This is a genomic window from Streptomyces sp. NPDC001093, from assembly GCF_040298985.1.
In the GTDB taxonomy this organism is placed as follows: domain Bacteria; phylum Actinomycetota; class Actinomycetes; order Streptomycetales; family Streptomycetaceae; genus Streptomyces.
In genome coordinates, this window is record NZ_JBEPBF010000014.1 from 1 (window position 1) to 57,291 (window position 57,291).

The 57,291-nt window shown below is 71.5% G+C and carries 51 protein-coding genes and 1 pseudogene (1 of these 52 only partly in view); 41 read left to right on the plus strand and 11 right to left on the minus strand.

Annotated elements, in window-relative coordinates; translation table 11 throughout:
* Window positions 1–1,381, plus strand: a 1,381-nt coding sequence (locus tag ABT288_RS09785; RefSeq protein WP_351604568.1) for a DAK2 domain-containing protein, incomplete at its 5' end; no start/stop codon positions are given.
* Window positions 1,382–1,391: 10 nt separating this feature from the next.
* Here ABT288_RS09785 and ABT288_RS09790 read toward each other — a convergent pair.
* Together ABT288_RS09790 and ABT288_RS09795 are read right to left on the minus strand one after the other, a co-directional pair.
* Complete coding sequence (locus tag ABT288_RS09790) at window positions 1,392–4,808, minus strand: proline-rich domain-containing protein (protein WP_351604570.1); 3,417 nt, start codon at window positions 4,806–4,808, stop codon at window positions 1,392–1,394.
* Window positions 4,805–6,652, minus strand: coding sequence for an HSP90 family protein (locus ABT288_RS09795; protein ID WP_351604572.1), 1,848 nt, complete (start codon window positions 6,650–6,652; stop codon window positions 4,805–4,807). The genes ABT288_RS09790 and ABT288_RS09795 overlap by 4 nt, the downstream gene beginning before the upstream one ends.
* A gap of 154 nt (window positions 6,653–6,806) precedes the next feature.
* Here ABT288_RS09795 and ABT288_RS09800 point away from each other — a divergent pair, with 154 nt between their 5' ends.
* The 8 genes from ABT288_RS09800 (at window position 6,807) to mutM (ending at window position 15,031) form a co-directional block, all read left to right on the plus strand.
* Window positions 6,807–9,836 carry a helicase-related protein gene (locus tag ABT288_RS09800; protein ID WP_351604574.1) on the plus strand — a complete coding sequence of 1,010 codons (3,030 nt, stop codon included), beginning with the start codon at window positions 6,807–6,809 and terminating at the stop codon, window positions 9,834–9,836.
* A 124-nt stretch (window positions 9,837–9,960) separates the two neighbouring features.
* The gene (gene rsmD, locus ABT288_RS09805) at window positions 9,961–10,548 is read left to right on the plus strand and encodes a 16S rRNA (guanine(966)-N(2))-methyltransferase RsmD (RefSeq protein ID WP_351604576.1); all 588 of its coding nucleotides are present in this window, start codon (window positions 9,961–9,963) and stop codon (window positions 10,546–10,548) included.
* Between the two features lie 26 nt (window positions 10,549–10,574).
* A complete protein-coding gene (gene coaD, locus ABT288_RS09810) occupies window positions 10,575–11,054 on the plus strand; it encodes a pantetheine-phosphate adenylyltransferase (protein WP_055704332.1) in 480 nt (159 codons plus the stop codon).
* A 66-nt stretch (window positions 11,055–11,120) separates the two neighbouring features.
* Window positions 11,121–12,212 (plus strand): F0F1 ATP synthase subunit B, encoded by a 1,092-nt coding sequence (locus ABT288_RS09815; RefSeq protein WP_351604578.1) that lies wholly within the window; start codon window positions 11,121–11,123, stop codon window positions 12,210–12,212.
* A 128-nt stretch (window positions 12,213–12,340) separates the two neighbouring features.
* Complete coding sequence (locus ABT288_RS09820) at window positions 12,341–12,994, plus strand: YceD family protein (RefSeq protein ID WP_351604580.1); 654 nt, start codon at window positions 12,341–12,343, stop codon at window positions 12,992–12,994.
* A gap of 2 nt (window positions 12,995–12,996) precedes the next feature.
* Complete coding sequence (gene rpmF / locus ABT288_RS09825) at window positions 12,997–13,170, plus strand: 50S ribosomal protein L32 (protein WP_003951102.1); 174 nt, start codon at window positions 12,997–12,999, stop codon at window positions 13,168–13,170.
* 8 nt (window positions 13,171–13,178) lie between these two features.
* Complete coding sequence (gene rnc / locus ABT288_RS09830; protein WP_351604582.1) at window positions 13,179–14,087, plus strand: ribonuclease III; 909 nt, start codon at window positions 13,179–13,181, stop codon at window positions 14,085–14,087.
* A gap of 83 nt (window positions 14,088–14,170) precedes the next feature.
* Window positions 14,171–15,031: a bifunctional DNA-formamidopyrimidine glycosylase/DNA-(apurinic or apyrimidinic site) lyase gene (gene mutM / locus ABT288_RS09835; protein WP_351604584.1), complete on the plus strand. Its 861-nt coding sequence runs from the start codon at window positions 14,171–14,173 to the stop codon at window positions 15,029–15,031.
* Here mutM and ABT288_RS09840 read toward each other — a convergent pair.
* Entirely contained in the window at window positions 15,004–15,411 is a 408-nt protein-coding gene (locus ABT288_RS09840) for a winged helix-turn-helix transcriptional regulator (protein WP_351604586.1), read from the minus strand. The two genes, mutM and ABT288_RS09840, sit on opposite strands and share 28 nt — an antisense overlap.
* A gap of 105 nt (window positions 15,412–15,516) precedes the next feature.
* On the opposite strand from ABT288_RS09840, the gene ABT288_RS09845 reads away from it, so the two are divergent.
* On the plus strand, window positions 15,517–16,101 hold the full coding sequence (locus ABT288_RS09845; RefSeq protein WP_351604588.1) for a flavodoxin family protein: 585 nt from the start codon (window positions 15,517–15,519) through the stop codon (window positions 16,099–16,101).
* A gap of 250 nt (window positions 16,102–16,351) precedes the next feature.
* Window positions 16,352–16,759: an SseB family protein gene (locus ABT288_RS09850; RefSeq protein ID WP_351604590.1), complete on the plus strand. Its 408-nt coding sequence runs from the start codon at window positions 16,352–16,354 to the stop codon at window positions 16,757–16,759.
* Between the two features lie 241 nt (window positions 16,760–17,000).
* Here the strand turns inward: ABT288_RS09850 and ABT288_RS09855 are convergent, their stop codons facing one another.
* Complete coding sequence (locus ABT288_RS09855) at window positions 17,001–18,473, minus strand: CAP domain-containing protein (protein ID WP_351604592.1); 1,473 nt, start codon at window positions 18,471–18,473, stop codon at window positions 17,001–17,003.
* 103 nt (window positions 18,474–18,576) lie between these two features.
* Between ABT288_RS09855 and ABT288_RS09860 the strand changes: the two genes are divergently transcribed.
* The 4 genes from ABT288_RS09860 (at window position 18,577) to ABT288_RS09875 (ending at window position 24,926) form a co-directional block, all read left to right on the plus strand.
* Entirely contained in the window at window positions 18,577–18,858 is a 282-nt protein-coding gene (locus ABT288_RS09860; protein ID WP_351604594.1) for an acylphosphatase, read from the plus strand.
* A 382-nt stretch (window positions 18,859–19,240) separates the two neighbouring features.
* Window positions 19,241–19,444, plus strand: a complete 204-nt coding sequence (locus tag ABT288_RS09865; RefSeq protein ID WP_014675251.1) for a hypothetical protein — start codon at window positions 19,241–19,243, stop codon at window positions 19,442–19,444.
* Between the two features lie 245 nt (window positions 19,445–19,689).
* The gene (smc, locus tag ABT288_RS09870; RefSeq protein WP_351604596.1) at window positions 19,690–23,304 is read left to right on the plus strand and encodes a chromosome segregation protein SMC; all 3,615 of its coding nucleotides are present in this window, start codon (window positions 19,690–19,692) and stop codon (window positions 23,302–23,304) included.
* 203 nt (window positions 23,305–23,507) lie between these two features.
* On the plus strand, window positions 23,508–24,926 hold the full coding sequence (locus ABT288_RS09875; protein WP_351604598.1) for a sugar porter family MFS transporter: 1,419 nt from the start codon (window positions 23,508–23,510) through the stop codon (window positions 24,924–24,926).
* A 117-nt stretch (window positions 24,927–25,043) separates the two neighbouring features.
* Here ABT288_RS09875 and ABT288_RS09880 read toward each other — a convergent pair whose 3' ends face one another.
* From ABT288_RS09880 to ABT288_RS09890, 3 genes are all read right to left on the minus strand, one after another.
* A complete protein-coding gene (locus tag ABT288_RS09880) occupies window positions 25,044–25,175 on the minus strand; it encodes a hypothetical protein (protein WP_351604600.1) in 132 nt (43 codons plus the stop codon).
* A gap of 129 nt (window positions 25,176–25,304) precedes the next feature.
* Window positions 25,305–26,276, minus strand: coding sequence for an LLM class flavin-dependent oxidoreductase (locus tag ABT288_RS09885; protein WP_351604602.1), 972 nt, complete (start codon window positions 26,274–26,276; stop codon window positions 25,305–25,307).
* Window positions 26,277–26,571: 295 nt separating this feature from the next.
* Window positions 26,572–28,023, minus strand: a complete 1,452-nt coding sequence (locus ABT288_RS09890) for a cytosine permease (protein WP_351604603.1) — start codon at window positions 28,021–28,023, stop codon at window positions 26,572–26,574.
* Between the two features lie 173 nt (window positions 28,024–28,196).
* On the opposite strand from ABT288_RS09890, the gene ftsY reads away from it, so the two are divergent.
* Entirely contained in the window at window positions 28,197–29,411 is a 1,215-nt protein-coding gene (ftsY, locus tag ABT288_RS09895; protein WP_351604605.1) for a signal recognition particle-docking protein FtsY, read from the plus strand.
* 428 nt (window positions 29,412–29,839) lie between these two features.
* On the opposite strand, the pseudogene ABT288_RS09900 reads toward ftsY, so the two are convergent.
* Both ABT288_RS09900 and ABT288_RS09905 read right to left on the minus strand, forming a co-directional pair.
* Window positions 29,840–29,929, minus strand: a pseudogene (locus ABT288_RS09900) (bifunctional DNA primase/polymerase); the annotation flags it as partial.
* Between the two features lie 152 nt (window positions 29,930–30,081).
* Window positions 30,082–30,738 (minus strand): bifunctional DNA primase/polymerase, encoded by a 657-nt coding sequence (locus ABT288_RS09905; protein WP_351604607.1) that lies wholly within the window; start codon window positions 30,736–30,738, stop codon window positions 30,082–30,084.
* A gap of 457 nt (window positions 30,739–31,195) precedes the next feature.
* On the opposite strand from ABT288_RS09905, the gene nsdA reads away from it, so the two are divergent.
* From nsdA to ftsH, 6 genes are all read left to right on the plus strand, one after another.
* Window positions 31,196–32,674: a transcriptional repressor NsdA gene (gene nsdA / locus ABT288_RS09910; RefSeq protein WP_351604609.1), complete on the plus strand. Its 1,479-nt coding sequence runs from the start codon at window positions 31,196–31,198 to the stop codon at window positions 32,672–32,674.
* Window positions 32,675–33,018: 344 nt separating this feature from the next.
* Entirely contained in the window at window positions 33,019–34,362 is a 1,344-nt protein-coding gene (locus ABT288_RS09915; RefSeq protein WP_351604611.1) for an ammonium transporter, read from the plus strand.
* Window positions 34,359–34,697: a P-II family nitrogen regulator gene (locus ABT288_RS09920; protein WP_039656487.1), complete on the plus strand. Its 339-nt coding sequence runs from the start codon at window positions 34,359–34,361 to the stop codon at window positions 34,695–34,697. Before ABT288_RS09915 ends, ABT288_RS09920 begins: the two co-directional genes overlap by 4 nt.
* Before the next feature lie 28 nt (window positions 34,698–34,725).
* Window positions 34,726–37,170, plus strand: a complete 2,445-nt coding sequence (locus ABT288_RS09925) for a [protein-PII] uridylyltransferase (RefSeq protein ID WP_351604613.1) — start codon at window positions 34,726–34,728, stop codon at window positions 37,168–37,170.
* 145 nt (window positions 37,171–37,315) lie between these two features.
* The gene (gene ffh, locus ABT288_RS09930) at window positions 37,316–38,866 is read left to right on the plus strand and encodes a signal recognition particle protein (RefSeq protein WP_351604615.1); all 1,551 of its coding nucleotides are present in this window, start codon (window positions 37,316–37,318) and stop codon (window positions 38,864–38,866) included.
* A gap of 117 nt (window positions 38,867–38,983) precedes the next feature.
* A complete protein-coding gene (ftsH, locus tag ABT288_RS09935; RefSeq protein WP_351604617.1) occupies window positions 38,984–40,927 on the plus strand; it encodes an ATP-dependent zinc metalloprotease FtsH in 1,944 nt (647 codons plus the stop codon).
* On the opposite strand, the gene ABT288_RS09940 is transcribed toward ftsH, so the two are convergent.
* Window positions 40,924–41,874, minus strand: a complete 951-nt coding sequence (locus ABT288_RS09940; protein WP_351604619.1) for an SAM-dependent methyltransferase — start codon at window positions 41,872–41,874, stop codon at window positions 40,924–40,926. The two genes, ftsH and ABT288_RS09940, sit on opposite strands and share 4 nt — an antisense overlap.
* Before the next feature lie 523 nt (window positions 41,875–42,397).
* On the opposite strand from ABT288_RS09940, the gene ABT288_RS09945 reads away from it, so the two are divergent.
* The 18 genes from ABT288_RS09945 to ABT288_RS10030 all read left to right on the plus strand — a co-directional run bounded on the left by ABT288_RS09945 (window position 42,398) and on the right by ABT288_RS10030 (window position 55,816).
* The gene (locus ABT288_RS09945; protein WP_055704355.1) at window positions 42,398–42,994 is read left to right on the plus strand and encodes a hypothetical protein; all 597 of its coding nucleotides are present in this window, start codon (window positions 42,398–42,400) and stop codon (window positions 42,992–42,994) included.
* A gap of 299 nt (window positions 42,995–43,293) precedes the next feature.
* Window positions 43,294–43,722, plus strand: coding sequence for a 30S ribosomal protein S16 (gene rpsP, locus ABT288_RS09950; protein ID WP_351604621.1), 429 nt, complete (start codon window positions 43,294–43,296; stop codon window positions 43,720–43,722).
* A gap of 5 nt (window positions 43,723–43,727) precedes the next feature.
* Entirely contained in the window at window positions 43,728–43,967 is a 240-nt protein-coding gene (locus tag ABT288_RS09955) for an RNA-binding protein (protein WP_003973401.1), read from the plus strand.
* An 82-nt stretch (window positions 43,968–44,049) separates the two neighbouring features.
* Entirely contained in the window at window positions 44,050–44,601 is a 552-nt protein-coding gene (rimM, locus tag ABT288_RS09960) for a ribosome maturation factor RimM (RefSeq protein ID WP_351604623.1), read from the plus strand.
* The gene (gene trmD, locus ABT288_RS09965) at window positions 44,601–45,434 is read left to right on the plus strand and encodes a tRNA (guanosine(37)-N1)-methyltransferase TrmD (RefSeq protein ID WP_351604625.1); all 834 of its coding nucleotides are present in this window, start codon (window positions 44,601–44,603) and stop codon (window positions 45,432–45,434) included. Before rimM ends, trmD begins: the two co-directional genes overlap by 1 nt.
* A 135-nt stretch (window positions 45,435–45,569) precedes the next feature.
* A complete protein-coding gene (rplS, locus tag ABT288_RS09970) occupies window positions 45,570–45,920 on the plus strand; it encodes a 50S ribosomal protein L19 (protein ID WP_055704359.1) in 351 nt (116 codons plus the stop codon).
* A gap of 45 nt (window positions 45,921–45,965) precedes the next feature.
* Window positions 45,966–46,661, plus strand: a complete 696-nt coding sequence (lepB, locus tag ABT288_RS09975) for a signal peptidase I (protein ID WP_351604627.1) — start codon at window positions 45,966–45,968, stop codon at window positions 46,659–46,661.
* Window positions 46,654–47,745: a signal peptidase I gene (lepB, locus tag ABT288_RS09980; RefSeq protein ID WP_351604628.1), complete on the plus strand. Its 1,092-nt coding sequence runs from the start codon at window positions 46,654–46,656 to the stop codon at window positions 47,743–47,745. The genes lepB (ABT288_RS09975) and lepB (ABT288_RS09980) overlap by 8 nt, the downstream gene beginning before the upstream one ends.
* Window positions 47,633–48,643 carry a signal peptidase I gene (lepB, locus tag ABT288_RS09985; protein WP_351604629.1) on the plus strand — a complete coding sequence of 337 codons (1,011 nt, stop codon included), beginning with the start codon at window positions 47,633–47,635 and terminating at the stop codon, window positions 48,641–48,643. The genes lepB (ABT288_RS09980) and lepB (ABT288_RS09985) overlap by 113 nt, the downstream gene beginning before the upstream one ends.
* A complete protein-coding gene (locus ABT288_RS09990; RefSeq protein WP_351604630.1) occupies window positions 48,640–48,930 on the plus strand; it encodes a hypothetical protein in 291 nt (96 codons plus the stop codon). The genes lepB (ABT288_RS09985) and ABT288_RS09990 overlap by 4 nt, the downstream gene beginning before the upstream one ends.
* A gap of 93 nt (window positions 48,931–49,023) precedes the next feature.
* Window positions 49,024–49,809, plus strand: a complete 786-nt coding sequence (gene lepB / locus ABT288_RS09995; RefSeq protein ID WP_351604632.1) for a signal peptidase I — start codon at window positions 49,024–49,026, stop codon at window positions 49,807–49,809.
* Complete coding sequence (locus tag ABT288_RS10000; RefSeq protein WP_351604634.1) at window positions 49,799–50,323, plus strand: NUDIX hydrolase; 525 nt, start codon at window positions 49,799–49,801, stop codon at window positions 50,321–50,323. The genes lepB (ABT288_RS09995) and ABT288_RS10000 overlap by 11 nt, the downstream gene beginning before the upstream one ends.
* Before the next feature lie 75 nt (window positions 50,324–50,398).
* Window positions 50,399–50,707 carry a DUF2469 domain-containing protein gene (locus ABT288_RS10005; RefSeq protein WP_003965949.1) on the plus strand — a complete coding sequence of 103 codons (309 nt, stop codon included), beginning with the start codon at window positions 50,399–50,401 and terminating at the stop codon, window positions 50,705–50,707.
* Between the two features lie 114 nt (window positions 50,708–50,821).
* Entirely contained in the window at window positions 50,822–51,184 is a 363-nt protein-coding gene (locus tag ABT288_RS10010) for a YraN family protein (RefSeq protein WP_351604636.1), read from the plus strand.
* A complete protein-coding gene (locus ABT288_RS10015) occupies window positions 51,185–52,810 on the plus strand; it encodes a YifB family Mg chelatase-like AAA ATPase (RefSeq protein ID WP_351604638.1) in 1,626 nt (541 codons plus the stop codon).
* A complete protein-coding gene (gene dprA, locus ABT288_RS10020) occupies window positions 52,807–53,967 on the plus strand; it encodes a DNA-processing protein DprA (protein WP_351604640.1) in 1,161 nt (386 codons plus the stop codon). The genes ABT288_RS10015 and dprA overlap by 4 nt, the downstream gene beginning before the upstream one ends.
* A gap of 321 nt (window positions 53,968–54,288) precedes the next feature.
* Window positions 54,289–55,131 (plus strand): RNA polymerase sigma factor WhiG, encoded by an 843-nt coding sequence (whiG, locus tag ABT288_RS10025; RefSeq protein ID WP_351604642.1) that lies wholly within the window; start codon window positions 54,289–54,291, stop codon window positions 55,129–55,131.
* Between the two features lie 127 nt (window positions 55,132–55,258).
* Complete coding sequence (locus ABT288_RS10030) at window positions 55,259–55,816, plus strand: TetR/AcrR family transcriptional regulator (RefSeq protein WP_351604736.1); 558 nt, start codon at window positions 55,259–55,261, stop codon at window positions 55,814–55,816.
* A gap of 34 nt (window positions 55,817–55,850) precedes the next feature.
* Here ABT288_RS10030 and ABT288_RS10035 read toward each other — a convergent pair whose 3' ends face one another.
* Entirely contained in the window at window positions 55,851–56,435 is a 585-nt protein-coding gene (locus ABT288_RS10035; protein WP_351604644.1) for a murein hydrolase activator EnvC family protein, read from the minus strand.
* Window positions 56,436–56,708: 273 nt separating this feature from the next.
* On the opposite strand from ABT288_RS10035, the gene rpsB reads away from it, so the two are divergent.
* Window positions 56,709–57,291 carry the 5' portion of a 30S ribosomal protein S2 gene (rpsB, locus tag ABT288_RS10040; RefSeq protein WP_351604646.1) on the plus strand. The gene runs 305 nt beyond the window's last position, so 583 of the gene's 888 nt are visible here — the first part of the coding sequence; its start codon is at window positions 56,709–56,711; the stop codon falls past the right edge of the window.

The following is a 57,291-nucleotide window of genomic DNA, read 5'->3' on the forward strand; positions in this document are numbered from 1 at the left end:
GCAGGACCGGCTGGAGTCGGCCGAGCAGGCGCTCACGGACGCCCGCGGGGAGGCCTCCCGGTACAGCGCCGAGGCCGCCGAGGAGACCGAGGGCGACTGCGGCACGGTCGCGCGGGCGGCCTACGAGGGCGCGCGGACGGCCCTGGCGGCCACTCCGGGCCAGTTGCCCGTGCTCGGCCGGGCCGGGGTGGTCGACGCGGGCGGACGCGGGCTCGTGGCGGTGCTGGGGGCATTGGTGGAGGCGTTCACGGGGGAGGCGGTGCGGGAGGCTCCGGTGGCACGGGAGGCTTCGGCGGCGTGGGAGGTCCCGGCGGCGTCGGAGACCCCGCGGACCCTGGTGGTACGGCAGACCCCGCAGGCCCTGGTCGCGGGGGAGGCCGCGGACGCGGTTCCCGGCGGGCACGCGCGCGGGGAGGGCATGTCCGACGCCGGCCTGTGCGCCGACGCCACCGAGACCGGCGGGCCCGCCTACGAGGTGATCTATCTGCTGGAGGCGGCAGACACGGCCGTGGCCCGGCTCCGGGAGCGCCTCGACGCGCTCGGCGACTCCCTGGTCGTGGTCGGCGGCGACGGCCTGTGGAACGTCCATGTGCACGTCGACGACGCGGGCGCCGCCGTGGAGGCGGGCGTGGAGGCTGGGCGGCCGTACCGGATCCGGATCACGCACTTCGGGCTCGGGGACGTGCACACCGGCGGCGAGCGGCCCCCGCGCGAGCGCGCCCAGCGGGCCGTCGTCGCCGTCGTACCGGGCGAGGGCCTGGCCGGGCTGTACACCGAGGCGGGCGCCACGACCGTCCTCGCGCGCCCCGGGGAGCCGCCCGCCAGCGGGGAGCTGGTGCAGGCCGTACGGCGTGCCCACGCGCGCGAGGTGGTCCTGCTGCCCAACGACGCCGAGCTGCGCCACACGGCCGCCGCGGCCGCCGAGCAGGCCCGCACCGAGGGCATCCGGGTGGCCCTGATCCCGACCCGCTCCGCGGTCCAGGGCATCGCCGCGCTCGCCGTGCACGAGCCGGAGCGCCGGTTCGACGAGGACGTGGTCCAGATGACCGCGGCGGCGGGCGCCACCCGGTACGCCGAGGTCGTCGTCGCCGAACACCAGTCCTGGACCACGGCCGGCATCTGCCAGGCCGGGGACGTGCTCGGGCTGATCGACGGCGACGTGGCGGTGATCGGCGCCGATGTCACCGCCACCGCCGCGACCGTCCTGGACCGCATGCTCCAGGCCGGCGGCGAGCTGGTCACCCTCGTCGTCGGCGACGAGGCCCCCGAGACCGTCGCCGAGCACCTCGAGGCCCGCGTACGGGAGTCCTACCTCGCCGTGGACACAGTCGTGTACCGGGGCGGCCGCCAGGGGACCCTGCTGCTCATCGGCGTGGAGTGACCCCGCGCCCTCACTGTCCGAGCCCGAGCATCCCGGTGGCCTCCGCCCGCCGCGCCCGGACGGTCTCGTCCTCGTCGTCGGCACCTTCGTAGGCCGCGAGCACGGCACGCGCGCGTGCCGCCGCCTCGGCCGGCCGGCCGAGGCCGGCCTCCAGCCGCCCGGCGGCGAGTTCGGCACCGGTACGGTCGTGCAGCCCGTCCACGCCCAGCGCGCCGAACAGCGCGGCCGCCCGGTCCATCTGGACCAGCGCCGCCTCGAACACGTCCTGGATCACGCCACCTTCGCCCTGCTCCCGCTCCCCGTCCTCCCCGTCCTCCTCGTCCCGCTCGATCGCCGAGCGGGCCAGCAGGTCGCCGAACTGGCGATGGGTGTGGGCGAGTTCGTCCGTGAGCTGTTCCCGGGACACCGGATCGGCCGCGTCCTCCCGTGCCCGCTCGCACTCGCGGACCGCCTCCGCCATCAGCGCCCGTGCGCTCTCCTCTCCGCCGTCCCCGCGCAGGGCCAGCCAGCCGCGGGCGCGCAGCGAGCGGACGAGGAAGGCCGGGTTGCCCAGTGCGCGCCACAGTTCACCCGCCCGCGCGTAAGCCCGGTCGGCTTCCGCCGGCAGACCGGCCTTGCCCAGCGACTCGGCGGCGAGGTGGGCGAGGGTGGCGTGGTCCTGCTGCTCGGGCCAGTGCCGGGCGGTCTCGGCCGCCCGCAGCCGGTGCTCGGCCGCCGCCCGGTGCTCGCCGAGCTCGCCGAGACAGTCACCGAGCCACCACCGCGCCTGTACGACGGCCCCGTCCCCGTGCGTCTCGGCGGTCAGGTCGGCCAGCGCCGACTCCAGCACCTCGGCGGCCTCGGCGAACCGCCCCTGCCGCAGCAGGAACCCGCCCAGCTGCTGCCGCGCCCAGGCACCCAGCGTGCCGCTCTCGCCCGCCTCGTCGGCCCAGTGCGCGGCCTCCAGCGCGTGCTCGGCGGCCTCGGCGGTCCCACCCCGGGCACCGACGACCTCGGCGAGCTGCAGATGCAGCTGGGCCCGCCCGACCGGCTCGACGTACGGCCCGCCGTGCTCCAGCGCGGCCCGCAGCGCCCGTTCGGCCCCGGCCGGGTCACCGGCCTGGTGGGCGAGTGCGGCGACCTGCACCTCGTACTCCACGGCGAACCACGGCAGCCCGGCGCCCACGTACGCGTCGGCCGCCCGCCGGAACAGCTCCGCGGCCCGCCCGGAGTCCCCGCGCATCCCGGCAAGCTCGGCCAGCATGCCCCGCGCCTCCGCGGCCCGAGCGGCCAACCGCACATCGTCCGAGCCCCGCCCGCCGACCAGCGCCAACACCTCACCCACGGCCTTCTCGGCCCGCTCGAGCCCATCCGGCGCCCACTCCTGCGCGGCCCCGCCGGAGACCGACTCCCCGGGCACACCGTCCTCGGGCGCCGGCCGCTGGGCGCCCACCCCGCCTGAGGACGACCCGCCGGGCATGCCGTCCTCGGCCCCCGACCGATCGCCGGCCGGCCCACCGGTGGCCGGTTCGCCGGGCAGGCTGTTCTCGGGGCCCGGCCGGGAGGTGGCCGGCTCGTCGGTGACGGGCTCGCCGGGTGCGGCGTCGTCGGGCTTCGGCCGAGGGGATACCGCCCCGCCGGTGGCCGGCCCGTCCGGCAGCAGGCCCTCGCGCTCCGGCTCGTCCGAGGGCGACGCGCCGGGGGCCGGGGCGTCCGGTACCGGGGCTGCGGCAGCGGGGCCGGCCGGGTCCGGCGCGGCCGGGATTGCGCGGCCCGGCTCGTCCGGGGCCGGTGCCGTGCGGTGCGGGGCGGCCTGGACCGCGGTCTGAGGGGCGGGACCGTCCGCGTCCTCCAGTACCGGGGTCCCCTCGTGCGCGTATCGCATCAGGATCCGGGCCCGGCTCATCAGCACCGACGCCGTCTGCCGTACGCCGGTGGCCTCCTCGGCGTACAGGGCGAGCGCCTCGTCGTACAGGCCGGTGACCGTCGCCAGTGCCGTGTCCACCTCGCCCGTCAGGGCGCGGACGTACGCTCCACGCGCGCGTGCCGCCAGGGCCTCGCCGAGGTCGCCCGCCGCCGCGTACAGGGCCGCTGCCCGCTCGAACAGCTCGATGCCCGCGGGGCCGAGGGCCATCGCCTCGTGGTCGGTGAGCTCCGCGCGGTCGCGCGGCTCCAGCTCCCTGCCGTGCGCGGCCCGTGCGACCGCCGCCCAGGCCTCGAGCGCGTGCGGCTGGAGGGTGTCCGACAGCCGCCGTGCCTCGGCGAGCAGGGTCGCCAGGTCGGGCTCGCCGGGCCCCTCCGGCGGGGGCGCGGCCACCGGGGCCGGCGCGGGGCGCACCGTGCGCACGCCCAGCGGCAGGCGCTCCACCAGCGGCCGCTGGGCCATACGCGCGCGTGCCCGGTCGCCGACGTACGACGTGCCGTTGCGCCGGTCGAACCGCTCGGCCAGTTCCCGCGTCTCCACGCGCGCGTGGGCGGCGAGTTCGCTCGCCGTCCAGGTCCGGCCGGCCGGCCCCGGCACCCGCTGTCCGCCGAGGCCCAGTTCGGTCAGCCGGTCCATCAGCAGCGTCACCACCGCCATGAAGTCCAGCCGGCTGCGCGGATGGCCGGTGTCCGTGAAGTAGGCGGGCCGTTCGGCGAGCAGCTCCAGAGCGCGCGCTTCGTTCCCGGTCAGCGCGCAGAACTCCACGTGGTCGGCGTACGCGGCGCGCATCGACTCCATCGGGCGGACGAGGCGCAGGCCCCGCAGATGGTTCGCGCGCGCCTCGTCCACACGCCCCAGCCGCAGCAGCGGATCCAGCGAGGACGCCAGCACGGTGTGCGGTTCGTGCGCGCATGCGAACTCGCCCTCCAGCACCGGCCGCCACAGCCGGAGCGCCTCCTCGTCCCGCCCGCGCTGAACCTGCCAGACGCCCTGCCCGTGCAGCTCGCAGGCGTGACAGTCGGCCATCCGGTCGCGGTCCGCGGCGAGCCACGCCGCGTACGCCCGCTCCGCGCGCGCCACGTCCCCGATGTGCGCGGCCACGCTGAACTCCGCGCCGCGTACGGCCCGTTCGGAGTACCCGGCGACCCGGTAGCGGTGCTCCATCTCGCCGAGCCACTTCTCGACCGAGGCGAGCGGGATGTGCGGCTGGTCCAGCATGCCCGCCGACATCCACTTGAAGACCCAGTGCAGCGAGTGCGCCTCGTACGCGTCGAAGTCCTCGGGCCGTTCGTCCCACATGCGGAGCAGCCGCGCGAACGGGACGAACATCTTGTCCTTCTCGGAGCTGTAGTTGTAGACCTTCAGCTGGTGCCCGAGCGCCTCGATGACGGCCAGCGGGATGCCGAGGCCCTCCGCCGCGGCCAGCAGCTGCTCGGCGCGCGCGTTGCGGGCGGGACCCTCCGGCTGCTCGGAGTTCTCCGCCATCGCCCGGCGCAGCGCGTCGAAGTCCGTGATCTCGCTCATCGCCCGTCTCCCTCCCCGTGGGTCGCCCACTCCAGCAGGCCGATGAACGCCCGGTTCAGCAGCGCCGAGTCGGCCGGCCTGAGCGGACGCTGCGCCATCAGCAGGGCCTGCCCGTACAGCGACTCGGTGGCGGTGCCGATCAGTTCCGGGTCCTTCAGCGAACCGATGCGCCGCACCAGCGGGTTGAGATGGTTGAGCACCAGACGCGCGCGTGGTGCGCTGCCGCGCAGCGATCCGAGGATGCCCGCCCACAGGTCGTCGGCCTGCTCCTCGGCCGCGGCGCGGGCCTGCTCGTGCCGGGCGGACCGGTCGTCCAGGTGCAGCGCGGGCACGGACAGCGGGTGGAAGGCCCGGAGGACGACGTCACAGCCCAGCGGGTCCAGCTTCGCCCGCGCGGCCGCCAGGAAGCCGGACAGGGCCAGTTCCTCGCCCGGGTCGACCGCGTCCAGGTGCGCGGTCACGGTGTCCGCGTCCAGCTCGGCGACCACGGTCCCCGGCCGCACCGACGGCAGTGCCTCGACCAGCTCGCCGTCGTACGTGTAGCCGCCGTTGACCACGCCGACGCCCTGCGCGGAGGCGATCGGCGCGACCTGCCGGTACTCCTCGACGGTCCGCGTGAAGTGCACGACCGGGTGCCGCTGGGCGAACTCCTCCAGGGACAGCTGTCCGTCGGTCGTCTCGAACGGCAGCCAGGGCAGCATCGTGCGCAGCATCTCGCGGTCGTGCCGGGCGAGGGACTTCACGCCCAGGTGGTGCACGGCGAGGAAGGCCGCGAGCCGCTCCGGATCACCGGCGGCGAGCCCCGTGAGCCAGGAGCGGATCCTTTCGCCGAGGGCGTCCCTGACGGCCGCGAGCGTCTCGTCCTCGTACAGCGACTCGCGCGAGGCCGTCGGCCGCAGGCTGTCGGTGTCCAGCACGCAGCGGACGAAGAACGCCCAGTCGGGCAGCAGCTGTTCGGCCCGCTCGGTCAGCAGCATGCCCTTCAGATGCACCCGATGGGTCGCCCGCTGGGCGGGGCTCACGGCCGCCGGCAGCACGTACGCCACCCCGCGGATCCCGGCCAGCGGCACGTCCAGGTCGATCGAGTCCAGCGGGGTGAACCCGAACAGCTCGTGACAGTGCCGGGCCAGCGCCACCCTTCTGCTCGCAGGGCTCGGATGCGGCCGGTCCCAGGGCGCGGGCAGATCGGTGACCGGCTCCTCGCCCACCCGGACGTCGTACGGCAGCAGTGCGCCGAAGTCGCGGGCGAGGGTCAGCACCCGCTCCGGGGCCAGCCACTCGGCCGCCCCGGGCCGCGCGGTCAGGTGGACGGTCGTACCGGGCTCGGGCCGCGCGGAGTCGGGCAGGGTCCGCACGGTGTACGAGCCGTCGTCGCGCGCGGTCCACTCCACCGGGGGCGCGCCGGGCGTACGGGCGCTGCGGCTGACCACCCGGATCCGCTCGGCGACCACGAAACAGGCCAGCAGCCCGATGCCGAACTGGCCGAGGAAGTCCGAACGGGCCTCCTGCAGGCCCTCGGCCCGTTTGGAACTGCGCCCGATGGTGGCCAGCAGGTCGTGCACGTCCGTCTCGGTGAGCCCGATCCCGCTGTCCTCCACGCGCAGACCGCCGTCCGCCGGGTACAGCCGGACCAGCGCCGGTGCGTCCGGCTCCGCGGCCCGCCGGGCGGTGACGGCGTCCACCGCGTTCTGCAGCAGCTCGCGCAGGTAGACCTTGGGACTCGAGTAGAGGTGATGGGAGAGCAGGTCCACCAGGCCGCGCAGGTCGACCTGGAACATGTGAGGTGGGTGAGGTGTATGAGGAGACTGGGATGCCTGGGATGACTTCGAGGTCTGGGAATCCATCGTCACTGCGCCGGAGGGGGGAGTGGGTGCGGCGCGGGGTCGGGCGGTCCCGGCGGGGCGGTGACCGCGGGGGATGGCCGGAGCGCGCCATCCTAGAGCCGGAACAGTCCAGCCGACCAGGGGTTTCCCCGCATTGTCAGTGCCGTGGTGTGCAATGGATCTCGTGCCCGCACTGCAAGAACCACTGAAGCAGCCACTGAAGTCGGTGCTCGGCCCCGCCACCGCGAAGGTGATGGCCGAGCACCTCGGCCTGCACACCGTCGGCGACCTCCTCCACCACTACCCGCGCAGATACGAGGAGCGCGGCCAGCTCACCCGACTCGCCGAACTCCCCATGGACGAGCACGTCACGGTGGTCGCCCAGGTCGCCGACGCCCGCCTGCACAGCTTCGCCTCCGCCAAGGCCCCCCGCGGCAAGGGCCAGCGCCTGGAGGTCACGATCACCGACGGCAGCGGCAGGCTCCAGCTGGTCTTCTTCGGCAACGGCGTCCACAAGCCCCACAAGGAGCTGCTGCCGGGCACGCGCGCGATGTTCGCCGGAAAGGTCTCGGTATTCAACCGCCGCCTCCAACTCGCCCACCCGGCCTACGAGTTGCTGCGCGGCGACAGCGAGGAGACGGTGGAGAGCTGGGCCGGCGCCCTGATCCCCATCTACCCGGCCACCGCCAAACTGGAGTCCTGGAAGATCGGCAAGGCGGTCCAGACGGTGCTGCCCACCGCCCAGGAGGCCCTGGACCCCCTGCCGCCGTCCCTGCGCGAGGGCCGTGGCCTGGTCCCGCTCCCCGAGGCCCTGCTCAAGATCCACCGCCCGCACACCAAGGCGGACATCGCCGACGCCCGCGCCCGCCTGAAGTGGGACGAGGCGTTCGTCCTCCAGGTCGCCCTGGCCCGTCGCCGCTACGCGGACACCCAGCTACCGGCCGTACCCCGCAGGCCGAGCCCCGACGGCCTCCTCGCGGCCTTCGACGACCGCCTGCCCTTCACCCTCACCGACGGCCAGCAGAAGGTCTCCAAGGAGATCTTCGACGACCTCGCCACGGAACACCCGATGCACCGCCTGCTCCAGGGGGAGGTGGGATCGGGCAAGGCTCAGCCACTGGACTCGCTCGTCCTCACACCCGCCGGTTTCCGTTGCATGGGCGACTTGAAGGCGGGGGACGAGGTCATCGTGCCGGACGGGGAGGTTGCCCTGATCGACGGTGTCTTTCCGCAAGGAGAACGCGACGTCTGGCGTCTGGTCCTTTCCGATGGAAGTTCCGTGGAGTGCGACGACGAACATCTCTGGATCGTCGGCACGGGCCGCGGGTGGCAGCGAGGTCAGAAACCCGAGGTCATGACGACCCGGGCCATTCGCTCGGACACGTTCGAGGCAGACGGATCCTCGAAGTGGTACATCCCCGCAGCAGCCCCCGTCGACCTCGGAGGCGACTCCGGTCCGCCGATGGATCCCTACCTGTTCGGCCTTCTCCTCGGGGGCAAGACGTCCCATGGGAAATGCGTTCCCGACGACTTCAAGAACACGTCGATCAAGAACCGTCATGCCTTGCTGCAAGGGCTTCTGGACACCGATGGAACTGTTCACGCCGACGGCATGAGCGTTTCGCTCTGTTCCGCTTCTCGCAGGCTCGCTGACGACGTCGCCTGGCTCGTACGTTCGCTCGGCGGCCGTGCGAGCGTCCTGCCGAAGCGCGATGCCTTCGACGTGTCAGTGGTGCTGCCCGACGCATACGCTCCATTCCGTCTGCCCCGTAAGGCCGCCCGTGTCCGACCCCGGCCGGAGTACCACACTTTCCGACGCGGAATCCGCGCGGTCGAGTACGTGGGGCGAAAGCCGGTCCAATGCATCAGTGTTGCCCACCCGAGCCACGCCTACGTCACCGACAACTTCACGGTGACCCACAACACGATGGTGGCCCTGCGCGCCATGCTCGCCGTGGTCGACGCGGGCGGTCAGGCCGCCATGCTCGCGCCCACCGAGGTGCTCGCCCAGCAGCACCACCGCTCGGTCACCGAGATGATGGGCGAGCTGGCCGAGGGAGGCATGCTGGGCGGCGCGGAGCACGCCACCAAGGTCGTCCTGCTCACCGGCTCCATGGGCGCCGCCGCCCGCCGCCAGGCCCTGCTCGACCTGGTCACCGGCGAGGCCGGCATCGTCATCGGCACGCACGCCCTGATCGAGGACAAGGTCCAGTTCCACGACCTCGGCCTGGTCGTGGTCGACGAGCAGCACCGCTTCGGCGTCGAACAGCGCGACGCGCTGCGCGGCAAGGGCAAGCAGCCCCCGCACCTGCTGGTCATGACGGCCACCCCGATCCCGCGCACGGTCGCCATGACGGTCTTCGGCGACCTGGAGACCTCCGTCCTCGACCAGCTCCCCGCCGGCCGCTCCCCGATCGCCAGCCATGTGGTCCCGGCCGCCGACAAGCCCCACTTCCTCGCCCGCGCCTGGGAGCGGGTCCGCGAGGAGGCCGGAGGCGGCCACCAGGCGTACGTCGTCTGCCCCCGCATCGGCGACGAGGAGGACGACCCGAAGAAAGCCAGGAAGTCCCCCGAGGACGAGGCGGAGAAACGCCCGCCGCTCGCGGTCCTGGACGTCGCCGACCAGCTGAGCCGCGGCCCCCTCCAGGGGCTGAAGGTGGAGGTCCTCCACGGCCGTATGAACCCCGACGACAAGGACGCGGTGATGCGCCGCTTCGCGGCCGGCGAGACGGACGTCCTGGTCGCCACCACGGTCATCGAGGTCGGAGTGAACGTCCCCAACGCCACGGTGATGGTCATCATGGACGCCGACCGCTTCGGCGTCTCCCAGCTCCACCAGCTCCGCGGCCGCGTCGGCCGGGGATCGGCCCCCGGACTGTGCCTGCTGGTCACCGAGATGCCCGAGGCCAGCGCGGCCCGCCAGCGCCTGAACGCCGTCGCCGCCACCCTCGACGGCTTCGAGCTCTCCCGCATCGACCTCGAACAGCGCCGCGAGGGCGACGTCCTCGGCCAGGCCCAGTCCGGCGCGCGCTCCTCCTTGCGCGTTCTCGCGGTCATCGAGGACGAGGAGGTCATCGCGGAGGCGAGGCAGGAGGCGACGACGGTGGTGGCGGCGGACCCCGAGCTGCAGCAGCTTCCGGGGCTCCGTACGGCCTTGGACGCCTTGCTGGACGAGGAACGGGAGCAGTACCTGGAAAAGGGCTGAGGTGCGGCGCCCCGACAGGAGCGCGGGGCCGTGTCGCCGAGCGGCTCCGCCGCGAGGGCGCGAGCGACCACGACGGACCGCCTGCCAGACTGAATCCGTAACCACCCCCGAACAAGGACCGAAGATGACCCGCGTGATCGCCGGCAGGGCAGGCGGACGGCGCCTCTCAGTACCGCCCGGCACCGGAACCCGGCCAACATCGGATCGCGCCCGCGAAGGTCTCTTCTCCACCTGGCAGTCCCTCCTGGGCGGCCCGATGGACGGCGAACGAGTCCTCGACCTCTACGCCGGCTCAGGCGCCGTAGGCCTGGAGGCCCTCTCCCGAGGCGCGAGCCACACGCTCCTCGTCGAGGCCGACGCCCGCGCGGCGAAGGTCGTGCGCGACAACGTGCGGAACCTCGGCCTCCCCGGCGCCGAAGTCCGGGCGGGCAAAGCGGAACAAGTCATCAGAACCGCACCCCCCACCGAGCCGTACGACCTCGTCTTCCTCGACCCCCCGTACGTTGTCACGGATCACGATCTTCGCGAGATTCTGCTCACACTCCACTCGGAAGGCTGGCTCGCTGAGCAAGCGCTCGTCACCGTGGAGCGCAGCACCAGAGGCGGCGAATTCCGGTGGCCGGACGGCTTCGAGGCGATCAGGTCCCGTCGCTACGGCGAGGGAACGTTTTGGTACGGTCGCGCCGCCTCTACGTGCGAAGACGCACGATGACCGGACCGGAGAGCGAGGGATCACAAGTGCGCCGCGCCGTCTGTCCCGGGTCGTTCGACCCGATCACCAACGGACACCTCGACATCATTGCCCGAGCCTCCCGTCTGTACGACGAGGTCTACGTCGCGGTGATGATCAACAAGTCCAAGAAGGGCCTGTTCGAGATCGAGGAGCGGATCGAGCTGATCCGCGAGGTCACCGCCGACTACGCCAACGTCCGGGTCGAGGCCTTCCACGGCCTCCTCGTCGACTTCTGCAAGCAGCGCGACATCCCCGCGATCGTCAAGGGCCTGCGCGCCGTCAGCGACTTCGACTACGAGCTGCAGATGGCCCAGATGAACATCGGCCTCACCGGCGTCGAAACGCTGTTCGTGCCCACCAACCCCACCTACAGTTTCCTCTCCTCCTCGCTGGTCAAGGAGGTCGCGGCCTGGGGCGGCGACGTCTCGCACCTGGTGCCCGCCCCGGTGCTGGAGGCCCTGAACAAGCGCCTGCGCAAGGTCTGATGGGACCGATGGGACTACAGTCGTCCCGTCCGTCTCCATCCCGGCTGTAGAGAGTGGCGAGCACAGGTGGACGTGCAGAAGAAGCTCGACGAGATCGTCTCCGCGGTCTCCGGCGCCCGGTCCATGCCCATGTCGGCGTCCTGCGTGATCAACCGCGCCGAGCTGCTCGCGATGCTGGAAGAGGTGCGCCAGGCCCTGCCCGGCTCCCTCGCGCAGGCGCAGGAGCTGATCGGCGACCGTGACCAGATGGTCGAGCAGGCCCGTCAGGAGGCCGAGCGGATCATCTCGAACGCGCACGCCGAGCGCGGCTCGCTGATCTCCGACACCGAGATCGCCCGCCGTTCGCAGGCCGAGGCCGACCGGATCCTCGCCGAGGCCCGCAAGGAGGCCGAGGAGGTCCGCGCCGAGGCCGACGACTACGTCGACTCCAAGCTCGCCAACTTCGAGGTCGTCCTCACCAAGACCCTCGGCTCGGTGGGCAGGGGCCGGGAGAAGCTGCTCGGCACCGGCCCCGGCCTGGACGAGAACGGCTACGAGGACGCGGACGCCCCCGAGCGCAGCCACGACCCGGAGACCCTGCGCCACAACGCCGACCAGTACGTCGACGTCAAGCTGGGCGCCTTCGAGGCGGTCCTCGCCAAGACCCTGGAGGCCGTCGGCCGCGGCCGGCAGAAGCTGCACGGCCGGATCGCCACGGACGACCTCGGCGCCCTCGCCGACGACACCACGACCTTCCAGCACTCCAGCGACGCCGACTACCTCGCCGACCTCGCGGCCCTCGCCGAGCAGGACACCGCGGCCGAGCGCCCGGACCGGCAGCAGCCGCCGCAGCAGTCGCAGCAGCCGTCGTACGACCCGCAGCCGGCGTACGCGTCGTACGAGCAGCAGCAGCCCGACCCCTACGGCGGCTTCCCGCAGCAGCCCGCCTACGGCCAGCAGGACCCGTACGGCTACCAGCAGGCCGACCCGTACGCGGCCTACCAGGGCTCCTACGACCCCCAGCAGGCCGCCTACGAGGCACAGCAGGCCCAGCACGGCCAGCACGGCCAGCCCGCCCAGCAGCAGGGCTACGCCCTGGACGAGACCAGCCTCTTCGACACGAGCATGATCAGCGCGGAGCAGCTGCGGGCGTACGAGCAGGGGCGCGGTCTGCAGTGACCCACCGGATTGGGCCCTGAGCGAAAGGTCCAGTATCCTGGCTCTTCGGTCGCGCGTACGTCCGCGATCGCCGCTGCCCTCGACACCGACGGGCGGCGGCCCTCCGAGCTCGAAGATCGAAAGCAGGAATGGCTTCCAACGCCCGCCTCGACCACCGCAACCCCCTCGTGTTCGACACGCACGAGCTGGGTCGGCGTCCTGGCGCGCTGCAGCGCCTGTCCCGCACGATCGACGCCCCCGCCGACCTCGGCATCCAGGGAGTCATCGGAGTGCCGGAAGGCGCCCCGGTGGAGCTCGAACTCCGGCTCGAGTCGGTCATGGAAGGGGTGCTCGTCACAGGCACCGCCCGTGCACAGGCCGAGGGGGAGTGCGTAAGGTGTCTGGAGCCGGTCGGGCTGGAGCTCGAAGCGGACTTCCAGGAACTGTTCTCGTACCCTGACGCCGACGACCGGGGCCGCGTGATCGCGGAACCGGGCGACGACGCCGAGGACGACGAGGACAGGTTCTTCCTCGAGGACGGCCTGTTCGACCTCGAACCTCTGCTGCGCGATGCGGTGGTGCTCGCACTGCCGATGCAGCCGGTGTGCCAGGAAGACTGCCCGGGCCTGTGCTCCGAGTGCGGAGCGCGGCTCGCGGACGACCCGGACCACCACCACGACGCCGTCGACATCCGTTGGGCGGCTTTGCAGGGACTCGCCGGTTCACTCGAAGACGGCGAGAAGGACGAGATGAGCGGCGGCGCGCCTCAGTCAGCACGCGCCGACGAGAAGCAGGAGAAGTAGCCGTGGCTGTTCCGAAGCGGAAGATGTCGCGCAGCAACACGCGCCACCGCCGGTCGCAGTGGAAGGCTGCGGTCCCCACCCTGGTTGCGTGCGAGCGCTGCCACGAGCCCAAGCAGCAGCACATCGCGTGCCCGTCTTGCGGCACCTACAACAAGCGCCAGGTCCTCGAAGTCTGAGCGGGCTGGTGAGAGGCACTGTGTCCAGTCCCAAGAAGGCGGAAGACGCCAAGGCGGACGCATCCGCCCGGAAGAAGGCGGACAACCAGGCCTCGTCCCACACGCTTCTGGAAGGGCGGCTCGGCTACGAGGTCGAGTCCGCCCTTCTGGTGCGCGCGCTGACCCACCGTTCCTACGCGTACGAGAACGGCGGTCTGCCGACGAACGAGCGGCTGGAGTTCCTCGGTGACTCCGTCCTCGGCCTCGTCGTCACGGACACGCTGTACCGCACCCACCCCGACCTGCCCGAGGGCCAGCTGGCCAAGCTGCGGGCCGCGGTGGTCAACTCGCGTGCGCTGGCGGAGGTCGGCCGTGGCCTCGACCTGGGCTCCTTCATCCGGCTCGGCCGCGGTGAAGAGGGCACGGGCGGCCGGGACAAGGCGTCCATCCTCGCCGACACCCTCGAAGCGGTGATCGGTGCGGTCTATCTCGACCAGGGCCTCGACTCGGCGTCCGAGCTGGTGCACCGGCTCTTCGACCCGCTGATCGAGAAGTCCTCGAACCTCGGTGCCGGCCTGGACTGGAAGACCAGTCTCCAGGAGCTCACCGCGATCGAGGGGCTCGGCGTGCCCGAGTACCTCGTCACGGAGACCGGCCCCGACCACGAGAAGACCTTCACTGCTGCCGCCCGCGTCGGAGGCGTCTCGTACGGCACCGGCACCGGCCGCAGCAAGAAGGAGGCGGAGCAGCAGGCCGCCGAGTCCGCCTGGCGGGCCATCAAGGCCGCCGCGGACGAGCGCGCCAAGGCGGCCAAGGAAGCGGCCGCCGCGGACGCCGAGGCGGTCAAGGCGGCCAAGGAGGCCGTCGCCGAAGACGGCGGTCCGGCAGCCGGGGAAGCCGCCGCCAAGGACGGCAACCCGTCGTCCGCTCCCGCCTGACCCACAGCAGTACCGAGCGCCCGCCCCGCCGCTGCCGACGGGGCGGGCGCTCCGCTCGTCCACCGCTTCGTACGGGGGTCCCGATGCCCGAGTTGCCCGAGGTCGAGGTCGTACGGCGCGGTCTCGCGCGCTGGGTCGCGCACCGCACCGTCGCCGAGGTCGAGGTGCTGCACCCGCGCGCCGTGCGCCGGCACATCGCGGGCGCCGACGACTTCGCGCACCGGCTCAAGGGCCACCACATCGGCACGCCCAGCCGCCGGGGCAAGTACCTGTGGCTGCCGCTGGAGGAGACGAACCAGTCCGTGCTCGCCCACCTCGGCATGAGCGGCCAACTGCTGGTGCAGCCGCACGAGGCACCCGACGAGAAGCACCTGCGCATCCGGATCCGGTTCGCCGACTCCCTCGGCACCGAGCTCCGCTTCGTGGACCAACGCACCTTCGGCGGGCTGTCGTTGCACGACAACACCCCCGGCGGCCTGCCCGACGTCATCGCGCACATCGCCCGCGACCCCCTCGACGAGCTGTTCGAGGACGAGGCGTTCCATCTGGCGCTGCGCCGCAAGCGGACCACCATCAAGCGGGCCCTGCTGGACCAGTCGCTGATCAGCGGCGTCGGCAACATCTACGCGGACGAGGCGCTGTGGCGCGCCCGCATCCACTACGAGCGCCCTACGGCGAACTTCACCCGCCCGGTCACCACCGAACTCCTCGGTCACATCCGGGACGTGATGAACGCGGCCCTCGCCGTCGGCGGCACCAGCTTCGACAGCCTGTACGTCAACGTCAACGGCGAGTCGGGCTACTTCGACCGGTCCCTGGACGCGTACGGCCGCGAGGGCGAGCCCTGCAGGCGCTGCGGCACCCCGATCCGCCGCCGTCCCTGGATGAACCGTTCCAGCTACTTCTGCCCGAGGTGTCAGAGGGTGCCGCGCGTGTCGTCGTAACGCGCGCGTGCCGCGAGGACGTCGTCCATGGCGCCCTCCACGCAGTGGATGAGCGCCAGCAGCCGCTCGGCCACCTGCCGGCCCAGGGGGGTCAGCTGGTAGTCCACGCGCGGCGGGTTGGTCGGCTGAGCCTCGCGGTGCACCAGGCCGTCGCGCTCGAGTGCGTGCAGCGTCTGGGACAGCATCTTCTCGCTCACGCCGTCCACGCGGCGGCGCAGCTCGTTGAAACGCAGTGAGCCCTCGTACAGCGCGCCGAGCGTCAGTCCGCCCCAGCGGCCCGTGACGTGCTCCAGCGTGCCGCGCGACGGGCAGGCCTTGGCGAAGACGTCGTAGGCGAGGTCGTCGTGGTCCTGGGCGGTGGCGCTGATACCGGCTGTCATGGCACAAGGGTACGCCCACACAGCGCTAACCACTAGGTTGCACTAACTGGTGGTTAGTGCTTTCCTTGGGTCACTGCTTCCGAGCTGCCCATTCGAGGAGTTCCTGTGACCACCCCTGTCGTTTCCATCGCCTACCACTCCGGCTTCGGCCACACCGCCGTCCTCGCCGAGGCCGTCCGCGCCGGTGCCGTCGGCGAGGGTGCCGAGGTGCACCTGATCAAGGTCGACGAGATCACCGACGAGCAGTGGCAGACGCTGGACCGCTCCGACGCGATCGTCTTCGGCTCGCCCACCTACATGGGCACCGCCTCCGGTGCCTTCCACGTCTTCGCCGAGGCGACCTCCAAGCGCTGGTTCGGCCAGGACTGGAAGGACAAGCTGGCCGCCGGCTTCACCAACTCGGCCTCCAAGAGCGGCGACAAGCTGCACACCCTGCAGTTCTTCCAGACGCTCGCCGCCCAGCACGGCATGACCTGGGTCAACCTCGGCCTGCACCCGGGCTGGAACGCCAGCACCGCCTCCGAGAACGACCTCAACCGCCTCGGCTTCTTCTCCGGCGCCGCCGCCCAGAGCAACAACGACCAGGGCCCCGAGGGTGTCCACAAGGCCGACATAGCCACGGCCGAGCACCTCGGGCGCCGGATCGCTCAGACGGCGCAGGTGTTCACGCGGGGGCGGGTCACCGCCTGACGGCGCCGCGGGGCGGGGAACGAGCCGAGGCGCACGGACCCCGCCCCACCGGGACAGCCGCAGCAGCGGAGAAGACCTCTCCGGTTCAGTACCCGAAGAAGTGAAGGGCCGGGTCTCCGACCTACGGCCGTGTAGTCGATCAACGCTGCGACCTGCGACGCTCGTGCGCGGACTCACCGCATGATCGGGCCGATCGCGGGTATACGACCGTCATCCCGGGGGCGGTTCTGTGCAAAAAGGGTGCGGCGCTATGACTGAGATCCCGGCAGAGGTCTTCGAGTTGGTGGCGCGGAAGGCTCTGCAAGACCTGTCCACCGCGGTGGACCCACGGGCGCTGGAAGCGCTGGCCGGCTGTGACGTGCTGATTCCTGCGATCGGCGGGATCCGATACACGCGTGACCGCAGTGAACTTGTGCGGCTTGTGCTGCCGGTGATCGAAAGCGTCGACGACGCCCCCGCGGTCATGGTCTTCACCTCGGAGGAACGGCTGCTCAGGGCCTTTCCCCAGGTGCCCTGCTACAGGCCGGTCACCCTGCGGGACCTGGCCTCTCGCTGGCCGAGCGATGAGGTGGTGCTGGTGATCGACGCCGGGGACGAAGACGAGCTGACACTGTCCGCGCACAACGCGCGGTGGCTGCTCGGCCGCTGCCTCGTGTGACCGTCACGCAACCAGTGAGACTCCGCGGAGGTACCGAGATGAGTGCCGGAGAACGGGCCAAGGCAAAGGCCGAACAGGTCGTCGGAAAGGCCGTGCGGAAGGCGGCCCACGCGGTGCACAAAGAAACCCTCGCAGCAAAAGGCGCCGCTCTCGAAGCACGGGGCAAGATGCGGGGTGCGAAAGAACGGACCAAGGGCTCCCACTAGCTTCCTCGGAAGACCGCGTATGACCTGCGGGATTCTCAGTACCCGAAGTCCTGTGTCCACCAAGGCCCGCCCGGGCCGAAGTGGACGCCGATACCGAGGGTCTTGAAGTCGCAGTTCAGGATGTTGGCGCGGTGGCCGGGGCTGTCCATCCAGGCCCGCATCACGGCCGCCGCGTCGGCCTGGCCGCGCGCGATGTTCTCGCCGCCGAGGCCGGTGATCCCCGCCGCCGCGGCCCGGTCCCACGGCGTCTTGCCGTCCGGGTCGGTGTGGTCGAAGAAGTTCCGCGCCGCCATGTCGTCGCTGAACGACTCGGCCAGCCTGGTCAGCGAGGAGTTCACGGTCAGCGCGCTGCAGCCGACCTTCGCCCGCTCCTCGTTGACGAGCTTCAGCACCTCCGCCTCGGCGGCGCTCGTCGTGGCCACCGCCACCGGTGCGGCACTCGACTTCGGCGCCTTGGACGCCGTGCTGGACGGGGTGCTCGTCGGCGTGCCGGCCGGCGTCGCCCGCGCGGTCGGCGTCGCGGTCGCCGTCGTCGACGGCGCGGGCGTGGGGGAGGCCGGTGCCGAGGCCGGCTGCGACGTGGAGGCGGACGGGCTCGGGGACTGCGAAGGCCCGGAGTCCGAGCCGGCGCCGCCCACGGGGCTGTCGGCGCTGCCCGAGGCGCCGCCCTGCTCGGCGGCCGTGTTGCTCGGCGTGTCCACGACCTGCACCCGGTCGGCGCCGGTGGTGTGCGTGGCGCCGCCGAGCCGGTAGTTCTGCAGACCCGGCACCACGCCGGTGGCCACTGCGGCCGTACCGAGGGCCACGGCCACGGACACCCCCAGCAGTCCCGAGCGCACCGGCCTCGCGCCCTTCTTCCGGCGCCGGTGGCCTGCGGAGGGGGCGCCGGACAGGGCGAGGCCACCGCCCCCCGGGCCGCCCGGGCCGTCGTCCTCCGCGGAGAACAGATAGGCGTGCGCCTTGGCGGTCGCGTCGGCGTAGGCCAGGGGCTGCAGACCGGTCGCCGGGGTGTAGGCCTCCGGGTTCAGATACGGCGCGATGCCCCGGGGCGCCTGTGCACGCCGGAGGAGCTCCGTCCGCTCGCGGCGGACGATCTCACCCGGGTACGAGTCCCACCGGCCACCACCCGGGTACGGCCCCTGCCGGACCTCATCCGGGTACGAGTCCTGCCGCCCGCCGCTCGGGTAAGGGGCCTGCCGGAGGACGGCGGTGTACGAGTCCTGCCGGAGGCCACCGGTGTACGAGTCCTGCCAGGTGCCACCGGTGTACGAGTCCTGCCAGGTGCCACCGGTGTACGAGTCCTGCCAGGCCTCACCCGCGAACGAGTCCTGCGGGGTGCCGCTGCCGTTGTCGGAGCGCTGCGTGCGTATGACCCCCGTGGCGCGGCCCTTGGCGGCGCGGCCGGCGGCGGAGCGTCGGTGGCGGCCCATGTCCTTGCCCTCTTCCTCGTCCTCGCGGGCGGCCGGTGCCTGCGCGGCGAGTGACTTGCCATGGCCAACCCGACTCACCCGATCGAGTGAGTTTCATATGAGATGCATTGGGTCGGGACGGTACCCCATGCCGTCGGCGGGCGATGTGTCCCGCGCGACATCGGCTGGTTAGGTTGCACCTATGAGCGAGGATGTACGACTGGTCGCCTGGGTGCGCGGACGCGTGCAGGGTGTGGGTTTCCGCTGGTTCACGCGTGCCAAGGCGCTGGAGATCGGGGGCCTGAGTGGTTTTGCTCTCAATTTGGCCGACGGTCGCGTCCAGGTCGTCGCTGAGGGGTCGCGCGAGGGCTGCGAGGGGCTGCTGGACTGGCTCCAGGGCGACGACACGCCCGGACACGTGGTGGGAGTCACCGAGATCTGGGACACACCCCGCGGCGGCTACGACGGCTTCGCCATCCGCTGAGCCAATTCTGTAAAGGCGCGCAGGCCGGCGCACGGGGAGCTGCCGGAGGCACATGCGCACAGCAGAAACGACCTGGTGGTTGCCAAGAACGGCCCGGCGTGGCAGGCTCCGCAAGAACAGCTGATCGTCACGCCCCGAGGGTCCCGGATGACTCGCTGCGCCGCCGCTTTTTCCGGCCGCGCGCCCCGGTTTGCCCGCCAATACGGGGCGTGATCGTGTTGACCGTCAAACTTTTTGGTGAGACGCTGAAAGCCCCGCGCACCTTAGCTGTTTGGCATGGAGCAACACTAGAGCAACACTCGGATGTGCCAAGCACCGCGGGTGCGATCCCTCACGACCCACACCGCATCGGTCGGTCACTCATTGTGGAGGACCATCCATCATGGCAAAGGCGCTTCTCGGTTACGTCGGCGGCTCCGACCCTCGACTCCTCGCCGAGATGCGACGGCTGCAGCAGCGTGTCCAGGACCTGGAGTCCGAGCTCGTAAGGATCCAGGCGGAGAACGAAGCGCTGACGGCTGCCGCCTCTCAGGACAGGATCATGGAGAGCATCGACGCACACCAGGCGGAGCCTGCGCTCACCTGATCCCTGCATCGCTCCACGACAGCAGTCGCAGCGATTGGGCTGCCATATCAACCGCTCAGTTGATTCGGACGACCGCAACCCGGCCGTCAGAGTTGCAAGGGACGCTTCGGCGTCCCTTCTTTCTTTGCTCCACGCATCCTTTCACCCTCTTTAACGTACGGTGTGCCCTGCATGTTCAATGGCGAAACCGTGGGGTTGCGAGTGTCCGTGGAGTGAGATAGCCGCGCCCGGTAGAGTCCAGCGGCGTGCACCTCAAGGCCCTGACCCTCCGCGGCTTCAAGTCGTTCGCCTCGGCGACCACGCTCCGGTTCGAGCCGGGCATCACGTGTGTCGTCGGCCCGAACGGCTCGGGCAAGTCCAATGTCGTGGACGCGCTCAGCTGGGTCATGGGCGAACAGGGCGCCAAGTCGCTGCGCGGCGGCAAGATGGAGGACGTCATCTTCGCCGGCACCACCGGCCGCCCCCCGCTGGGCCGCGCCGAGGTGTCCCTGACCATCGACAACTCCGACGGTGCGCTGCCCATCGAGTATGCCGAGGTCACCATCACGCGGATCATGTTCCGCAACGGCGGCAGCGAGTACCAGATCAACGGCGACACCTGCCGCCTCCTGGACATCCAGGAACTCCTCTCCGACTCCGGCATCGGCCGGGAGATGCACGTCATCGTCGGCCAGGGCCAGCTCGACTCCGTCCTGCACGCCGATCCGATGGGCCGCCGCGCCTTCATCGAAGAGGCAGCCGGCGTCCTCAAGCACCGCAAGCGCAAGGAGAAGGCCCTGCGCAAACTGGACGCGATGCAGGCCAACCTCGCGCGCGTGCAGGACCTGACGGACGAACTGCGCCGCCAGCTGAAGCCACTGGGCCGCCAGGCGGCGGTGGCGAGACGGGCCGCCGTGATCCAGGCCGACCTGCGCGACGCACGCCTGCGACTCATGGCCGACGACCTCGTACGCCTGCGCGAGGCGCTCAAGGCCGAGATCGCGGACGAGGCGGCCCTGAAGGAGCGCAAGGAGGCGGCCGAACAGGAACTGAGGAAGGCCCTGCACCGCGAGGGGCTCCTGGAGGACGAGGTACGGCAGCTCACGCCGCGCCTCCAGCGCGCCCAGCAGACCTGGTACGAGCTCTCCCAGCTGGCCGAACGCGTCCGGGGCACCGTCTCGCTCGCCGACGCCCGGGTCAAGAGCGCCACCTCCGCGCCCCCCGAGGAGCGGCGCGGCCGCGACCCCGAGGACATGGAGCGAGAGGCCGCCCGGATCCGTGAGCAGGAGGCCGAGCTGGAAGCGGCCCTGGAGGCGGCCCAGCGCGCCCTCGACGACACGGTCGCCCACCGCGCCGAACTGGAGCGGGAACTGGCCGTGGAGGAACGCCGGCTGAAGGACGTCGCCCGCGCCATCGCCGACCGCCGCGAGGGCTTGGCCCGGCTGTCCGGCCAGGTCAACGCGGCCCGCTCCCGAGCGGCCTCGGCCCAGGCCGAGATCGACCGCCTGGCCACGGCCCGCGACGAGGCACAGGACCGCGCGGTGCGCGCCCAGGAGGAGTACGAGGCCCTGAAGGCCGAGGTGGACGGCCTCGACGCGGACGACGCGGACCTGGCCGAACAGCACGAGGCCGCCAAGCGCCGGCTCACCGAGGCCGAAGCCACTCTGAGCGCGGCCCGCGAGGCCCTCACCACCGCCGAGCGCACCCGCGCCGCGACCCAGGCCCGCCATGAGGCACTGGCGCTGGGCCTGCGCCGCAAGGACGGCACCGGCATACTCCTCGGCGCCCGCGACCGCCTCACCGGAGTCCTGGGCCCGGCCGCGGAACTGCTGACGGTCACCCCCGGCTACGAGGTGCCGCTCGCCGCGGCCTTCGGCGCGGCGGCGGACGCGATCGCCGTGTCGACTCCGGCAGCGGCAGCCGAGGCGATCCGCCTGCTGCGCAAACAGGACGGTGGCCGAGCGGCGCTGTTGCTGGCAGGGGACGCGCCCCCAGGAAGCGAGGGGCGAGACGGCGCGCGGCTCCGCAGCGCGGGCGCGCCCGGCCACGACGAACCCGCGGACACCCCACGGCCCGGCGCCCCCCTCCCCGCAGCCGGCCTCGTCCGCGGCCCGGCCGACCTCATGCCCGCCGTGCACCGCCTCCTGCGGGGAATCGTCGTCGTCGGCACCCTGGAGGACGCCGAGGACCTGGTCTACGCGCACCCGGAACTCACCGCCGTCACCGCCGAGGGCGACCTCCTCGGCGCCCACTTCGCCCACGGCGGCTCGGCCGGCGCCCCCAGCCTGTTGGAGGTACAGGCCTCCGTGGACGAGGCCGCCGCCGAACTCGCCGACCTGGCCGTGCGCTGCGAGGCGCTGGCCGAGGAGCAGCGGGCGGCAGCCGAACGGCGTGCCGAGGCCGCCACCCTCGTGGAAGAACTCGCGGAGCGGCGCCGGGCGGCAGACCGGGAGAAGTCGGCCGTCGCCCAGCAGCTCGGCCGGCTCGCCGGGCAGGCGCGGGGGGCGGCGGGCGAGGCCGAACGGTCGGCCGCGGCCGCCGCACGCGCGCAGGAGGCGCTGGAGAAGGCCGTACAGGATGCCGAGGGACTGGCCGAGAGGCTGGCGGTCGCCGAGGAGATGCCGGTCGAGGAGGAGCCGGACACCTCCGTACGCGACCGGCTCGCCGCCGACGGCGCCAACGCTCGGCAGACCGAGATGGAGGCCCGGCTCCAGGTCCGTACCCACGAGGAGCGGGTCAAGGGGCTGGCCGGGCGGGCCGACTCGCTCGACCGGGCCGCCCGCGCGGAACGCGAGGCACGCGCGCGTGCCGAGCAGCGCCGCGCCCGGCTGCGGCACGAGGCGGCCGTGGCGGAGGCCGTCGCCTCCGGCGCCCGGCAGCTGCTCGCGCACATCGAGGTGTCCCTCGCCCGCGCGGAACAGGAACGCACCGCCGCCGAGGCCGCCAAGGCACAGCGCGAGCAGGAGCTGACCGCCGCGCGCACCGCGGGGCGTGAACTGAAGGCCGAACTGGACAAGTTGACGGATTCGGTGCACCGCGGCGAGGTACTCGGCGCCGAGAAGCGGCTGCGGATAGAGCAGCTGGAGACCAAGGCGCTGGAGGAGCTGGGTGTCGAGCCGGAGGGGCTGGTGGCCGAGTACGGCCCGCACCAGTCCGTGCCGCCCTCGCTCCCCGCCGAGGGTGAGGTGCTGCCCGAGGACCCCGGGCATCCGCGCAACCAGCCCAGGCCCTTCCACCGCGCCGAACAGGAGCGGCGGCTCAAGGCCGCCGAGCGGGCGTACCAGCAGCTGGGCAAGGTCAACCCGCTGGCGCTGGAGGAGTTCGCGGCGCTGGAGGAGCGGCACAAGTTCCTCAGCGAGCAGCTGGAGGACCTGAAGAAGACCCGCGCCGACCTGCTGCAGGTGGTGAAGGAGGTCGACGAGCGCGTCGAGCAGGTCTTCACCGAGGCCTACCGGGACACCGCGCGCGAGTTCGAGGGCGTGTTCAGCCGGCTGTTCCCCGGCGGTGAGGGCCGTCTGGTGCTGACCGATCCGGACAACATGCTCACCACGGGCGTGGACGTCGAGGCGCGCCCGCCGGGCAAGAAGGTCAAGCGGCTCTCCCTGCTGTCGGGCGGCGAGCGCTCGCTGACGGCCGTGGCCCTGCTGGTGTCGATCTTCAAGGCACGCCCGAGCCCCTTCTACGTCATGGACGAGGTCGAGGCGGCGCTGGACGACACCAACCTCCAGCGGCTGATCCGGATCATGCAGGAGCTGCAGGAGGCCTCGCAGCTGATCGTGATCACGCACCAGAAGCGCACGATGGAGGTCGCCGACGCGCTCTACGGCGTGTCGATGCAGGGCGACGGCGTCTCGAAGGTCATCTCCCAGCGCCTTCGCTGAGCGCAGCCGATCAAGATCAACTCACTTTGTGTTCAAGAAGTGAACATAGAGCCCTTCGGTGTATCGAAAAACTCACAGCCGTTGAAGTATTGACTTCGAAACTTGAAGGCATAGTCTCTGCAACGTTGCTTTTACCTTCAGGTCTCACCTGTAAGGGCTCGCCCCCACCCGCGGCAGCGCTGCCGTGGCCCGAGGAGATACCCGTGACCAGCACCACGCAGGCACCTCAGTCAGGAGCCAGGACGGCTCAACCCGAGCATCTCGGGCACGTCATCTTCATCGCGGCGGCTGCCGCCATGGGCGGTTTCCTCTTCGGTTACGACAGCTCTGTGATCAACGGCGCGGTCGAGGCCATCCGCACCAAGTACGACATCGGCTCCGCGGCCCTCGCCCAGGTCATCGCGGTCGCGCTGATCGGCTGTGCCGTCGGTGCCGCGACCGCCGGCCGCATAGCCGACCGGATCGGCCGCATCCGGGTCATGCAGATCGCCGCGCTCCTCTTCGTCGTCAGCGCCGTCGGCTCCGCGCTGCCCTTCTCCCTGTGGGACTTCGCCCTGTGGCGCGTCGTCGGCGGCTTCGCCATCGGCATGGCCTCCGTCATCGGCCCCGCCTACATCGCCGAGGTCGCCCCGCCCGCCTACCGCGGCCGGCTCGGCTCCTTCCAGCAGGCCGCGATCGTGGTCGGCATCGCCGTCTCCCAGCTGGTCAACTGGGGTCTGCTGAACGCCGCCGGCGGCAACCAGCGCGGTCACCTGATGGGCCTGGAGGCCTGGCAGGTCATGCTCGGCGTCATGGTCGTCCCGGCCGTCCTCTACGGCATGCTGTCCTTCGCGATCCCCGAGTCCCCGCGCTTCCTGCTCTCGGTCGGCAAGCGCGAGCGTGCCAAGGAGATCCTCGCCGAGGTCGAGGGCAAGGACGCCGACCTGGACGTCCGCGTCGCCGAGATCGAGCACGCGATGAAGAGCGAGCACAAGTCCGCCTTCAAGGACCTGCTCGGTGGCGGCTTCTTCTTCAAGCCGATCGTCTGGATCGGTATCGGCCTGTCGGTCTTCCAGCAGTTCGTCGGCATCAACGTCGCGTTCTACTACTCCTCCACTCTCTGGCAGTCGGTGGGCGTCAACCCGACGGACTCGTTCTTCTACTCCTTCACGACGTCGATCATCAACATCATCGGCACCGTGATCGCGATGATCTTCGTGGACCGCGTCGGCCGCAAGCCGCTCGCGCTCATCGGCTCGGTCGGCATGGCCGTCGGTCTCGCGCTGGAGGCCTGGGCGTTCTCGTACCACCTCGTCGACGGCAGGCTTCCGAGCACCCAGGGCTGGGTCGCCCTGATCGCCGCCCACGTGTTCGTCCTCTTCTTCGCCCTGTCCTGGGGTGTGGTGGTCTGGGTCTTCCTCGGCGAGATGTTCCCGAACAAGATCCGCGCCGCCGCCCTGGGCGTGGCCGCCTCGGCGCAGTGGATCGCCAACTGGGCCATCACCGCGAGCTTCCCGTCGCTGGCCGACTGGAACCTCTCCGGCACCTACGTCATCTACACGGTCTTCGCCGCGCTCTCGATCCCGTTCGTCCTGAAGTTCGTCAAGGAGACGAAGGGCAAGACGCTGGAGGAGATGGGCTGACCAGCCCCGTGAACTCGGGGAGAAGGGCCAAGTCCCCGCTGCCCCTCTCCTCGTACCTTCCGCCGCCCCCGGCCCGGCCACTGCCCGGTCCGGGGGCGGCGGTGTCGTACGCGCCGGTCACCGGATGAGAACGCGGGCGCCGAGCCGCCGGGCCCGTGGCGTCGCCGCCTCGATGCCGTCCAGGCGGCTCCCGATCCCGTACGGCTGCTCGCCGAGCGCCGCGCAGATCATGTCCAGGTCCGTGCGCATTGCACCCCTCGGGCACGTCGAGGACCTCGAACTCGCCGTTCGGCCCGCGGACGACCACATCCACACTCGGACTCGCCGTCCCAGTGGAGCAACGCCGGACCCGCCCGGGCCACCGGATATCGCCGCAGGTCAGTCGCCCAGTGCCGGAATCACCCGCTCCGCGAACAGCCGCAGGCTCCGCCACCCCTCCGCCAGCGGCATCCCGCCCACCAGCGGATGCAGTACGAGGCTGTCGGCGCCCAGCGTCACGCACTCCTCCGGGGTGAGGACGCGGTAGACACCCTCCTCGCGCAGCTCCTCCGCCGTCGTGGCCGCCGACCTCACCGCCGAGCGGATCCGGCCCGACTGCCAGGAGGCGTAGGTCCGCGCCTCGTGCAGGAAGTGCTCGCCGTACTCCGCCCACGCCCGGTCCGGGTCCTCGGCGATGTGCAGCAGGGGAGTCTCGGCCGCGGGCATCATGACCCATCCCTCGGTGCCGTATTCGGCGAGCTTCTCCTTGTAGTACGACTCCAGCTCCGGCAGATGCGCGCTCGGGAAGAACGGCAGGCCGAGCCGCGCGGCCCGGCGGGCGGCGGCCTTGGAGGAGCCGCCGACCAGCAGGAGCGGGTGCGGGTCGGTGTACGGGCGCGGGGTGAGCCGTACCGTGCGGCCCCGGTAGGTGAACTCCTCGCCGGACCACGCCCTCAGCAGGGTCTGGAGCAACTCGTCCTGGAGCCGGCCCCGGCGTCCGAAGTCGACGTCGAACAGGGCGTACTCCTCGGGCCGGTAGCCGATCCCGGCCACCGTCACCAGCCGTCCGCCGCTCAGCAGGTCCAGTACCGCGATGTCCTCGGCCAGCCGCAGCGGGTCGTGCAGCGGGCCGATCACCGCCGACACGGTCACCGCGATCCGGCGGGTCGCCCCGAACACCGCGCCCGCGAAGGTGAACGGCGACGGCAGCCAGTTGTTCTCCGCGCCGTGGTGCTCCTCGGTCTGCACGGTGCTGATCCCGTGCTCGTCCGCGTACGCGGCCATCTCCAGGGCGGCCCGGTAGCGGGCGGAGAGCGCGGCGGGGCCGGCGCCGGGAGCGACGAGGTTGAAACGGACGACCGTGACGGGCATGGGAAGTCCCCCTCCGGTGCGATGCGGTGGAGGGGGACGTTAGCTGACAGAGCGTCAGATGGCCATGGGGGAGAGGAGGATGGGGTCGCCGGATGAGCGAAGCCGTACCCACGGATCCGCGGACCGAGGCAGAGCGCGGCCGGGTCGCGCTGTGGCTGGACCCGGACGACCTGCGGTGGCCGGCCACCGCTGCTGCCCCGACGACGCCGACCAGGACGCCCGGGACCGCTGCGGCCGCCTCCGGTTCCGGGCCGGTGCCGCCCTGCACAAGAGCGGCCTGCCCGGCTGAGGCCCGTCACACGGCCGCGGTCGCGCGCTCCTCGGCCGGCTCGGTGACCTCCGCCGGCTTCGTCACCGCCGGCTTCGGCAGCGCCAGGTACAGCAGGCCCGAGATCACGATCGTGGCGACCCAGCCGAGGCCGTACTCGCCGATGACGTTGTTCTTCGCGAGCGGGCCGGTGAACCAGTCCGAGGTCGTGAACATCAGGCCCGACACCAGGCCGATCGCCCAGGCGGCCACGGCCGCGGGGGAGAAGCCGCCCTTGTACCAGTAGGCGCTGGTGCGTGTGGTGTCCGTCATGGCGCGGCCGTCGTACTCGGTGCGGCGCAGCATGTCCGCGCCGAAGACGCCGACCCAGGCGGAGAAGGCGACCGCCAGCAGCGACAGGAAGGCGATGAACGAGCCCATGAAGCTCGTCGCCACCAGCATCAGCACCCCGCCGAACACCAGCGAGATCACGGCGTTCACCGAGACCGCCCAGTGCCGCGGCACCTTGAAGCCGAGGGTCTGCGCGGTGAAGCCCGCCGAGTACATCGACATGGAGTTGATCAGCAGCATGCCGATCAGCGCGATGAACAGGTACGGCACCGCGATCCACGTCGGCAGGATCTGGCCGAGGAAGGACACCGGGTCGGTGGCCGAGGCCAGGTCCGGGGTGGACACCGCCATCACCGCGCCCATCAGGACCATGGGCAGTACGACGATGCCGGCACCGCCGACCGCCGTACCCACGATCGCCTTCGAGGACGCCGTGCGCGGCAGGTAGCGGGTGAAGTCCGGCGCCGTCGGGATCCAGCTGACCCCGCCGGCCGCGATCATGCCGACACCGGTGATCACCGCGGCCGTCGAGCCGGCGCTGTGGTGCATCACCTTCGACCAGTCGGTGTTCGCCGCCAGATAGGCCAGGACCAGCACCGAGAAGACGGCGAAGAGGTACGTCGCGTACTTGTTGCACTTCTGCACGGCGTTGATGCCGAGGCCCGAGATCGCGAAGGTCGCGACGACGAACACCAGCAGCATCACCATGTCGAGCACGCTGTCGGCCTTCAGCCCGAACACGATGTCCAGGATGGTGAGCATCGCGTAGGCGCCGGTGACCGCGTTGATCGTCTCCCAGCCCCAGCGCGCGACCCAGATCAGCGAACCGGGCAGCAGGTTGCCGCGCTGGCCGAAGACCGCGCGCGAGAGCGCCATGCCGGGCGCGCCACCGCGCTTGCCCGCGATACCGATCAGACCGACCAGGCCGTACGACACGACCGGCGCCGCGACCGCGACGACGAGCGCCTGCCAGATGTTCAGGTGGTACGCCACGACGAGGCTCGCGCCCATGGTCAGCAGCAGCACGCTGATGTTGGCGCCGACCCAGGTGGGGAACAGCTCGCGGGTCTTCGCGGTGCGCTCGTGATCCGGGACCTGCTCGATGCCTCGGGTCTCGAGAGCGCCTTCGGTCTCGACGGTTTTGCTCATGAAAAGGGGGCACCAGACGTGGGGGGGACAGGGGACGGTCGGGACTCTACGCGCGTCAACCGAGCCGCCACCATCGTACTTTGCTCCGAGTCCTTGTATTAAGTGGCGTTTGTCTCTCGGAGGAAGGCACAAACAGCCTTCCGCGGTAACCCATGGCTGATACTGGAGCCGTTATGGAAACCGTCATCCTTGCTGTAGTCATCGCCGTGGTCGTGCTCGCGGCGCTCGGCGGGCTGGTGGTGGGCACCCGGCGCAAGAAGCCGCTGCCTCCGCCGCCCCCGAAGGCGCCCGACATCACCGCGCCCCCGGCCGAGCCGCACGTCGGCGAAGAGGCCGAGACGCCGCGCGAAGAACCGCGCCGGACCATCGAGGAGGTGGATCTCCCCGGCGGCCCCGCACCGGTCGTCGTGGAGGAGCCTCCCGCCGTCCCACCCCTGGAAAAGGCGCCCGAGCTCGAGATCCCGGAGCCCACCGCGGGCCGGCTGGTCCGCCTGCGCGCCCGCCTGTCCCGCTCCCAGACCGCCCTCGGCAAGGGCCTGCTCACGCTGCTCTCGCGTGAGCACCTGGACGACGAGACCTGGGAGGAGATCGAGGACACGCTGCTCACCGCCGATGTCGGCGTGCAGCCCACCCAGGAGCTGGTCGAGAGCCTGCGCGAGCGCGTGAAGGTGCTCGGCACCCGCACACCCGAGGAGCTGCGCGGCCTGCTGCGCGAGGAGCTGCTCAAGGTCGTCGGCACCGACTTCGACCGCACGGTCAAGACCGAGCCCGAGGACCGCAAGCCCGGCATCGTGATGGTCGTCGGCGTCAACGGCACCGGCAAGACCACCACCACCGGCAAGCTCGCGCGCGTGCTCGTGGCCGACGGCCGCACCGTCGTCCTGGGCGCCGCCGACACCTTCCGCGCCGCCGCCGCCGACCAGCTGCAGACCTGGGGCGAGCGGGTCGGCGCCTACACCGTGCGCGGACCGGAGGCCGGCGACCCCGCCTCCGTCGCCTTCGACGCGGTCAAGGAAGGCAAGGAGATGGGGGTCGACGTCGTCCTCATCGACACCGCCGGCCGCCTGCACACCAAGACCGGCCTCATGGACGAGCTCGGCAAGGTCAAGCGGGTCGTGGAGAAGCACGCGCCGCTCGACGAGGTGCTGCTCGTCCTCGACGCCACGACCGGCCAGAACGGCCTGGTCCAGGCGCGCGTCTTCGCGGAGGTCGTGGACATCACCGGCATCGTGCTGACCAAGCTGGACGGCACGGCCAAGGGCGGCATCGTCGTCGCGGTCCAGCGCGAGCTGGGCGTACCGGTCAAGCTGGTCGGCCTCGGCGAGGGCGCGGACGACCTGGCACCGTTCGAGCCGGAGGCGTTCGTGGACGCGCTGATCGGTGACTGAAGGCCCGGCACATTTACCGAGTGCTCATCGGAAGCGCCCGCCCCAAGGTGCAGTTGGGGACGGGCGCTTCGCCTTGCCCGGGGTGCGTACGACCCGGAACTTGACCACATACCGAAATTGGTAGGTGGCCGCGAGAAGTGCCCGTCCCGAACTGCGACTGGTGTCGGGCGCTTCGCCCTGCCGGGCGCGGGGACATACCCGGGCCTGCGGTCGATGTGCGACGTACGCGAGCGTGCCTAGCAGCAGCAGCAGCGCCGCCGAGTCGAGTGAGGGTGGGTGCGGCTCGTGGGTCGGGGTGCGGTCGTGGCGGAGGTGTTGGGGGCGGCGTTGGCCGGTGGTTGCTGTATTCGGCGGTCGGCTGGAAGCGCCCGGCCCTGAGGTGCAGTCGGTGTCGGGCGCTTCGTCCTGCCCGGCGTGTGTAGGGCTGATCACGCCCGCGACCGGTGTGCGACGTACGCGAGCGTGCCCAGCAGCAGCCGCGCCGCCGGAGGCCGGGTCGCCGAGTCGAGTGAGGGTGGGTGCGGCTCGTGGGTCGGGGTGCGGTCGTGGCGGAGGTGTTGGGGGCGGCGTTGGCCGGTGGTTGCTGTATTCGGCGGTCGGCTGGAAGCGCCCGGCCCTGAGGTGCAGTCGGAGTCGGGCGCTTCGTCCTGCCCGGCGTGCGTAGGGCTGATCACGCCCGCGACCGGTGTGCGACGTACGCGAGCGTGCCCAGCAGCAGCCGCGCCGCCGGAGGCCGGGTCGCCGAGTCCAGCGCGGGTGGGCGCAGCCAGCGTGCCGGGCCCAGGCCGCCGCGGTCGGAGGGCGGGGCGGTGAGGTGCGTACCGGGGCCCAGGCCGCGCAGGTCCAGGGCCGAGGGGTCATCCCAGCCCATGCGGTAGAGCAGCCGGGGGAGCTCCGCGGCGGCGCCGGGCGCGACGAAGAAGTGGGCGCGGCCGTCCGGGGTCGCGGTCACCGGGCCGAGGGGGAGTCCCATCCGTTCCAGGCGGGCCAGGGCGCGGCGGCCGGCGGCCTCGGAGACCTCGATCACGTCGAACGCCTGGCCCACCGGCAGCATCACCGCGGCGCCCGGGAACTCCGACCAGGCCTTGCTCACCTCGTCCAGCGTGGCCCCGGCCGGCACGGGGGGCGCGAAGTCCAGCGGATGCGCGCCGGGCGCCGGGCAGTCGGCGCGTCCGCACGAGCAGACGCCCGCCGCGGCCCGGGCTCCCGGCACCACGTCCCAGCCCCACAGCCCGGTGAACTCGGCGACGGCGGTGCACTCCGACGAACGGCCGCGCCGGCGCGCGCCGGAGCGGATCTCGCGAATGCCGCCGATCGTGAAGCCCATGCCCCCTCCAACGGGTCCAGCGCGCCGGTGGTTACGACACGGAACGAGACGGAAGCGGAACGTAACGCTACGGCTCCGCCTTCCCTGTTCGACGCGAGGTCAAGGCGGCGCCTTGAGGTGCAACGGGTGGCGCATCGGGGTGTTCGCGCCCCCGTGCGCATCACTCCGCCCACTTCCGGCCGTCCTATGTCAAGTGAATCGCGTACGGCCGACCGTGAGTTCATTCGAAGGGGTGGCGAATGGTGGCGTTTCCGGGATCCCCGTGGCTGAGCGGGTGATCGTAGGATTACTGTGAGTGTGCGAGTCCGGGCGGCATATGCACGGTTGGGTATGCCGGAGGCGAGTCGTCAGCTCGTTCGAAGGGTGAGAACCGGCGGACAAGAAGCCGTATTTACCGGCATTCTGATAAGGCTTGGCGCACTCGACGACAAGTGGTCTCAGGGATGGGGGCGTTCCAGTGAGCGGCAACGGCGGTAGCGGAGCGAACGCTGACAGGCGCCCCAATGAGCTGCTCGGCTCGTGGTTCGTGCGCAGCGGCTGGTCCAAGGGTGAGCTGGCCCGTCAGGTGAACCGCCGGGCGCGCCAGTTGGGCGCCAACCACATCTCCACCGACACCTCGCGCGTGCGCCGCTGGCTGGACGGGGAGAACCCGCGCGAGCCGATCCCGCGCATCCTCTCGGAGCTGTTCTCCGAGCGCTTCGGCTGTGTGGTCTCCATCGAGGACCTCGGCCTGCGCGCCGCCCGCCAGTCACCCTCCGCGTCCGGTGTCGACCTGCCCTGGACGGCCCCGCAGACGGTCGCCCTGCTCAGCGAGTTCTCGCGCAGCGACCTGATGCTGGCCCGGCGCGGCTTCCTCGGCACCTCCCTCGCGCTGTCCGCAGGGCCCTCCCTCATCGAGCCCATGCAGCGCTGGCTCGTCCCGAGCCCCACCTCCCCGGTCCCGCCGGAGCCGGAGCCTCTCCTCGACTCCCGCAGGCCGGGCCGCCTCTCCAAGCCCGAGCTGGACCTCCTGGAGTCCACCACGCGCATGTTCCGCCAGTGGGACGCCCAGTGCGGCGGCGGCCTGCGCCGCAAGGCGGTCGTCGGCCAGCTGCACGAGGTCACCGACCTGCTCCAGGAACCCCAGCCCGAGGCGACCAACCGCAAGCTCTTCAAGGTCGCCGCCGAGCTGGCCGAACTGGCGGGCTGGATGTCGTACGACGTGGGCCTGCAGCCCACCGCGCAGAAGTACTTCGTCCTCGCCCTGCACGCGGCCAAGGAGGCCGGAGACAAGCCCCTCGGCTCGTACATCCTCTCCAGCATGAGCCGCCAGATGATCCACCTCGGCCGGCCCGACGACGCCCTGGAGCTGATCCACCTCGCCCAGTACGGCAGCCGCGACTGCGCGAGCCCGCGCACCCAGTCGATGCTGTATGCGATGGAGGCCCGCGCCTACGCCAACATGGGCCAGCCCGGCAAGACCAAGCGCGCGGTCCGCATGGCCGAGGACACCTTCGCCGAGGCCGACGAGTGGGACGAGCCGGACCCCGACTGGATCCGCTTCTTCTCCGAGGCCGAGCTGTACGGCGAGAACTCCCACTCCTTCCGCGACCTCGCCTACGTCGCCGGACGCAGCCCCGCCTACGCCTCCCTCGCCGAGCCGCTGATGCGCAAGGCGGTGGAGAAGTTCGCCGAGGACGGCGAGCACCAGCGGTCGTACGCGCTGAACCTGATCGGCATGGCCACCGTGCACCTGCTCCAGCGCGAGCCCGAGCAGAGCACGGTCTACGCCTCCCAGGCCATGGGCATCGCCAGGAAAGTCCGCTCCGAGCGTGTGAACACTCGTATCCGAAAGACGGTCGACACGGCCGTACGGGACTACGGCGACCTCACCGCCGTGGTCGACCTCACCGATCAGCTCGCCGTCGACCTGCCGGAGACCGCCGAAGCGGTCTGACGCACCCGGCACCCCCCGCCCCGGCCGCGGCCGGTCCTCCCGAACTGCCCGACTCGGCTCCCCCGCGCCAGGTCATCGGAGAGGCCCGCCGCGGCCGGCCTGTGTCACGCGGGGGATCCTCCGGCGATGGTTGCGCCACGATAACGATCGGCGGGTCGCGCATCCGGCGGTTCATCCAGGCGTAACAAGCAGGGCACCTTCGTCACCCCGGCGAAACAACGAGGGGCTTCCACCGAAACCGCGCTGCGTCAATCTCGTGGCGCATAACCGGCCCACACCCCACACCCGCCGGACCGCTCAGGCACCGCCCGCACGGGGCCGTACCAACCGACGAGGAGACGCCGATGGCACCAGCCATCACGCTTGCCGCGGAGGCACCCAAGCTGTCCTCCGCGAACACAGGCTTCATGCTCATTGCTTCTGCCCTGGTGCTGATCATGACGCCGGGTCTCGCCTTCTTCTACGGGGGCATGGTCCGCGTCAAGAGCACCCTGAACATGCTGATGATGAGCTTCATCAGCATGGGCATCGTCACCATTCTGTGGGTGCTCTACGGCTTCTCCCTCGCCTTCGGCACGAACAACGGCCTCATCGGGTGGGACCCCGACTGGTTCGGCCTCCGCAAGATCGGTCTGACGGAGCTCTGGCCCGGCTACACCATCCCGATCTTCGTGTTCATGGTCTTCCAGATGATGTTCGCGATCATCACCCCGGCCCTGATAAGCGGCGCCCTCGCGGACCGCGTGAAGTTCTCGGCCTGGTCGCTCTTCATCGCCCTGTGGCTCACGCTCGTCTACGTTCCGGTCGCCCACTGGGTCTGGGGTGCCGACGGCTGGGCCTTCAAGCTCGGTGTGATCGACTTCGCGGGTGGTACGGCGGTCCACATCAACGCGGGTGCGGGGGCGCTCGGTGTCATCCTCGTCATCGGCAAGCGCGTCGGCTTCAAGAAGGACCCGATGCGCCCGCACAGCCTCCCGCTGGTCATGCTCGGCGCAGGGCTCCTGTGGTTCGGCTGGTTCGGTTTCAACGCGGGCTCCTGGCTCGGCAACGACGACGGCGTCGGCGCGCTGATGTTCGTCAACACGCAGGTCGCGACGGCCGCCGCCATGCTGGCCTGGCTCGCCTACGAGAAGATCCGCCACGGCGCGTTCACCACGCTGGGCGCCGCCTCCGGCGCGGTCGCCGGTCTGGTCGCGATCACCCCGTCCGGCGGCGCGGTCTCCCCGATCGGCGCGATCGCCGTCGGCGCCATCGCCGGTGTCGCCTGCGCCGCGGCCGTGGGCCTGAAGTTCAAGTTCGGCTACGACGACTCCCTCGACGTCGTCGGCGTCCACATGGTCGGCGGCATCATCGGCTCCCTGCTGATCGGCTTCTTCGCCACCGGCAAGGGCCAGTCCACCGCGACCGGCGTCTTCTACGGCGACCACTCCTTCACCCAGCTGTGGAAGCAGTGCGCCGGTGTCGGCGCGGTCCTCGCCTACTCGCTGATCGTCTCCGCCGTCCTCGCCTTCCTGCTCGACAAGACGATCGGCATGCGGGTCACCGAGGACGAGGAGATCTCCGGCATCGACCAGGCCGAGCACGCCGAGACCGCCTACGACTTCAGCGGCGCCGGCGGTGGTGTCATCGGCTCCGCCGCCCACGCCCCGGCCCTGGCCGCCACGCAGACCAAGAAGGTGGACGCATGAAGCTCATCACCGCCGTCGTCAAGCCCCACCGGCTGGATGAGATCAAGGAGGCCCTCCAGGCCTTCGGCGTTCACGGCCTGACGGTCACCGAGGCCAGCGGTTACGGTCGTCAGCGGGGCCACACCGAGGTCTACCGTGGTGCCGAGTACACCGTCGACCTGGTCCCGAAGATCCGCATCGAGGTGCTGGCCGAGGACGACGACGCCGAGCAGCTGATCGAGGTCGTCGTCAAGGCGGCCCGCACCGGCAAGATCGGTGACGGCAAGGTCTGGTCCCTGCCGGTCGAGACGGCCGTACGGGTCCGCACCGGCGAGCGCGGCCCGGACGCGCTCTGAGGCAACGGCACAAGACGGGAGTCGCTGGGTGACGGGAACGGACGTGCGCACGGAAGCAGAGGACTCGGGACCCAGCGGCTACGCGGCGGCCCGGCTGCGCCTCCTCACCGAGGGGGCGCGGTCCGGGCCGCCGCGCCGTGCCGCCCTCGCGGAACTGACCGACGACTGGCTCGCCGGGCTGTTCACGGCGGCCGCCGGAGAGCTCCCGGGAGCCTCCCTGGTCGCCGTCGGCGGCTACGGCCGCGGCGAGCTCTCCCCGCGCAGCGACCTCGACCTCCTGCTGCTGCACGACGGCTCCGACCCGAAGGCCGTGGCCGCCCTGGCCGACCGCCTCTGGTATCCCGTCTGGGACCTGGGGCTCGCCCTCGACCACTCCGTGCGCACCCCGGCGGAGGCCCGCAAGACCGCCGGGGACGACGTCAAGGTCCAGCTCGGCCTCCTGGACGCCCGCCACCTCGCCGGCGACCGCGGCCTCACCGCCGGCCTGCGTACGGCCGTCCTCGCCGACTGGCGCAACCAGGCCCCCACACGCCTCCCCGAACTGCAGGAACTCTGCGCCGAGCGCGCCGAACGCCAGGGCGAGCTGCAGTACCTGCTCGAACCCGACCTCAAGGAGGCGCGCGGAGGGTTGCGCGACGCCACCGCCCTGCGCGCCGTAGCCGCCTCCTGGCTCGCCGACGCCCCGCGCGAGGGCCTCGCCGACGCACGCCGGCGCCTGCTCGACGTACGGGACGCGCTGCACCTGGCGACCGGTCGCGCCACCGACCGGCTCGCGCTCCAGGAGCAGGACCAGGTGGCGGCCGCGCTGGGGCTGCTGGACGCGGACACCCTGCTGCGGCAGGTCTACGAGGCGGCGCGGGTCATTTCGTACGCCAGTGATGTCACCTGGCGCGAGGTGGGGCGCGTGCTGCGTTCGCGCGCCGTCCGTCCCCGGCTGCGCGCCATGCTGGGCGGCGGCAAGCCCGTCACCGAGCGCTCGCCGCTCGCCGAGGGCGTGGTGGAGCAGGACGGCGAGGTGGTGCTCGCCCGTGCCGCGCGACCCGAGCGCGACCCCGTGCTGCCCCTGCGCGCCGCGGCCGCCGCCGCGCAGGCCGGCCTCCCGCTCTCCCTGCACGCCGTACGGCGCATGGCCGCCACCGCACGCCCCCTGCCCACGCCCTGGCCCGCCGAAGCCCGTGAGCAGCTGGTCACCCTGCTCGGCTCCGGCCGCCCGACCATCGACGTCTGGGAGGCACTGGAGGCGGAGGGCCTGATCAGCCGCCTCCTGCCGGACTGGGAACGGGTCCGCTGCCGACCGCAGCGCAATGCCGTCCACATCTGGACGGTCGATCGGCACCTGATCGAGACGGCCGTCCGCGCCTCCGAACTGACCCGCCGGGTCAGCCGCCCCGACCTGCTCCTGGTCGCCGCCCTGCTGCACGACATCGGCAAGGGCTGGCCCGGCGACCACTCGGTGGCCGGCGAGATCATCGCCAGGGACGTGGCGGCGCGGATCGGCTTCGACCGCGCGGACGTGGCCGTGCTGTCCGCCCTGGTCCGCCACCACCTGCTGCTGATCGAGACGGCCACCCGCCGCGACCTCGACGACCCGGCCACGGTCCGCTCGGTCGCCGAGGCGGTCGGCACCCAGAGCACCCTGGAGCTGCTGCACGCCCTGACCGAGGCCGACGCCCTCGCCACCGGACCCGCGGCCTGGTCCTCCTGGCGCGGCTCCCTCGTCGCCGACCTGGTCCGGCGGGTCGCCGCCGTGCTGGCGGGCGACGCCACCGAGGAGCCGCAGCCCGTCGCGCCCACGGTCGAGCAGGAGCGGCTGGCGATCGAGGCGTTCCGCACGGGCGGCCCGGTCCTCGCGTTGCGCGCCCAGACCGAACCGGTCACCGAGGAGGAGCCGTCCGGCGAACCTCTCGGGGTGGAGCTGCTCATCGCCGTACCCGACCAGCCCGCCGTCCTGCCCGCCGTCGCCGGTGTCCTCGCCGTGCACCGCCTCACGGTCCGTACGGCGGAACTCAGCGCCCTGCACCTGCCCGACGACGTCGACGACGGCTCGGTGCTGCTGCTCAACTGGCGGGTGGCCGCGGAGTACGGCTCGCTGCCGCAGGCGGCCCGGCTGCGCGCCGACCTCGTCCGCGCCCTCGACGGCACCCTGGACATCGCCGGCCGGCTCGCCGAACGGGACGCGGCCTATCCGAGGCGCCGCGGCTGGCTCGCCCCGCCGCCGCGGGTGACCGTCGCGCCGGCGGCCTCCCACCACGCCACGGTGATCGAGGTCCGCGCCCAGGACGCCCCGGGCCTGCTGCACCGGATCGGCATGGCCCTGGAGAAGGCGGGCGTGCGGGTGCGGAGCATGCATGTGAGCACGCTGGGCTCGAACGCGGTGGACGCCTTCTACGTCACCACCGGCGCGGGGGCGCCACTGCCGGCCGAGGACGCGGGGTCGCTCGCGCGGGTGCTGGAGGAGACGCTGCGGACGTGACCTCGCGCCCCTGTGATGCCCGCTGCCGCGCAGGTTTCGCCCCCGTCCGCTCACTCGGGAGAGCGGGCGAGGACGAATAGCTTGCGGGGCCGGATACCCTGGAGGGCAGCCCGAACCGACTCCGACCTCGAGGACCGACGCCACCGTGTTCGACACCCTCTCCGACCGCCTCAGCGCGACTTTCAAGAATCTCCGCGGGAAGGGGCGCCTCAGCGAGGCGGACATCGACGCCACGGCGCGCGAGATCCGTATCGCGCTCCTCGAAGCGGACGTCGCCCTTCCTGTCGTCCGGACCTTCATCAAGAACGTCAAGGAAAGGGCACTGGGCGCCGAGGTCTCGCGCGCGCTGAACCCGGCCCAGCAGGTCCTGAAGATCGTCAACGACGAGCTCGTCACCATCCTCGGCGGCGAGACCCGGCGCCTGCGCTTCGCCAAGCAGCCGCCCACCGTGATCATGCTGGCGGGTCTGCAGGGTGCCGGTAAGACCACCCTCGCGGGCAAGCTCGCCAAGTGGCTCAAGGAGCAGGGCCACTCGCCGCTGCTGGTCGCCGCCGACCTCCAGCGCCCGAACGCCGTCAACCAGCTGAGCGTCGTCGCCGAGCGCGCGGGTGTCGCCGTCTTCGCGCCCGAGCCGGGCAACGGCGTCGGCGACCCGGTCAAGGTCGCCAAGGACTCCATCGACTTCGCGAAGTCCAAGGTCCACGACATCGTGATCGTGGACACCGCCGGCCGCCTCGGTATCGACGCCGAGATGATGCAGCAGGCCGCGGACATCCGGGACGCGGTCTCCCCGGACGAGATCCTGTTCGTCGTCGACGCGATGATCGGTCAGGACGCCGTCAACACCGCCGAGGCCTTCCGCGACGGCGTCGGCTTCGACGGCGTGGTGCTCTCCAAGCTCGACGGTGACGCCCGCGGTGGTGCCGCCCTGTCGATCCGGCAGATCACCGGCAAGCCGATCATGTTCGCGTCCAACGGCGAGAAGCTGGACGACTTCGACGCCTTCCACCCGGACCGGATGGCCTCCCGCATCCTCGACCTGGGTGACCTGCTCACCCTGATCGAGCAGGCGGAGAAGACCTTCAGCCAGGAAGAGGCCGCCAAGATGGCCTCGAAGCTGGCGTCCAAGAAGGGCCAGGACTTCACCCTGGACGACTTCCTGGCCCAGATGGAACAGGTCCGGAAGATGGGCAGCATCAGCAAGCTGCTCGGCATGCTCCCGGGCATGGGCCAGATCAAGGACCAGATCCAGAACATCGACGAGCGGGACGTCGACCGCACCGCCGCGATCATCAAGTCGATGACCCCGGGCGAGCGCCAGGACCCGACGATCATCAACGGCTCCCGCCGCGCCCGTATCGCCAAGGGTTCCGGTGTCGAGGTCAGCGCGGTGAAGAACCTGGTCGAGCGGTTCTTCGACGCCCGCAAGATGATGTCCCGCATGGCCCAGGGCGGCGGAATGCCCGGCATGCCGGGGATCCCGGGCATGGGCGGCGGCCCCGGCCGGCAGAAGAAGCAGCAGAAGAAGGCCAAGGGCAAGCAGCGCTCCGGCAACCCGATGAAGCGCAGGCAGCAGGAGCTGGAGGAGGCCCAGCGCCGCGAGGCCGCCGCGCAGGGCGGAAACGCCTTCGGGCTGCCGCAGCAGAGCGACCAGAACTTCGAGCTGCCGGACGAGTTCAAGAAGTTCATGGGCTGAGTCCGTTCCAGGAGTTCATGCGCTGAGCTCCGCTCGTACGTCCTTGAGGGCGCGCCCCGGCCGAGGGGGGCGCCCTCAGCGCATGCCGACGTCCGCCGTATGCCTTAACGTCCAGATATGAGCGATGCGGCGCCACCACGCAAAGCCCCAGACCAGCCGTGGCGCACCGAGGGCACCCCCGACGAACCGTCCCAGCGGCCCGGCGGCGGAAGGATCCGCGGCGGAAAGTGGTGGGGGCTGCTCGTCACCGCGGTGATCGTCTTCCTGCTGGCCTATGTCGGACTGAACTATCTCGGCCAGGGCAACCAGCCGACGATCTCGTACACGGAGTTCAGCCGGCAGGTAGCCGCCGGCAACGTCGCGACGATCTACTCCAAGGGCGACGCGATCCAGGGCCGGCTCAGGAGCGCACGGGCCAATCCCGAAGGCGGCGGGAAGTACACCCAGTTCAAGACACAGCGCCCGGCCTTCGCGGACGACAAGCTGTGGCAGAACCTGAGCAGCCACGGCGTCACCGTGACGGCACGGCCGGTGGTGCAGGAGCGCAGCCTGTGGTCCAACGTGCTGATGTCCCTGATCCCGATCGTGGTCCTGGTCGCGGTGTGGATCTTCTTCGCGCGGCGGCTCGGCGGGGCCCTGCCCGGCATGGGCGGCCTCTTCGGCCGCCGGGCGCCGCCCAAACCCGTCGGGCCGCGGCCGGGCACCGAGCGCACGACCTTCGCGGACGTGGCCGGCATCGACGAGGTCAAGGGCGAACTGGACGACGTCGTCGACTTCCTGGAGCACCCCGACGTCTACCGCCGGATGGGTGCGAAGCTGCCCCGCGGTGTGCTGCTCGCCGGCCCGCCGGGCACCGGCAAGACCCTGCTCGCACGCGCGGTCGCGGGCGAGGCCGGCGTGCCGTTCTTCTCCGCCTCGGCGTCCGAGTTCATCGAGATGATCGTCGGTGTCGGCGCGTCCCGCGTCCGCGAACTGTTCGCCGAGGCCCGCAAGGTGGCGCCGTCGATCATCTTCATCGACGAGATCGACACCATCGGCCGGGCGCGTGCCGGCGGCGCTTCCATGAGCGGGCACGACGAGCGCGAGCAGACGCTGAACCAGATCCTGACGGAGATGGACGGCTTCTCGGGCGCGGAGGGCGTGATCGTCATCGCCGCGACCAACCGCGCGGACATCCTGGACCCGGCCCTGACCCGTCCCGGCCGCTTCGACCGGGTGGTCAACGTGGCCCCGCCGGACCGCACCGGACGCGAGTCCATCCTGCGCATCCACACCCGGGACATCCCGCTCTCGGGTGACGTGGACCTGGCCCAGATGGCTCGCGTGACCCCCGGTATGACGGGTGCGGATCTGGCCAATCTCGCCAACGAGGCCGCGCTCCTGGCCGTGAAGCGCAAGCAGGAGCAGGTGACCGCCTCGGACATGTCCGAGGCGCTGGAGAAGGTCCAGCTGGGGGCCGAGCGCACCCTCGTGATGCCCGAGGAGGACCGCCGGCGCACCGCCTACCACGAGAGCGGCCACGCCCTCCTCGGCATGCTGCAGCCCGGCGCCGACCCCGTCCGCAAGATCACCATCGTGCCGCGCGGCCGGGCACTCGGGGTGACCATGTCCACGCCCGAGGTGGAGCGGTACGCCCACTCCGAGGAGTACCTGCGCGGTCGCATCATCGGCGCCCTGGGCGGGATGGCGGCGGAGGACGTCGTCTACGGAGTCGTCACCACGGGCGCGGAGAACGACCTCGAACAGGTCACCAACATCGCGCGCGGGATGGTGGCCCGCTGGGGCATGAGCGAACGGGTCGGCCGCCTGTCCGCCCTCCCGAGCGACGCCCAGCAGGCCTACGGCCTCTCCGCCGCCCCGCAGACCCTCGACGTCATCGACGGCGAGATGCGGCGGATCGTCGACGAGTGCTACGACGAGGCGTGCGCCAAACTCCGCGACCACCGCGGCCAGTTGGACGCCCTCGCCCACGCGCTGCTGGAACACGAGACGCTGGAGGAGGCGGACGCCTACCGGATCGCCGGGATCACCCGCCTGACCAAGGAGAGCGACGACTCCTAGGGCACGCGCGCGACGAGGTAGCGGAAGACGTTCGGCATCCACACGGTCCCGTCCGGGCGCCGGTAGGGGTGCAGGGCCTCCGTCAGCTCCTTGTCGACCTGCTTGGCGTCGGTCGCCGCGGTCGCCGCGTCGAACAGACCGGTCGACAGCAGCCCCCGTACGGCGCTGTCGAGGTCGGCGTACCCGAACGGACAGGCCACCCGCCCCGAGCCGTCCGGTTTCAGCCCCGCCCGCTGGGCGACCTCCTCCAGGTCGTCCCGCCGGGCGGGCCGCCAGCTGCGCGCGCTGCGCAGGGGATCGGCCAGTTTCGTCGCCACCCGCAGCACCGAGGAGGTGGCGCAGCGCTCCGGCGGACCCCAGCCGGCCAGCACCACGGCGGCCCCGCGCACGGCCAGCGGCAGGGCGTCCGCCAGCAGCTCACCGAGCCCCTCGGAATCGCCCGCGAGGCAGCCGATCGGCTCGAAGACGGTCACCAGGGTGTAGGCCGCGGAGTCCGTTCCGGCCAGGTCACGGGGCGGGCCCGCCACGAGGGTCACGGCACGCGCGCGTGTACGGCCGCTCACGCCGTGCCCCGTGCCGTCGCCGTACCGAGTGCGCCCGGTGCCGCCGCGCACACCGGGCGCGCCGAAGGCGTCCCCGTCGGCGGCGCGCGAGGTGTCCGGCAGCAGGCGCCGGCGGGCGAGGGCGAGCCGCTCGGGGGAGGCGGCGTCGACACCGGTGACGGTGGCACCTCTGCCGGCCGCCAGCAGCAGCGCGAGCCCGGCACCGCAGCGCAGGCCCAGCAGCCGGGTGGCGGGGCCCACTTCGAGCCGTTCGTAGACGGCTTCGTAGAGCGGCACCAGCATCCGCTCCTGGATCTCGGACCAGTCACGCGCGCGTGCGTACAGATCCACGCGGGGTGCGGAATCCGCGTGAGGCATGTGCTGCCGCGCGAGCGTAGGTGTCATAGGTAAGCGCCCCAATCCGCCGACAGTTCAGCGCTGTGCCCGGTTGTGTGGGCCCCGTGCCGTACGCGCGCACTTCCCACGTATGTCAGGTAACTCCCGGCCCGCTGCCCCGTCCAGGGGTCGTGGGGCCCCGCTTGGGGTCCGGGCGCCGGTGTGGCGAGATTTCACATCCCGGCAATCTGGATGGCCGTACGGTGTCCGCTTCGGGGGAACGGGCCGGTGCCGGGGGGCGGACGACGCGGGGGTAACGCCATGCGCGCCACGGACGCTGACCGGAGTGAGGCTGCGCGACGAGAGCGGCCGAAACGCCTCTTGCGCACCCGCCGGCCACAAGCGCACCGGTCGCTACAGGCCGGGTCGTAGGGCGGACTACGCACCAGCTTGTTACGAGCTGTGCGGCTTCTCCGCAGATCAGCGCACCCGCCCTCGTCCGGACGCATCAGTGCCAACTGACGGGTACGTGCAAATTATTTGGGATGCCCCGGAATAGGAACACATTCGAGCTCCCGCTCGTTGTCATTACGTGAGCACGACACAGACACCACCTGTACTCGCCGCAGAGCTGGCGCAGGCGTGGGCCGACATTCAGCGGTACCACCCCGAGCTGCCGGACCTTGCCGCGCCAGAGTCCCTGATCGGGGAGTCGTCGTCCGCGTGCGGGCACGAGCTCTCCTTCGAACGACTGCTCCATGAGGCAGTCCACGGCATCGCAGCCGCCCGTGGGATCCGCGACACCTCCCGCGCCGGCCGCTACCACAACCGCCGTTTCCTCGCGATCGCCGAGGAGCTGGGCCTCGACCACCCCGAGGAGCCGCACCCGAGCAGCGGTTTCTCACTGGTCACGCTCAACCCCGAGGCCAAGCGGCGCTACCGCCCCACCATCGAGCGGCTGCAGCGCGCGCTGAAGGCGCACACGGCGGCGACCTCCTCGGACACCACCCGCAGCTTCCGCGGCCCGGCCGCCCGGCACGGCTCCTCCGGCGGCGGTGTCCGGGTCAAGGCGGTCTGCGACTGCGGTCGCAACGTCCGCGTGGTCCCCTCGGTCCTCGCCCAGGCCCCCATCGTCTGCGGCGGCTGCGGCAAGCCGTTCAGAATCCCGGAGGTCGCGGGAGCGGCGTGATCACGAGCCGCGAAGCACCGGCATCTCGTGGGTGCCGGTAGTGGCCTCGTGACGCCGAACAGCGCACCCGACGTACGGTCACCTCCACGCCGGGTGCCGCTGAGCCATGCCCGGCCCCGGCTCACCCACCCTCGGCCAGAAGCGGCCCGCGGGGTATGGCACAATGGCTAGCTGTACTCGACAGCCGCACAGGACCCCTCTCTCCTCCGGCTGACGCGTCCATCGGGCACTCGGGTACCGCAACCCCACGCGGCAACTCGCCGTGCCCAACCACGTCAAATCCAGGAGAACCCACTCCCGTGGCAGTCAAGATCAAGCTGAAGCGTCTGGGCAAGATCCGTTCGCCTCACTACCGCATCGTCGTCGCCGACTCCCGTACCCGCCGTGACGGCCGGGCCATCGAGGAGATCGGCAAGTACCACCCGACCTACAACCCGTCGGTCATCGAGGTGGACGCCGAGCGTGTGGCGTACTGGCTGGGTGTCGGCGCGCAGCCGACCGAGCCGGTTCTCGCCATCCTCAAGAAGACCGGCGACTGGCAGAAGTTCAAGGGCGAGCCGGCCCCCGCGCCGCTGCTCGTCGCCGAGCCGAAGGCCGCGCGTCCGTCGTTCGAGGCTCTCGGCGGTGACGACGAGGGCAAGGGTGAGGCGATCACCCAGAAGAAGAAGGCTGAGAAGAAGGACGAGGCGGCTGCTGAGTCCTCTGCGGCTGAGTCGACCGAGGCCTGAGCAGCATGCTCGAAGAGGCGCTTGAGCACCTCGTGAAGGGCATCGTCGACAACCCTGACGATGTGCAGGTCGCCTCGCGCAACCTGCGCCGCGGGCGCGTGCTCGAGGTCCGGGTCCACCCCGACGACCTCGGCAAGGTGATCGGCCGCAACGGCCGCACCGCGCGCGCTCTGCGCACCGTCGTGGGCGCCATCGGCGGTCGCGGTGTCCGCGTCGACCTCGTCGACGTGGACCACGTCCGCTGACGCTTCATCGCAACCGGCTCGGGCCGGGGAGGGCCACTGGGCCGTCCCCGGCCCGCAGTCGTATGACAGGAGATCAAGCACAGTGCAGCTGGTAGTCGCGCGGATCGGCCGCGCCCATGGCATCAAGGGCGAGGTCACCGTGGAGGTACGCACCGACGAGCCGGAGCTGCGGCTCGCCCCGGGCGCCGTCCTGGCCACCGACCCGGCCTCCACCGGGCCGCTCACCATCGCCACCGGCCGGGTCCACAGCGGCCGGCTCCTCCTGCGCTTCGAGGGCGTCACCGACCGCAACGCCGCCGAAGCCCTCCGGAACACCCTCCTGATCGCCGAGGTCGACCCGGAGGAACTGCCCGAGGGCGAGGACGAGTACTACGACCATCAGCTCATCGACCTCGACGTGGTCACCGAGGACGGCGTGGAGGTCGGCCGGATCACCGAGATCTCGCACCTGCCCTCCCAGGACCTGTTCATCGTGGAGCGCCCGGACGGGACCGAGGTGATGATCCCCTTCGTCGAGGAGATCGTGGCCGACATCGACCTCGCGGAGCAGAAGGCGGTCATCACCCCTCCGCCGGGCCTGATCGACGACCGCGCCGAGGTCGCCTCCCCCGGCGACACAGGGGAAGAGTCGTAATGCGCCTCGACGTCGTCACGATCTTCCCCGAGTACCTGGACCCGCTGAACGTCTCCCTCGTCGGCAAGGCACGCGCGCGTGGGCGGCTCGATGTCCAGGTGCACGACCTGCGCGCGTGGACGTACGACCGCCACAACACCGTCGACGACACCCCGTACGGCGGCGGCCCCGGCATGGTCATGAAGACCGAGCCCTGGGGCGACGCGCTGGACACGATCCTCGCCGACGGCTACGAGACCGGCGGCCGGGCGCCCGCGCTGATCGTGCCCACGCCCAGCGGCCGGCCCTTCACCCAGGAACTCGCCGTGGAGCTCTCCGAGCGACCCTGGCTGATCTTCACACCGGCCCGCTACGAGGGCATCGACCGGCGCGTCATGGACGAGTACGCCACGCGCGTGCCCGTCTACGAGGTCTCCATCGGTGACTATGTGCTGGCCGGCGGCGAGGCGGCCGTCCTGGTCATCACGGAGGCCGTCGCCCGGCTGCTGCCCGGCGTCCTCGGCAACGCCGAGTCCCACCGGGACGACTCCTTCGCGCCCGGCGCCATGGCGAGCCTCCTGGAAGGCCCCGTCTACACCAAGCCGCCCCTCTGGCGCGGCCGGGACATCCCGGACGTGCTGCTCAGCGGCCACCACGGGAAGATCGCCCGCTGGCGCCGCGACGAGGCCCTCAGGCGTACGACGGCCAACCGGCCCGACCTGATCGAGCGCTGCGACCCCAAGGCCTTCGACAAGAAGGACCGCGAGATGCTCTCCATCCTGGGCTGGGAACCGGACCCGGAAGGCCACCCGTACGGCCGATTTTGGCGGCGGGCCGAGGGCATGGAAGAATAGACCGCTGTTGTGCGCCCGTCCGGCGTGCGCCCCTGCCACGGGGGGACACGACGCCCGCCCCGACCCGCACACGGCTTCGTGCAAACACCTAGTTTCCGTTGATGACCTGTGGCATCAGCGAAGAAAGCAGACGAAATGTCTCACCTGCTCGACTCCGTCGACGCCGCGTCGCTGCGCAGCGACATCCCGGCCTTCCGCCCGGGTGACACCGTCAACGTCCACGTCCGCGTCATCGAGGGCAACCGCTCCCGTGTGCAGCAGTTCAAGGGCGTTGTGATCCGTCGCCAGGGCTCCGGTGTCCGCGAGACCTTCACGGTCCGCAAGGTCTCGTTCTCCGTCGGCGTCGAGCGCACCTTCCCGGTGCACACCCCGATCGTCGAGAAGATCGAGCTGGTCACCCGTGGTGACGTGCGCCGCGCCAAGCTGTACTACCTCCGTGACCTGCGCGGCAAGGCCGCGAAGATCAAGGAGAAGCGCGAGAGCTGAGCGCTCTCCGGAGCCCATGGCGGGGCGGGATAGCATCTCGCCCCGATGGACACCGAAGCACAGCCGACGGAACGCGACCGCCCCTCCCACCCGGATTCCCCGGTGCCGGAGGGACGGTCGCGTTTCGCGTTGGCCGGGCGGATCGCCAACTGGCTGCCGGGCGGCCGGATCACCCTCACACTCTTGCTCTGCCTGGCGTTTTTGCTCGTCCTCAACGCTTTCGTGGTGCAACCGTTCCAGATTCCGAGCGGATCCATGGAACAGGGCTTGAGGATCGGGGACCGCGTTCTCGTAAATAAGTTGGCGTACCGTTTCGGTGCCCGGCCGCGCCGCGGCGATGTGATCGTGTTCGACGGTACGGGGTATTTCGGGGACGCCGACTACATCAAGCGCGTTGTCGGTGTGGGGGGAGACCATGTGGTCTGCTGCGACAGGCAGGGGAGGATCGAGGTGAACGGCCGCGCCGTCGACGAGTCGGCGTTCCTCTATCCCGGGGACAGCGCCTCCAGCGTGCCCTTCGACATCGTCGTACCCGCCGGCCGCCTGTTCGTCCTCGGCGACCACCGCAGCGACTCCAGCGACTCCCGCGCCCATCTCGGCTCGCCCGGCGGCGGCATGATCCCGGTCGGCGACGTCATCGGCCGCGCCGACTGGATCGTGTGGCCGTACGACCACTGGACGCACCTGACGGCGCCCTCCGCCTACGCGCGCGTGCCCGCCCCGGAGGGCGCGCATGGGTAACCGCGGCAAACCGCGCGGGGTGCCCAGCAGCCCCGCCGACAATCTGCTGCCCACCGGATCGCGCCGCACCTCCGCGCCCGGCGGCGGCCGTACGCGCGCGGAGCGGCGGAAACTCCAGCGCAAGGTCAAACGCAAGCGCCGGCGTTCAGCCGTCCGGGAGATCCCCCTTCTGGTCGGCGTGGCCGTCCTCATAGCGCTGGTCCTGAAGACCTTCCTCGTCCAGGCGTTCGTGATCCCGTCGGGCTCGATGGAGCAGACGATCCGGATCGGCGACCGCGTCCTGGTCGACAAGCTCACCCCGTGGTTCGGCGCCGAGCCGCAGCGCGGGGACGTCGTCGTCTTCCACGACCCGGGCGGCTGGCTGGCCGACGAGCAGACGGCCAAGAAGCACGACCCGGTCGTCGTCAAGCAGCTCAAGGAAGGCCTCACCTTCATCGGGCTGCTCCCCTCCGACAACGAGAAGGACCTGATCAAGCGGGTCGTCGGGGTCGGCGGCGACCACGTCAAGTGCTGTGACAGCCAGGGCCGGGTCACCGTCAACGGCGTGCCGCTCACCGAAGGGGATTACATCTATCCGGGTGACGCCCCGTCCGCCCAGCCCTTCGACATCACCGTTCCCCAGGGTCGGCTGTGGGTCATGGGCGACCACCGGGGCAACTCCGCGGACTCCCGTTTCCACCAGAACACCCCGTACGGCGGAACGGTGTCCGAGAAATCCGTGGTCGGCCGCGCCGTCGCCATCGGCTGGCCGATCGGCCACTGGACACGCCTTGAAGAACCTAAAACCTTCGCAAGCGTCGCCGACTCCGCGTCGCGTGCGACCGCCGGTCCCTCGCTGTCGCATAGGGTTGCCCCCGAGAATCCGAACGGAACGACCCAGCTCCCGACCCCTGCGGAACTCCCGCTCGTTATGGGAGTGGTGGGCCTGCGTCGAATGTGGAGCAGGCAGCGGCACAGAGTAAGGAGTTGGCGTGGGGGATGTGGCGGTTGGCGCACGGTCGGGGCACGACGGCGAGGAGCACCGCGGACACCCCGTGGAAGCGAACGCCCCCGTGCCGGACGGCGCCATGACCTCCGGGAATGACGCGGCGGGCGACGAGGGCACGCCGGACGACGGACAGCGGCCGAGGACCGAGGGCGCCGGTGCGGGCGAGGCCGCGGACCGGCCGAGGAAGCCGCGCTCCTTCTGGAAGGAGCTGCCGATCCTCGTCGTCATCGCGCTGGTGCTGGCGCTGCTGATCAAGACGTTCCTGGTGCAGGCGTTCTCGATCCCGTCCGCCTCGATGCAGAACACCCTCCAGGTGGGTGACCGCGTCCTGGTCGACAAACTCACCCCGTGGTTCGGCTCCAAGCCCGAGCGCGGCGAGGTCGTGGTCTTCCACGATCCGGACAACTGGCTGGCGGGTGAACCGGCGGCGAGCCCGAACGCCGTGCAGCAGGTCCTCAGCTGGATCGGCCTGATGCCGTCCGCCAACGAGAAGGACCTCATCAAGCGCGTGATCGGCGTCGGCGGCGACACGGTCCAGTGCAAGAACACCGGCCCGCTGCTGGTCAACGGCAAGCCCCTGAACGAGCCGTACGTCTACCCCGGCAACACGCCGTGCACGGACGACGAGGTGGGCGGCCAGTTCAAGGTGACGGTCCCCCAGGGCTACATCTGGGTGATGGGCGACCACCGCCAGAACTCCCGCGACTCGCGCTACAACCAGTCCGACAAGCACCACGGCATGGTCCCGGTCAGCGACGTCGTGGGCCGCGCCATCGTCAAGGCCTGGCCGATCAACCGCTGGGGCACCCTGCCCGTCCCGGACACCTTCGACCAGCCCGGCATCAACCAGCAGTCCACGGAGTCCGCCGCCCTGACGGTGGCCCCGCAGGGTGTGGCCATCGCCGCGGTACTGCCGGTGGCGGTGTGGCGGCGTCGGCGCGCGGACCGGCTGGAGACCAGGGCGGAGCGGAAGACGACCGCGGGCAGCCGGTGACCGCGGAGGTCCCGGCGCTCCCCGACGGGTGGACGGTGGACCGCCTGCGCGCCCACTCGGGCGACGCGCGCGCCGTCGCGCTCTCCCCGGACCGGCACGTCCACGTCGAGGACGGCAGCGGCGGCCCCCACCAGCCGCTGCGCCCCTCGTACGTGCTGGCCTTCGGTGAACTCTGCCTCGTCGACCACGACGGGGAGTGGTACATGGGGACCCTCCACGACGACGGCTCGGTGGGCTGTTGGGCCTCGTACGGGCCCGACCTGGCCGAGGCGATCCGGAACCTGTGAGTCCGGGGCCCGCCGGGTCTTTGCCCCCGCTCCGGCGCCGGTCGGGAAACAGGGGCTGCCCCCGCCCGGTACTGCCGGGTAGGGTGCGGGTCCATGGGTGGCGAGAGCACGACGCGTACGGCCCCGCACAGCGGCGGGACAGGCACGGCACAGCCCGGCGGCAGCCGGCTCGGGCAGCGGCTTTCCTCAGTGGCCGTGGCACTGGGTCTGGTGCTGTTCCTCGGCGGATTCGCCTGGGCGGCGGTGACCTACCGGCCGTACACCGTGCCGACCAGCTCGATGACGCCCACGATCGACGCCGGTGACCGGGTGCTCGCGCAGAAGGTCGACGGCGGTCAGGTGAAGCGCGGTGACGTCGTCGTCTTCACGGACAAGAGCTGGGTCACCAACGCCAAGGTGGTCAAGCGCGTCGTCGCGGTCGGCGGCGACACCGTCTCCTGCTGCACGAACGGCAAGCTGACCGTCAACGGCAAGCAGATCGACGAGCCCTATCTGCCCAAGGGCAGCCTGGCGGAGATCAAGAACTTCCCGACGGTGACCGTTCCCCAGGGCCGTCTGTTCCTCCTCGGCGACGAGCGCCAGGGTTCCCTGGACTCCACGGCCCACCTCACCGACGCGGCCAAGGGCACGGTCTCCCGTGACGCCGTGAACGCCCGCGTGGACGCGGTCATCTGGCCCTGGAAGGGCTCGCTGATGCGCCCCACCGGCTTCGAGTCCCTCGGCGCGCTCTCCCAGCCCGGTCCCCTGTCCACCATCGAGCTGCTGATCGTCGCCGGCGCCGTCCTGGTGCTGGCCGGCGGCGCCTACGGCCCGATCGCGGGGCGCATGGGCCGCTCCCGCGCGCGTGCCGCCCGCCCGGAGGCGGCCGGTGTCCGCTGAGACCACGCGGACCGGCGAGGACTCCTACGAGGGCGGGCTGCGCAGGGTGGCCCGGGTGGTCCTCCTCGACCCACAGGACCGCGTCCTGCTCCTGCACGGCCATGAGCCGGACGATCCGGCTGACGACTGGTGGTTCACCCCGGGCGGGGGCCTGGAGGGTGCCGAGACGCGCGAGGAGGCCGCGCTCAGGGAACTCGCCGAGGAGACCGGCATCACCGACGTGGAACTCGGCCCGGTGCTGTGGCGCCGCATGTGCTCCTTCCCGTTCGCGGGCCGCCGCTGGGACCAGGACGAGTGGTACTACCTGGCCCGTACGACGCAGACGGCCACCGCGGCCCAGGGGCTGACGGAGCTGGAGCGGCGCAGCGTCGCCGGAGCGCGCTGGTGGACGTGTCAGGAACTGACCCGGGCACATGAGACGGTGTATCCGACCAGACTCGCCGAGCTGCTGCGCACGCTGCTCGACGAAGGTCCCCCGGCCAGTCCTGTGACCCTCGACGCGGAAATCGTCTAGCGACCCGGAAATCGTCTGAGTGCCCGTCGGACTGGCGCACAATGGGGGGATCGCACGGCTGAAGGGGAACATGCCATGAGCGCCGAGGACCTCGAGAAGTACGAGACCGAGATGGAGCTGAAGCTCTACCGGGAGTACCGCGACGTCGTCGGTCTGTTCAAATACGTGATCGAGACCGAGCGGCGTTTCTACCTCACCAACGACTACGAGATGCAGGTGCACTCGGTCCAGGGGGAGGTGTTCTTCGAGGTGTCGATGGCTGATGCCTGGGTCTGGGACATGTATCGGCCGGCACGCTTCGTGAAGCAGGTCAGAGTCCTCACGTTCAAGGACGTGAACATCGAGGAGCTCAACAAGAGCGACCTGGAGCTCCCGGGCGGGTGACGGGCTGCTGTCGCTCGTGTGGGTGACGAGCTTTTCCACAACTGCTGAGTAATTCACCAAGATCAACACGTGTCGGCCGGATGCGTGACTGTTGGCGCCGGAGGTGGTGCCGACATGAACGCACGAGAGGCACTGGGCAAGTACGGCGAGGACCTGGCCGCCCGGCGGCTCGCCGAGGCCGGAATGACGATCCTGGGGCGCAACTGGCGCTGCGGCCGTTCGGGCGAGATCGACATCGTCGCGCGCGACGGTGACGCGCTCGTCGTCTGCGAGGTGAAGACCCGCAGGGGCAGCGGCTACGAACACCCCATGGCCGCGGTGACTCCCGAGAAGGCGGCCAGGCTGCGCGCGCTGGCCGAGCACTGGATCCAGGCCCACGGAGGGGCACCGCCGGGCGGCGTCCGCATCGACCTGATCGGCGTCCTGCTGCCCCACCGCGGCGCCCCCTCCGTCGAGCACGCGCGGGGGGTGGCCTGAATGGGGTTCGCCCGCACCTGCTCCGTGGCCCTGGTCGGCGTCGAGGGCGTGGTCGTCGAGGTCCAGGCCGACCTGGAACCCGGCGTCGCCGCCTTCACCCTGGTCGGCCTCCCGGACAAGAGCCTGACGGAGAGCAGGGACCGGGTCAGGGCGGCGGTGGTGAACTCGGGCGGCGAGTGGCCGCAGAAGAAGCTCACCGTCGGACTCAGCCCGGCATCGGTGCCCAAAGCCGGCTCGGGCTTCGACCTGGCCGTAGCCTGCGCGGTGCTCGGCGCCGCCGAGCGGATCGATCCGCGTGTCCTCGCGGACATCGTCATGATCGGGGAGCTGGGCCTGGACGGCCGGGTCCGGCCGGTCCGCGGCATTCTCCCGGCCGTCCTCGCCGCCGCCGACGCAGGCTACGAGCAGGTGGTCGTACCCGAGTGCGCCGCCGCCGAGGCCTCGCTGGTCCCCGGCGTCTCCGTGCTCGGCGTCCGCAGCCTGCGCCAGCTCGTCGCGGTCCTCACCGAGGAGCCCGTCCCCGAGGAGGAACCCGACGAGCAAGGCCGCCCCGACCCCCTCCTGGCCGGTCTGCGCGTGCCGGGCGCGGGTGCGGCCACCGGCATGCACAGTGCCGGCGCCGCACAGCACGAACACGATCACGACCTGGCGGACGTCGTGGGCCAGACCTCGGCCCGTACGGCCGCGGAGGTGGCCGCCGCCGGTGGACACCACCTCTTCCTCGAGGGGCCGCCCGGGGCGGGCAAGACCATGCTCGCCGAGCGGCTGCCCGCCGTCCTTCCCCGGCTGACCAGGGAGGAATCACTGGAGGTCACGGCGGTGCACTCGGTGGCCGGGCTGCTGCCACCGGGCAAGCCGCTCATCGACGTGGCGCCCTACTGCGCCCCGCACCACTCGGCCACGATGCAGTCGCTGGTCGGCGGAGGCCCCGGCATCGCACGCCCGGGAGCGGTCTCCCTCGCCCATCGCGGTGTGCTGTTCCTGGACGAGGCGCCCGAGTTCCACGGCCAGACCCTGGACGCCCTGCGACAGCCGCTGGAGTCGGGCCACGTCGTGATCGCACGCAGCGCGGGCGTCGTCCGCTTCCCGGCCCGCTTCCTCATGGTGCTGGCGGCCAACCCCTGCCCCTGCGGACGCTTCTCGCAACGCGACTCCCTGTGCGAGTGCCCGCCGTCGGCGATCCGCCGTTACCAGTCCCGGCTCTCCGGTCCGCTGCTGGACCGGGTGGACCTGCGTGTCGAGGTCGATCCGGTCACCCGGGCCCAGCTCACCGAACCCGGCGCCCGGGGCGAGTCCACGGCGGCCGTGGCCGGGCGGGTACGCCAGGCCCGTGAGCGCGCGGCGGCCCGCCTGGCCGGAACCCCCTGGCGCACCAACAGCGAGGTCCCCGGCCGTGAACTGCGCAGTCGCTACCACCCCGTCGCCGGCGCGATGGACGAGGCCGAGCGCAACCTCGAGCGAGGTGTGCTCACGGCCCGGGGCATCGACCGGGTCCTGCGCGTCGCCTGGACGGTCGCCGACCTGGCCGGCCACGACCGCCCGGACGCCACCGACGTGGCCCTGGCCCTGCAACTGCGCACCGGAGTGCCGCGAGGGGTGCCGATGGCCATCGGGGCGCTGACATGACCACCGCCGAGGACCCCGCAGACGAACTGCTCGGGCGGGTCTTTCTCTGTCGGGTGATCGAACCGGGGGACGAGGTCGGCGGGCGGTGGGTCCGGAAGTTCGGGGCGGGGGAGGTGGTGCGGCGGCTGAAGGAGGAGATGCCGGCCCTGCCGGGGGTGAGTGAGCTGCGGTGGGCCGGGCTGGTGGCCCGGGCCCGGCGGGCCCGGCCCGAGCGGGATCTCGCTGTGGCCGGGGAGGCGGGGGCGCGGTTCGTGGTGCCCGGGGACGCCGAGTGGCCCGGGCAGCTCGATGACCTGGGGGATGCCCGGCCGATCGGGCTGTGGGTGCGCGGGCGGCCCAGCCTGCGGATGTGGGCGCTCAGGTCCGTCGCCGTGGTGGGCGCGCGGGCCTGCACCGAGTACGGCACCCATGTCGCCGCCACGCTCGCCGGAGGCCTCGCCGAGCGGGGCTGGGTGGTGGTCTCGGGCGGCGCGTACGGCATCGACGGCGCCGCCCACCGAGGCGCCCTCGCCGCTCGCGGAGCCACCGTCGCCGTCCTGGCCTGCGGCGTCGACCGGCCGTACCCCCGCGGCCACGCCGCCCTGATCAGCCGGATCGCGGAACAGGGACTGGTCGTGGGCGAGTTGCCCCCGGGCGACCATCCGACGCCCAGCCGGTTCATCCTCCGCAACCGCGTCATCGCCGCGCTGACCAGGGGCACCGTCGTCGTGGAGGCCGCCTGCCGCAGCGGCTCGCTGGCCACGGCGCGGGCGGCGGGGCGCCTCGGGCGGTTCACCATGGGGGTCCCCGGCCCCGTCACCAGCGCACTCTCCGCCGGCGTCCACGAACTGCTGCGCGGAGAGGCCGCCCTGGTCACCGACGCCGCGGAAGTCATCGAACTCGTGGGTGACATGGGTGAGCTCGCCCCACCCCGCAGGGGTCCCGTGCTCCCGCGTGACCTGCTGGAACCCGCCTCCCGGGCCGTTCTCGCCGCCCTGCCCGGCAACCGCGCGGCCACCGTCGAGGAGATCGCGCTCGGTGTGCCGACCACCGGGGACGAGGCGATCGCGAAACTGTACGAACTCCGAGCACTTGGATACGTCGAACGACATGGCGTTGGCTGGAAGTTGACACGCCAGGCGGTGATGTCGGTCCGCACCGGTCACGGTCCGTGTTGACCGAACGTGTTCGGCCGTCCGGGGGAACCTCCGACGCCCTTGAGGTTTCCAGGAGTTGACGCCCCCGCCGGTCACGCAGAGCGAGCCGGGAAACCCGCGCGCGAGACCGGCGGGAGCGCCCCGCGCACGGGTGGAGCCGCACTGTTCGCACACCGCGACACCTCAGTCACGCTACGCTCACGAAGGCGCCGACACAGATCGCGCCAACTCGACACCAGACCGACAGCTCACCCAGGTAGCCCACTTCCCCCCACCGACCCCCACCCCGTCCCACTCAGAGCACTTCACAGCACTTCACGGCAGAACGGCACAAGGCGACGAATGCCCCAGCACACCTCCGGGTCAGACCGGGCGGCGATCCCCCCAGCCGCCCGCGACGGTGGCAGCGTGCGGCCGCCCGCTCCCTCGACGCTCGACGAGCTGTGGCGGTCGTACAAGGCGACGGGGGACGACCGGCTGCGGGAACAGCTGATCCTGCACTACTCGCCGCTCGTGAAATACGTCGCGGGCCGGGTGAGCGTCGGCCTGCCGCCCAACGTCGAGCAGGCCGACTTCGTCTCCTCCGGCGTCTTCGGGCTGATCGACGCCATCGAGAAGTTCGACATCGACCGGGAGATCAAGTTCGAGACGTACGCGATCACCCGGATCCGGGGCGCGATGATCGACGAGCTGCGGGCGCTGGACTGGATCCCGAGGTCGGTGCGGCAGAAGGCACGGAACGTGGAGCGGGCCTACGCCACCCTGGAGGCGCGGCTGCGGCGCACCCCGTCCGAGGGCGAGGTCGCCACCGAGCTGGGCATGGAGGTCGACGAACTCCACGCCGTGTTCAGCCAGTTGTCGCTGGCCAACGTGGTCGCGCTGGAGGAGCTGCTGCACGTCGGCAGCGAGGGCGGGGACCGGCTCAGCCTCATGGACACGCTGGAGGACACCGCCGCGGACAACCCCGTGGAGGTCGCCGAGGACCGGGAGCTGCGCCGCTTCCTGGCACGGGCGATCAACACGCTGCCCGAGCGGGAGAAGACCGTGGTCACGCTGTACTACTACGAAGGGCTCACCCTCGCCGAGATCGGCAACGTCCTCGGGGTCACCGAGAGCAGGGTCAGCCAGATCCACACCAAGTCGGTGCTGCAGCTGCGGGCCAAGCTGGCGAGCTTCGGGCGCTGAGCGCGCGGGGCCGGGTGACCGTATCGGTGGTTCGGGTGGTGCGGCCGGCGCCATGAGGGCGAGCGGCTCCCGTTCGGGTGGGGGCGTCCGTAAAGTGGTTGACGTGCCAAGGATTCGAGCGGCCTCCGTGGCCGAGCACCGGTCGATGCAGCGAGCCGCCCTGCTGGACGCGGCCCGGTCGTTGCTGTCCGAGGGCGGGACGGAAGCGCTGACGTTCCCCGCGCTGGCCGAGCGGACCGGGCTGGCGCGGTCGTCCGTGTACGAGTACTTCCGGTCGCGGGCCGCGGTGGTCGAGGAGCTGTGCGAGGTCGACTTTCCGCTGTGGGCGGCGGAGGTGGCGGCCGCGATGGAGCGGGCCGCGTCCGCCGAGGGCAAGGTCGAGGCGTATGTGCGGCAGCAGCTGGCACTGGTCGGGGACCGGCGGCACCGGGCGGTCGTCGCCATCTCCGCGAGTGAGCTGGACGCCGGGGCGCGGGAGAAGATCCGGGCGGCGCACGGCGGGCTCGTCGCGATGATCGCAGAGGCGCTCGAGGAGATGGGGCACGAGCAGCCCCGGCTGGCGGCGATGCTGCTGCAGGGGGTGGTGGACGCGGCGGTGCGGCGGATCGAGCTCGGTGCCGCGGAGGATCCCGCGGTGGTGACGGACGCCGCGGTCGCCATGGCGCTCCGGGGTGTGAGGGGCTGACGCCGTCTGCCGCCGGGCGGGTGCCGCCAGGCAGCTACGACGGCAGCGGTACCCCCAGCACCGGCAGCAGTCTCGGCGGCCCCCTGTGCAGAAGCCACGGCGGCAGCAACGACAGCGGGTCCAGGTAGGTCTTTCCGCGGAGCAGGCCCCAGTGGACGCATGTGGCGGCGCAGTGGGAGCCCGTCGCCTCCACCGTGCCCACCGCCTCTCCCGCCCTCACCTCGTCCCCCTTTCGCACCAACGCGGTCACCGGCTCATACGTCGTACGAAGATCTGTGCCCGTCAGGTCGACGGAGACGACCCCGCGCCCGGCCACCCGGCCCGCGAAGGACACCCGGCCGGGTGCGACCGCCCGTACCGGGGAGCCCGCCGGCGCCCCCAGGTCGACGCCGCGGTGACCGGGGCCGTACACCGTCGCCGGTGGCTCCCAGCCCCGTAACACCGGGGGCCGGACGCCCACCGGCCAGGTGCGCGCGACGGCCGGGACCGGGGCCGGAGGAGGTGGTGCGGGGGCCAAGGGTGGAGTGTCCGCCCAGGAACGGCAGGGCGCCAGGGCGGCCGGCGCCAGGCCGAGGAGCAGACCCACCGCCAGCAGGACATGTCGCATCGCTTCTCGCATGCGGCAACCGTCCCGCACCCCCGCCGATCACGGCCGGACACTGTGGACAACTCACCGGTTGTGGACAGCGGCGTCACCCGGTGCCCCGGCGGTCCCGTACACTTCTTCTGGCGATCCGGGTCACCGGGTCGACTTCGCACGCCCCGACACCAGGCCGTCAAGCGGTCGGTGTCAGCGCCTCTCGGTCCTTCGCGGCAAGGCGCGTCGCGGGCGTCAGGCGCGGGAGCCGTCCGGCCCCCGCGGCACAACCGAGAAACTCAAGGAGATACGGCCATGGCCGTCGTCACGATGCGGGAGCTGCTGGAGAGCGGCGTCCACTTCGGTCACCAGACCCGTCGCTGGAACCCGAAGATGAAGCGCTTCATCTTCACCGAGCGCAACGGCATCTACATCATCGACCTGCTCCAGTCGCTGTCGTACATCGACCGCGCCTACGAGTTCGTCAAGGAGACCGTCGCCCACGGCGGCACGGTCATGTTCGTCGGCACCAAGAAGCAGGCGCAGGAGGCCATCGCCGAGCAGGCCACCCGCGTCGGCATGCCCTACGTCAACCAGCGCTGGCTGGGCGGCATGCTCACCAACTTCTCGACCGTCTACAAGCGTCTGCAGCGCCTGAAGGAGCTCGAGCAGATCGACTTCGAGGACGTCGCCGCGTCCGGTCTGACCAAGAAGGAGCTTCTCGTGCTCTCGCGCGAGAAGGCCAAGCTGGAGAAGACCCTCGGTGGTATCCGCGAGATGCAGAAGGTGCCCAGCGCCGTCTGGATCGTGGACACCAAGAAGGAGCACATCGCCGTCGGTGAGGCCCGGAAGCTGAACATCCCGGTCGTCGCGATCCTCGACACCAACTGCGACCCCG

What these genes read in the sequence shown, in the direction of transcription:
- ABT288_RS09820 (WP_351604580.1), top strand. Translation starts at nt 12,341, where the DNA reads ATGGCTTCCAACGCCCGCCTCGACCACCGCAACCCCCTCGTGTTCGAC.
- ABT288_RS10005 (WP_003965949.1), top strand. Translation starts at nt 50,399, where the DNA reads ATGAGCGCCGAGGACCTCGAGAAGTACGAGACCGAGATGGAGCTGAAG.
- ABT288_RS09905 (WP_351604607.1), bottom strand. Translation starts at nt 30,738, where the DNA reads ATGGGCTTCACGATCGGCGGCATTCGCGAGATCCGCTCCGGCGCGCGC.
- ABT288_RS09890 (WP_351604603.1), bottom strand. Translation starts at nt 28,023, where the DNA reads ATGAGCAAAACCGTCGAGACCGAAGGCGCTCTCGAGACCCGAGGCATC.
- ABT288_RS09860 (WP_351604594.1), top strand. Translation starts at nt 18,577, where the DNA reads ATGAGCGAGGATGTACGACTGGTCGCCTGGGTGCGCGGACGCGTGCAG.
- ABT288_RS09920 (WP_039656487.1), top strand. Translation starts at nt 34,359, where the DNA reads ATGAAGCTCATCACCGCCGTCGTCAAGCCCCACCGGCTGGATGAGATC.
- ABT288_RS09955 (WP_003973401.1), top strand. Translation starts at nt 43,728, where the DNA reads ATGCTCGAAGAGGCGCTTGAGCACCTCGTGAAGGGCATCGTCGACAAC.
- mutM (WP_351604584.1), top strand. Translation starts at nt 14,171, where the DNA reads ATGCCCGAGTTGCCCGAGGTCGAGGTCGTACGGCGCGGTCTCGCGCGC.
- trmD (WP_351604625.1), top strand. Translation starts at nt 44,601, where the DNA reads ATGCGCCTCGACGTCGTCACGATCTTCCCCGAGTACCTGGACCCGCTG.
- ABT288_RS09790 (WP_351604570.1), bottom strand. Translation starts at nt 4,808, where the DNA reads ATGAGCGAGATCACGGACTTCGACGCGCTGCGCCGGGCGATGGCGGAG.
- lepB (WP_351604628.1), top strand. Translation starts at nt 46,654, where the DNA reads ATGGGTAACCGCGGCAAACCGCGCGGGGTGCCCAGCAGCCCCGCCGAC.
- ABT288_RS09865 (WP_014675251.1), top strand. Translation starts at nt 19,241, where the DNA reads ATGGCAAAGGCGCTTCTCGGTTACGTCGGCGGCTCCGACCCTCGACTC.
- whiG (WP_351604642.1), top strand. Translation starts at nt 54,289, where the DNA reads ATGCCCCAGCACACCTCCGGGTCAGACCGGGCGGCGATCCCCCCAGCC.
- ftsY (WP_351604605.1), top strand. Translation starts at nt 28,197, where the DNA reads ATGGAAACCGTCATCCTTGCTGTAGTCATCGCCGTGGTCGTGCTCGCG.
- lepB (WP_351604627.1), top strand. Translation starts at nt 45,966, where the DNA reads ATGGACACCGAAGCACAGCCGACGGAACGCGACCGCCCCTCCCACCCG.
- ABT288_RS09880 (WP_351604600.1), bottom strand. Translation starts at nt 25,175, where the DNA reads ATGCGCACGGACCTGGACATGATCTGCGCGGCGCTCGGCGAGCAGCCG.
- ABT288_RS10035 (WP_351604644.1), bottom strand. Translation starts at nt 56,435, where the DNA reads ATGCGAGAAGCGATGCGACATGTCCTGCTGGCGGTGGGTCTGCTCCTC.
- ABT288_RS10015 (WP_351604638.1), top strand. Translation starts at nt 51,185, where the DNA reads ATGGGGTTCGCCCGCACCTGCTCCGTGGCCCTGGTCGGCGTCGAGGGC.
- ABT288_RS09795 (WP_351604572.1), bottom strand. Translation starts at nt 6,652, where the DNA reads ATGGATTCCCAGACCTCGAAGTCATCCCAGGCATCCCAGTCTCCTCAT.
- dprA (WP_351604640.1), top strand. Translation starts at nt 52,807, where the DNA reads ATGACCACCGCCGAGGACCCCGCAGACGAACTGCTCGGGCGGGTCTTT.
- ABT288_RS09800 (WP_351604574.1), top strand. Translation starts at nt 6,807, where the DNA reads ATGGATCTCGTGCCCGCACTGCAAGAACCACTGAAGCAGCCACTGAAG.
- ABT288_RS09885 (WP_351604602.1), bottom strand. Translation starts at nt 26,276, where the DNA reads ATGCCCGTCACGGTCGTCCGTTTCAACCTCGTCGCTCCCGGCGCCGGC.
- ftsH (WP_351604617.1), top strand. Translation starts at nt 38,984, where the DNA reads ATGAGCGATGCGGCGCCACCACGCAAAGCCCCAGACCAGCCGTGGCGC.
- ABT288_RS10010 (WP_351604636.1), top strand. Translation starts at nt 50,822, where the DNA reads ATGAACGCACGAGAGGCACTGGGCAAGTACGGCGAGGACCTGGCCGCC.
- lepB (WP_351604632.1), top strand. Translation starts at nt 49,024, where the DNA reads ATGGGTGGCGAGAGCACGACGCGTACGGCCCCGCACAGCGGCGGGACA.
- rplS (WP_055704359.1), top strand. Translation starts at nt 45,570, where the DNA reads ATGTCTCACCTGCTCGACTCCGTCGACGCCGCGTCGCTGCGCAGCGAC.
- ABT288_RS09850 (WP_351604590.1), top strand. Translation starts at nt 16,352, where the DNA reads ATGACTGAGATCCCGGCAGAGGTCTTCGAGTTGGTGGCGCGGAAGGCT.
- ABT288_RS09940 (WP_351604619.1), bottom strand. Translation starts at nt 41,874, where the DNA reads ATGACACCTACGCTCGCGCGGCAGCACATGCCTCACGCGGATTCCGCA.
- ABT288_RS09840 (WP_351604586.1), bottom strand. Translation starts at nt 15,411, where the DNA reads ATGACAGCCGGTATCAGCGCCACCGCCCAGGACCACGACGACCTCGCC.
- ABT288_RS09915 (WP_351604611.1), top strand. Translation starts at nt 33,019, where the DNA reads ATGGCACCAGCCATCACGCTTGCCGCGGAGGCACCCAAGCTGTCCTCC.
- rsmD (WP_351604576.1), top strand. Translation starts at nt 9,961, where the DNA reads ATGACCCGCGTGATCGCCGGCAGGGCAGGCGGACGGCGCCTCTCAGTA.